The following is a 56798-nucleotide window of genomic DNA, read 5'->3' as shown; positions in this document are numbered from 1 at the left end:
CCGGCACCGGCCGCGGCGCCCAGCTGGGCATCCTGATCAAGGGCCCGCAGGTGCTCGAAGACACCCGCACCGTGGACACGATCGTGCTGGACAAGACCGGCACCGTCACCACCGGGCACCTTGCGGTTGCCGGCACCCTGGCGTTCGCGCCGTTCAGCGAGGCGCAGGTCCTGCAGCTCGCCGGAGCTGCGGAGACGGCCTCCGAGCACCCCATCGCGCGGGCCATCGCCGCGGCCGCGCTGGAAGCGGAGGGCGGCCGGAACGCAGGCGCCCGGCTGCCCGCCGTCGCGGACTTCGATTCGGCCCCCGGCGGCGGCGTCCGCGGCACCGTCGAGGGACGCCGGGTCCTGGTCGGCCGGGCCGGCTGGCTGCAGGACAACGGACTCACGCTCTCCGGCCCGGAACAGGCCGCCCTGGCCGACGCCGAGGCCTCCGGCGCCACCGCCATCTGGGTTGCCGTGGACGGCAGCCCGGCTGGCATCGTCAGCCTGCGCGACTCCCTCAAACCCGGGTCCGCCGCGGCCGTCGCGCGGCTCCGCGAACTGGGCCTGCGGCCCATCCTGCTGACCGGGGACAACGCGTCGGTGGCCCGGCAGGTGGCCGCCGCGGTCGGCATCCCAGCCGACGACGTCTTCGCCGGGGTCCTGCCGGAGGGCAAGGTCGACGCGGTCCGGAGGCTGCAGGACGGCGGCGCCACCGTGGCCATGGCCGGCGACGGTGTCAACGACGCCGCGGCCCTGGCCCAGGCGGACCTCGGAATCGCCATGGGCTCCGGCACCGACGTCGCCATCGAAGCGGCCGACCTGACCGTGATGGGCAACGACCTGGGGCAGGTGGCCCTGGCCATCAGTCTCTCCCGCCGGACCCTCGCGACCATCAAGACGAACCTCTTCTGGGCGTTCTTCTACAACGCGGTCGGCATCCCGGTGGCGGCCCTGGGCCTGCTCAACCCGATGATTGCCGGCGCCGCCATGGCGGCCTCCTCGGTGCTGGTGGTTGCCAACTCGCTGCGACTGCGGAGCTTCGGGAAGTAACCCCCGGACGGGGCCGGGTGCGGGGATGGGGAGGGGTGCCCATCGACAGTGTTTTGTGCTGTCGGGTAGGTTCGAGGCATTGGATCTTCCGGAACAGCCGGGGGCCGCTGGGGATGCCGACAGGGTCGGGTCCGATGAACTAAGGAGTTTTTCGAATGGCTATTTGGGGTGCAGATGTTGATCAGCTCAAGGTCCTGGGCACGAAGCTGCAGGCCGGTGCGCAGGAGATCGACAACCAGCGATCGATCCTGACGAAGGTCCTGGCCGGGACGCAGTGGCTGGGTCCGGACGCCGATAAGTTCCGTAACGAGTGGAACGGCGAGCACGTCGCGAACCTGTCGCGCATCTCGCAGGCGCTGCAGCAGGCCAGCCAGCAGGCCAACCGCAACGCCAGCGACCAGGAAAGCGCCTCCACCCGCTAAGGGCCGGCTGCTTCTCCTGACGATGGTCTTCGATGGCCCGGACGCCCCGCGTCCGGGCCATCGGCGTCCCCGGGCCGCATCCGCCGGGGCAGGCCTGGTTTAGGGAACCGGTTCGACGTCGTTGGCGTGGTCCAGTTCGGCCGCTAGCGGCACGGGGATCCGCAGCTCATCCCACCGCACCAGCACCACGCCGCCGACAATCAGCAGCCCGCCCAGGAGCTGTACCGGGCCGGGGAGCTCGGCCAGCAGCAGCCAGGCCCAGAGAACGGCGAACAGGACCTCGGTCAGCGAGACGAAGGACGCGACCTTGGACCCCAGGGCCCGCGCGGCCACGATGCCCGACACGTAGGCCAGCACAGTCGCGAGGAGGACCAGCCCGGCGAGCGGGACCCACCACGGGGTGGCCCACGGACCGAGCCTAGTCTCCGCCGTGCCGGCAGCCATGGGCAGCAGGCCCGTGGCCGCTGCCAGCCACATCACCGCCGCGCCCACCATCAACCCGCCCGACGCCAGCACGATCGGCGGCAGGGTGTCGTTCTCTTTGGCCGTGATGAAGAAGTAGACCGCCAGGCATACGGCGGCGGCCACGCCCCACAGCACACCGATGACGTCGATCTTGACCGCCCCGGTCAGGTCCAGCACCAGGACCAGGCCCGCGAGGGACAGCAGCGTTCCGGCGATCGTCAGGGGCCGGGGTTTCCGGCGGCTGGCCACCCACAGCCACAGGACGATCATCACGGGGGCGAGGTATTCGAGCAGGAGGGCGACGCCGACCGACAGCCGGGCGACGGCGTTGAAGTAGAACAGCTGGCAGGCGGCGACGCCGATCAGGCCGAAAAGCAGGACCGTAAGCCAGTTGTCGCGCAACTGGTGCCACCGGCCCCGCAGCGCGATCGCGGCCGGTATGGCCAGGACCAGGGCGGCGCCGCTGAGCCGGGCGGTAACCGCGGCGCCCGGGGTCCAGCCGGTCTCCAGCAGCGCCTTGGCGAACGAGCCGGAGAGTCCGAACACCGCCGAGGAGAACAGGGCCACACCAAGGCCCGAGGCCAGGAAACCGGAAGCGGCCGGCTTAACGGCCGGGATAGAGGCCGGTGCGGAGGTGGTGGCCGGAGCCACGGCGGGGCGGCGTGCGGCAGACACGGGCTCCTCCTGTCAGGAGTAAAGTAGGGTGATGCTCATGACAGTACGCGCGGTCGACGTAAGGAGTCAAGATGGTCTTTGCCCCTGACACGGAAGTTGCGCTGCGGTCGGTGGTCAACCTCGTCAATACCGGCGCCAACGGCGCGGAGCAGCTTGCCACGGCGGCTGATCTGGACCGCTTCCTGGCCGCCGAAGGCTTCAGCGGGTCAAGGACCGGCGACGCCGCCGAGCTGGCCAGCGTCCGGCGGCTCCGGGCGGTGCTCACCGCGCTGTGGACGGCCGACGAGACCGGCGCCGTCGAGGCCGCCAACCGCCTGTTGCGCGAGGCACAGGCGCTGCCGCAGCTGGTCCGGCACGACGGCTGGGACTGGCACCTGCACGCCACGGCTCCCGAGGCGCCACTGGCCGACCGGATGGGCACGGAGGCCGCGATGGCCATCCTGGATGTCATCCGCAGCAGGGAAATGGACCGGATGCGCGTCTGCGCGGCGGACGACTGCGACGCCGTCCTCCTGGATCTGAGCCGCAACCGCTCGAAGCGCTACTGCGACACCGGGAACTGCGCCAACCGCGCCCATGTTGCCGCATACCGCGCCAGGAAGGCCGCGTCCTAGCCGGCGGGCCGGCACCGATGGCGGGCCGTCAGCGGGCCGCTGCCCGCGCGGGGGCCGGCGTGTTAGCGGAGGTCGGTTCCGGTGTCGTGGCCGCTGCCCGGGGTGTCGGTGCCGGACCGCTGGGCGGCCTGTCCGCCGTGGCCCGCGGCGGGCCGCTTGGAGCTGAGGTTGATGCCGGAGCCCTTGCCGAGGTGTTCGGCGTTGTCCTTGTAGCTCATCGACAGCATGGCCGCGATCACGAGGGTGACAATGAAGGCGATGCCGGCACCGGTAAAGGCCAGGTCGAAGCGCGGGGTTTTGGCGCTGCCGCCGGAGGCGAAGATCAGCACGGCAACGAAGGCCAGCACAGCCCAGAACGCAGAGAACATGAGCGGTCCCTTGACCGAAGTCCGCAGGCCGCGGCGGCCTCCTGATTTCTGCTCTGCCAAGGTGCTTTCCTCCTGCCGCCACCGCCGGTAGGCGTGGCAGTCGTGATCCCGCGGTTGTTCTACGCGGGGTAGAACCTGTCCCTACTAGTCTACGGCCTCGGCGGAAACGTCCCGCGCATCGTGCTTCAGGGTCAGCCCGGCCAGGGTCCACAAGACACCGCTGATGATCGCCCCTCCGCCGGCCACACCGAGCAGGGCGTGCGGGCCGAGGTCGATGAAGAAGGGCAGCACGGCGGCGGTACCAAGACCGATCACGCCGGAGGCGATCCAGTCCCGGGCCAGGACCGAACGGCGGCGCACAGCCAGGCCGACCAGGAGCTCGGCCGCCCCGGCCAGGCCGAGGCCGAGGGCGCCGATGACGGCGAAAACCAGGCTGTCGGCAAGCAGGGCAACCGCCGCACCTGCCCCGGCCAGGAGGGCACCCGCGGCGGCCAGGGCCTTGGCGGCGCGGCCTCCGTGCGGAAGTCCGGTCTTCCTGACGGTCCACACCAGCACCAGACCGGTGGCCAGCAGATACAGTCCGCCGGACCAGCCCATTCCCGACACCGGGGGCGCGGCCCAGAACACCGTGACGGCACCGAAGACAAGCGCGGCGAGGGCACGGACGAGGACGGGCTTCCACAGGTCCGTGGCGGCGGGCAGGTCGGTCGGGGCCGGGGCAGCAGCGGGGAGAGTCACCCGTCCAGTTTAGGGGGTGCCGGATCCGTCCCCGGCCGGGCCGCCCCCGGTCAGTGGGCGCCCAGCCGCATCCATCGGTCGGTGCGTGCCCGCAGTCCCAGGGTGAGGGCGCGAGCCAGCATGTAGCCCAGCGAGAAGGCCGCCCACAACCAGGCCAGCGCCGCGCCGCCGTCGGCCCCCGAGCCCCCGACCAGCAGCAGCAGGGGAAGGTAGGCGGCCAGGTTCACGACGCCGGCGATCGCGAGGTAGCGCGCGTCACCGGCGCCGATCAGCACGCCGTCGAGGACGAAGACGTAGCCGGCGACCGGCTGGCCGGCCGCGAGCACCCACAGGGCGAGGGTCAGAGCGGCCCGGAGCCCGGGATCGGAGGTGAACAGCAGTCCGGCCCACGGCGCGGCGGCGGCCAGCAGGGCGCCGGTCAGGACGCCGAACCCCAGTCCCCAGCGGACCATGGTGGCGGTGAGCTCCCGTGCGGCCGAGGCGTGGGAGGCCCCAAGTTCCTTGCCGATGAGCGCCTGCGCGGCGATGGCCAGGGCGTCCAGGGCGAAGGCCAGGAAGGTGAAGATGGTCATCGCCAGCTGGTGCGCGGCAAGGTTGACCGGTCCCTGCGCGGTGGCCACGAGCACGGTGGCCAGGATCGCGATGCGGAGGCTGAGCGTGCGCAGCATCAGCCAGGACCCGACCCGCGCCAGCGCGCGGACCCCGTGCCAGTCCGGAAGCACGCTGACGCCGTGGCGGCGCGCATTGCGCTGCACCATCACGACATACACCAGGGCCATGGCCCACTGCGCGATGCTGGTGCCCAGCGCCGAGCCGGTGACGGACAGCTCCAGCCCGTAGACCAGGAACACGTTCAGGGCGATATTGACGGCGAACCCCGCGGAGGCGACGGCAAGCGGCGTCCGGGTGTCCTGCAGGCCGCGCAGCACCCCGGTGCCGGCGAAGATCAGCAGCATGGCCACCAGTCCCGGCATCGACCAGCGCAGATAGTCCACGGCGAAGGTCCGGACCTCGCCCCTGGCACCCATCAGGTCCAGGAGCGGTTCAGCGGCGACGAATCCCGCCGCGGCGAGGGCAAGGCCCAGCAGCAGGGCGAGCCAGACGCCGTCCCGGCCGGCGGCAAGTGCCCTGGGCAGCTGGCCGTTGCCAACCGCCCGGGCCACGGCCGGGGTCGTGGAGTAGGCCAGGAAAACCATGAGCCCAACCGCCGTATGCAGCACCGCGGAAGCCAGCCCGACGCCGGCCAGCTGCGCCACTCCGAGGTGCCCGACGATCGCCGAGTCGGCGAGCAGGAACAGTGGCTCCGCGATTAGCGCGCCGAAGGCGGGGACGGCAAGGCGCAGAATTTCGCGCCGCCGGTCCGCCGGCGCCGTTACTGCTGCTGGGATCGGGGCGGGAGTCGGCACGGAACCACCCTATCGGCGCCACGCTCCCACCAGCCCGCCCTCACCACCCTGGCCCGCACCATCCTGCGCCTTGTCACCGGCTTCCTCTTCGCCGCCCACGGTTGGCAGAAGTTCAGCGAGTTCACCATCCCGGGTACCCAGGCCGCGTTTGCGCAGATGGGCGTCCCCGCCGCCAACGTTGCCGCCCCGGTGGTGGCCGGCCTGGAGCTGGCCGGCGGCATCGCGCTGATCCTCGGCGTGTTCACCCGCGTGTTCGCCCTGCTGCTCGCGGTGGACATGCTGGGCGCACTCTTCCTGGTCCATGCCCCGGCGGGCATATTCGTCGCCGCGGGGGCTACGAACTGGTGCTGATCCTCGCCGCCGCGGCGGCGGCGGTGGCGCTCGTCGGCGCGGGCAAGGTCTCCGTGGACGGTGCCCTGTTCGGCCGCGCCGGCTCCAAGCTGGGCGTCCTCGCCTAGGCCCGGCTTTTGCAGCGTCCGACGGCGGGCGGTCACCTTCGGGCGGCCGCCCGCCGTCGTACACTCTCTTCCATGAGTGAGACTCCCGCCAACGCGGTCACCCTGCGCTTCCTCGCAGCACCCACCGACGTCGGCCGCAGCGGTTCGGTGGACGCAGGCACGGTGCTTGAGTGGGTGGATAAGGCTGCCTACGCGGCCGCCGTCGGCTGGTCGAAGTCCTACTGCGTGACGGCCTATGTGGGCAACATCCACTTCGCCGATCCGGTCAACAGTGGCGACATGGTGGAGGTCACCGCCACCATCGTCTACACCGGCCGGTCCTCGATGCACATCCGCACCGTGGTCTCCTCTGGGGACCCCAGGGGCGGTCCCGCGACGATGCGCAGCCAGTGCCTGGTGATCTTCGTGGCTGTCGGCGCGGACGGCAGGCCGGTCCCGGTACCGCAGTTCGAACCCGCCTCGCCGGAGGAGGTCGGGCAGCGCGACGCGGCCCTGGCGCGCATCAAGGTCCGCGAAGACATCGTCCAAGCCATGAGCAGCCAGGAATACACCGACGCCGGGACCGCCGAGCGGGTCACCCTGCGGTTCCTGGCAGCGCCGACGGACGTGAACTGGGGCGGCAAGGTCCATGGCGGCATCGTCATGAAGTGGATCGACGAGGCGGCCTACGTCTGCGCGTCACGCTACTGCGGGATGGATACCGTGGCGGTCTTCTCCGGCGGGGTCCGGTTCTACCGCCCGCTGCTGATCGGCGACCTCGTGGAGGTGGAGGCCCGGCTGGTCTACACCGGGACGAAAGGCATGCACATCGCGGTGCACGTCCGCTCCGGGGACCCGAAGGGCCACGAACTGAACCTGACCACCTACTGCCTGACGGTCATGGTCGCCCGCGACGAGAGCGGAACCTCGGTGCCGGTGCCCCGCTGGGTGCCTGGCTCGGACGAGGACAAGCGGCTGCACGACCACGCACGGGAACTGCTTGAGATCCGCGGCCGGGCCCCGGGAAACCGGCTGCCGAACCACCTGCTCCAGCCGCCGGCCTAGAATCCCCCGCCGGCGTCACCGGCCATGTTGGCGAAGCGGGAGTAGTGGCCCTGGAAGGCAACCACGATGTCCTTGGTCGGGCCGTTACGGTGCTTGGCGACGAGGATATCGGCCTCGCCGGCACGCGGGGATTCCTTGTCGTAGACGTCTTCGCGGTGCAGCAGGATGACCATGTCAGCGTCCTGCTCGATGGAGCCGGATTCGCGCAGGTCGGAGACCATGGGGCGCTTGTCCTGGCGCTGTTCGGAGCCACGGTTCAGCTGGGAGAGCGCGATCACCGGGACCTGGAGTTCCTTGGCCAGCAGCTTCAGCGCGCGCGAGAACTCGGAGACTTCCTGCTGGCGTGATTCAACCTTCTTGCCCGAGCTCATCAGCTGGAGGTAGTCGAGGATGACCAGCTTGAGGTCGTGCTGCTGCTTGAGGCGGCGGCACTTCGCCCGGATTTCCATCAGCGACATGTTGGGGCTGTCATCGATGAACAGCGGCGCATCATTCATCCGGCCCATCGTGGTGGCAATCTTGGACCACTGCTCGTCCTTGATGGTGCCTTTGCGAAGATCCTGCAGGCCGATCGTGGCTTCCGCGGAAAGCAGGCGCATCGCGATCTCGTTCCGGCCCATTTCCAGCGAGAACATGACGGTGGCCAGGTTGTTCTTGATCGCCGCCGAGCGCGCGAAGTCCAGCGCGAAGGTGGACTTACCGACGGCGGGGCGGGCGGCGATGACGATCATCTGGCCGGGGTGAAGTCCGTGGGTCAGCTCATCGAGTTCGTAGAAGCCGGTCGGGACCCCCACCATGCCTTCGCCGCGGTGGCCGGAGGCCTCGATCTCGTCCACCGTGGATTCCATGACGTCCTTGAGGACAACATAGTCCTCCGCGGTCCGGCGCTCGGCGACGGCGTAGACCTCGGCCTGCGCTTGGTTCACCAGGTCTTCGACCTCGCCGTCCTGCCCGTAGCCGAGCTGCACGATTTTCGTGCCGGCATTGACCAGGCGGCGCAGGACGGCCCGCTCCGCCACGATTTCGGCGTAGTAGCCGGCATTCGCGGCCGTGGGGACGGTCTGGATCAGCTCGTGGAGGTAGGCCGGTCCGCCAATTCGGTTGATCTCGCCGCGCTTGGTCAGTTCGTCCGACACCGTGACGGCGTCGGCGGGTTCGCCGCGGCCATAGAGGTCGATGACGGCCTCATAAATGGTCTCGTGCGCCGGACGGTAGAAGTCCTGGCCGCGAAGGATTTCTACGACATCCGCGATCGCGTCCTTGGACAGCATCATGCCGCCCAGCACCGACTGCTCCGCAGGGATGTCCTGCGGCGGCTTGCGGCTGCCTTCGGATCCCCGGGTGCCCTCGATCGCGTCCAGATGCGTTACTGACAAAACTGCCGTCCTTCAATGTGTGCCGGCGAAGCGGTGTTTCCGCCAGCGCCTGAACCGTGGCTAACCCCCGGAACCGGCCGGTGCGGCGGGTCCCAGGGCCCCGGGATCTTTCTAGCAGCGGCCTCCGACACTTTCCGGGTCCGCCCTGGCCACCCGCTCCGAGGCGCGCCGTCGGGGGGGGTATCCGGAAGCGGACTGCCGCCGCAAACCGGCACTGCGGGGATTGGTCTCCCGCAACGTTATCCCCCGCGGTCGGCAACACCAACCCGGCCGGACCGGCACCCTGTGGATAAGCTGTGGACTATCGCACCGTGCTTGTGCACAGCCTGTGGGAACACCTGTGGACGACAAATTTCTTTTCCCCCCAAACCGCTTCTGACCTGCGGAAACGGCGCATTCAGGCTGTGGACGCAAAAGAATTTCCGTCGCAGTTCATCCACAGTCTGCGGCCGGCCGCTGGGGATAGCAGGGACGCGGCGGGAGTGCACCGGGGGCAAACATGTGGAATATACGATGGCCGGAGGCCCGATTCCCGGCCACCCGCCGATTGCCGACCGCGGCCCTGTATACGGCGCATGGAATATGAGGTGGTCGGGCGTCCGCTGTCATAAGCTGTGGCCAGGGGCATCGACACCCGGCGGGCCCGTCCGCGGGCTGCGCGACCACGTGCCGGCGCCCTGGCCCAAGAACCCCCGTAGATCGGCTGTAGTCCCATGGAAGCCCTGCTTGTCCCCCTCCTGATCCTCGCGCTCGTCGGCGTCGGCGTGGTGCTGACCGCCCGCGCGGTGGGCCGGCGCCGCGCGCGCACGCACCAGGAGGACCCCGCACAGCCGGGCCGCAGCTCAGCGGAACTGGCGCAGGAAGCCGCCGCGCGGCTGGACCAGGACCAGCACCGCCGCCTGTATGCACTCATCGCGCAGGGACAGGCCATGGCGGCCATCAAGTTCTACCTCGAAGCCACCGGGGAGGGCCTCCGGGCCTCCCGGGACGCCGTCGGCGCCCTGGCGGCCCATCCGCAGCCGTTCCGCCCCCGGCAGGAGGCCGGACCGGCCCCGGCCGAGGAGGAGGAACCGCAGCGCTTCCCGTACCGGTACCGGGCGATTGCCAGCAAAGGCGAGGTGACCCGGGAGGTCAGCAGCAATATGCTCAACGACGAGATCTACGGCAGGATCCGCACCCTGGCCAGGAGCGGTGACACCGCGGCGGCCGCGGCGGCGCTGGTCCGGCACTCGGACGTCTCGCTGCAGCAGGCACAGGAATTCATCGCGCTGCTTGAGGACTGAGCGGCTGCCGCGGAGCTCCGCCTAAAAGTCGAACAGCTCCCCCAGCCAACCTTCCTTCTTCTTCGGCCGGCGGCGGTCGTCATAGCGCGGCTGGTCGTACCGTGGCCGCTCGCGCCGGTCATCATAGCGCCGGTCGTCCGGCCGACGGTCGTCCCGTCGCGGGTCGACGTTGTACAGCGGCGGCGGGATGTGCCCGGGCGGCGTCGGGGGAACGGCAGGCCGCGCGGCACCGGACGGGACCGGGCCGCCAAAACCCTCGGCCGCCCGGTCGATAATTTTGTCGAGTTCGCCGCGGTCCAACCAGACGCCCCGGCACTGCGGGCAGTAGTCGATCTCCACGCCGCTTCGTTCGCTCATGACCAGGTCCACGGAATCCACAGGGCATTTCATGTCCGGCACAACGAACCGGGCACCGGTTAAGTTCAGCCCTGCGGGCCGGCGATCCCCGCCAGCAGCTGCTCGAACGGCAACGATTCCAGCGGCGCGGACGCGCGCCGGGGCTGCACGCCCTCAAGCAGCCGGGCAAACTCCCCCGCCGCCCGGTCGATCCGCGCCGACAGCGGGGAGACGCCGTCGCCGGCATTTCCCCAGTCCTGCGGCCCGGCGAACACGCCGGTTGCCGCAATCCGGGTGCGGAGGTAGCTGAAGAGGGGCCGCATGGCGTAGTCCAGCACCATCTGGTGCCGGTCCGTACCGCCGGTGGCTCCCAGCAGGGCCGCCTTGCCGTCCAGCGACGCGGGGTCCAGTACATCGATGAAGGACTTGAACAGACCGCTGTAGGAGGCGCTGAACACCGGGCTGACCGCGATGATGCCGTCGGCGTCAGTCACGTTGGCGATCACCTCGGCCAGCCGGGGTGCCGCGTACCCGGTGACGAAGTTGTTGGCGATGTCCACGGCGAGGTCCCGCAGCTCCACGACGTCAAGCGTTACCGCGTACCCCGCCTCCGCGAGCTGGCGCTCCGCCGAAGCGGCCAGCTGGTCCGCCAGCAGGCGGCTGGAGGACGGGACGCCGAGTCCGGCGGAGAGAACGATTATGCGGCGGCTTTCCATGGTGCGCTCCTGTAGGTCACTCTGTTACATGCAAATGCATCTACCTGTAGAAGCGAACCCGGGGCGGCTTTATTCCTCCCCCGCTGGGAGGGCATCGGGGATCAGAGCAGCACAAATCCCTCAATGCAGCTCACCGAGTTCCCGCCGACCCAGATATCGTCGCCCACCGCCTCGATGTGCACCCGGCCGGCGCGGCCCAGCACGGTCCCTTGCGCCACACGGTAGGACTCCGGTGCCCGGCCGGTCCCGATCAGCCACTGGGCCGCCCCGGCGTTGAAGCTGCCGGTGACGGGATCTTCAGCGGCCGCGTCGCCGGGGATGAAGGTGCGGACCTCGAAGCCGAACTCGGATCCGGCCGAGTAGGGGCCGACGACGCCGACTTTGAGTCCGGCCATCGCCGCATAGTCCGGCTTGATCGCGAGCACCTGTTCTGCAGAATCCAGGAGCACTCCGATCCATTCCGGTCCGTTGACGAGCCAGGAGGAGTCCCGGAGCTCCTCCCGCGGCATCCGCAAGCCGGACGCAATGCGGGCGAGATCCGATTCGGCCACCTCTCCGGAGCGGGTCAGGGGCGGGGCCGCGAACGCCAGGCGGGCGCCGTCGCGCTTTACCCGGACCAGCCCGGCCCCGCACTCCTGGACCACTTCACCGTCCTGCCTCGGGATGCCGCCCGCTTCAAGCCATGCATGGGCCGAGCCCAGGGTCGGATGGCCGGCGAAGGGAAACTCCTCACTGCCGGTGAATATCCTGACCCGGTAGTCGGCCCGGGGATCCGTGGGCGGCAGCAGGAACGTGGTTTCGGAGAGATTGGTCCAATTGGCAAACCGCTGCATGTCCTCCGTGTCGAGACCCTCGGCCTCAAGCACGACGGCCAGCGGATTGCCGCGGTAGGGTTCGGCGGAAAAGACGTCCACCTGGGAGAAGGGCCGGAGCCGCCGTGCGGTATTCGAGGTCACTGCCGCAGGCTATCACCGGTGCTGGTCGGTCCGGCGCGGCCGCGACTGCCCGCGTCGACTGACTGCAACGCCCGGAGCGTTCTGCCAGACTGCAGGCATGACCGAAAACAAAACCCTGCCGACCGGGGCGTCCGTCGCAGATTTCCTCGGCTCGATCGAGCATCCGGTCCGGCGCAAGGACGGGTACCGCCTGCTCGAGCTGATGTCCCGGATCACCGCCCAGCCGGCCACCATGTGGGGGCCGTCCATCGTCGGGTTCGGCAGCTACCACTACAAGTACGCGAGCGGCAGGGAGGGAGACGCGCCCGCGGTGGGCTTCTCCCCCCGCAAGTCCAGCCTGTCGCTCTATGGCCTCACATACGGTCCGGACGCCGCTGCGCTGCTTGGCCGCCTCGGGAAGCACAGGACCGGAGCCGGGTGCCTGTACATCAACAAGCTCGACGACATCGACGGGCCGGTGCTGGAGGAGCTGATCCGGCAGGGCTTCCGGCACGTCACCACGGTCCTGCACCAGGGTTGACTCCGCCGGAATTAAAGCGGAAGGCCCCCGCCGTCGGCTTCCCGGAGGAATCCGAAGGCGGGGGCCTTCCGGCAGTTCAGGACTGCCTAGCCGTACAGGCTGTAGCCGGAAAGACTACTTGCCTGCGACGACGTCGAGCTCGATCACAGCGGAAACGTCGTCGTGCAGACGGACGTTGGCCTGGTAGGAACCGGTCGACTTGATGTGAGCCGGCAGTTCAACCTTGCGCTTGTCGATGCGGCCGAGGCCTGCGGCCTCAACAGCGTCAGCCACGTCGCCCTGCTTGACGGTGCCGAACAGGCGTCCGGTCTCGCCAGCCTTGACAACGAGCTTCACCGGCTTGGCCTGCAGGGCAGCAGCCTGCTTCTGAGCGTCTTCCAGGGAAGCGTGCTCACGGGCGGCACGGGCAGCCTTGATGGACTCAACCTGCTTCTCGCCACCCTTGGACCAGGTCAGGGCGAAGTTGCGGGGGAGCAGGAAGTTACGTGCGTAACCGTCCTTGACCTCGACAACGTCGCCAGCAGCACCGAGACCGGTTACTTCGTGGGTCAGAATGAGCTTTGCCATGTTAGTTAATCCCTTCCTTAGCCGCGGCCAGCGCCGGAGTAAGGCAGCAGAGCAACTTCGCGGGCGTTCTTGATTGCCTGTGCGATCTTGCGCTGTTCCTGGACCGTAACGCCGGTGACGCGACGGGCGCGGATCTTTCCGCGGTCGGAGATGAACTTGCGCAGCAATGCTACGTCCTTGTAGTCGATGACAGTGATGTCAGCGGCCTTCAAGGGGTTGGACTTTGGTTTGGGCTTACGGAGTTCAGCCTTAGCCATCGTGGAGCTCCTTTTCTATGGAGCCCGTGGATATTGATCCACGGGATGGTGGTGGTCCACGCCGGTCCGCGCACGGCAGCCTTGCGGCGGCCGACGGCGCCCGGCGTCGGGCCTTTAGATGTTGTTTAGAAGGGAGGTTCGGAATCCGGACCGTTGCCCCAGCCGCCGGCATTGCTCACCCCGGGCGTGGCCCAGGGGTCATCCTGCGCTGCGGGCTGGTTGCCGCCCCAGCTTCCGCCGGAGTTGCCGCCCTGGTTTCCACCGGAGTTGCCACCGAAACCGCCGCTGTTGCCGCCGCCGAAGCCGCCCTGGCCACCCTGACTGCCGGAGCGCTGGGTGCGGTTGACTTTGGCGTTGGCGTAGCGCAGGCTCGGGCCGATCTCGTCGACCTCAAGCTCGATAACGGTGCGCTTCTCGCCTTCCTTCGTTTCGTAGGAACGGCTCTTCAGGCGGCCGGAAACGATCACGCGCATGCCCTTGGTGAGGGATTCGGCGACGTTCTCGGCTGCTTCGCGCCATACCGACGCGCGGAGGAACAGGGTTTCCCCGTCCTTCCACTCGTTGGACTGGCGGTCAAAAGTGCGGGGCGTAGAAGCGACGGTGAAGTTCGCTACTGCCGAGCCGGACGGGGTGAACCTCAGCTCGGGGTCATTGGTGAGATTACCGATGACCGTAATAGTGGTTTCGCCTGCCATCTACTGCCTCCTGGTTCGTTCCTGCGGGGTTAAAGATTGAAAGGGTGGAGCTGATTACTCAGCAACGACCTTCTGCTCTTCGGGGCGGGTGATCTTGGTGCGCATGATGGTCTCATTGAGACTCAGCTGGCGGTCAAGTTCCTTGGCGGTAGCCGGCTCAGCGGTGAAGTTCACCACGGCGTAGATACCTTCGGACTTCTTCTGGATTTCGTAAGCCAGGCGACGGCGGCCCCAGATGTCAACCTTTTCGATGGTTCCACCATCGTTGGTGATGACGTTCAGGAACTTCTGAAGCGACGGCTCAACGGTACGCTCTTCGACCTCGGGGTCGATGATTACCATCAATTCGTAAGGACGCATATGTGAACCCACCTCCTTTGGGCTAAGCGGTTACGGCATTTCCGTAACAGGAGGTTCATTTGCGGTGCGTGTGCGGTACCGCAAGCCGCCGGATCGGAGGCCGGGCACAGCACAGACTTCAATAGCTTAGTGCATCCGGGCCGGTTTCAGCGATTTCCCCTCCCGCCACCGTAGGCGCCGCATCGCCCTGGCGGGAAGGGGCCCGGGGGCTTTGTGGATATCCGGGGGAGGGATGTGCAGCTTGCAACAGCCGTGCGGGTTGCCGCCCGGCGCCGTGTGCCATGATCGGGGCATGACCGACGCTTTCCCGTCCCGCTCCGGCGTTCCCCGCGTGCACCGCAGCCGTCTGCGGTTTGCGGTGATGGTGCTGGCGGGACTGCTGGGGGCCGGCGGCTCTGGCCTGGCCGGCCACTGGGTGGAGGCCCCGGCCGTGGGCTGGAGTACCGCCGCCCTGACTTACGTGGTCTGGGTGTGGGTGGTGATCGGCCCGCTGGATGCCGAGGGCACCCGCGCGCACGCCACGGTGGAGGACCCGTCGCGCCGCGTCACGGACCTGATGATCCTCGCCGCCAACGTCGCCAGCCTCGCGGCCGTGGCCGCCGTCGTCCTGGACTCGCACAGCAACGACGGCGCGTCCCGGCTCGGCAGCGGCCTGCTCGCCCTGGCCTCCGTTGCCTTGTCGTGGATGCTGGTGCAGACGCTCTTCACCGTGCGCTACGCCGGCCTGTACTACAGCACCGCGCCGCGGGCCGGGTCGGCGGTGGGCGGGATCGACTTCAACCAGGATGCGCCGCCGCAGTACACCGACTTCGCCTACCTGGCCACCAGCCTGGGCATGACCTACCAGGTGTCGGACACGGCCCTGAAGAACCATGCCATCCGCGCCGAAGCGCTCAAGCACAGCCTCTTGTCCTACCTGTTCGGCACGGTCATCCTTGCCGCCACGATCAACCTCGTGATCGGCCTGGCCGGGTCGTAACCCGGCGCCGGCCGCGCTCAGGCCGCGGTGCGGAAGAAGGCCTCGGTGACTTTCGCGAGCCGGTGCGGATCCTCGACGCCGCACAGTTCGCGGGCGGAGTGCATCGAGAGCAGCGGCACGCCGACGTCGACCGTCCTGATCCCGAGCCGGGTGGCGGTCAGGGGTCCGATCGTGGAGCCGCACGGCATCACGTTGTTGGAGACGAATTCCTGGTAGGGAATCCCGGCTTCGGTGCAAAGCCTGGCCCAGAGGGCTGCGCCCGGCGCGTCCGTCGCGTACCGCTGGTTGGCGTTGATCTTCAGCAGCGGTCCGCCGTTCAGGACCGGCCGGTTGGCGGGGTCGTGGCGTTCGGCGTAGTTCGGGTGCACGGCGTGGCCGGCGTCGGCGGAGACGCAGAAAGACGCCGCGAGGGCCTGCCGCCGCTGGCCCGCCGTCGCGCCCAGCCCGTCGGAAATGCGGACCAGGATGTCTTCGAGGATCGGGCCGCTGGCCCCGGAGCGGGAGCCGGAACCGATTTCCTCGTGGTCGAATGCCGCCAGGACGGCGATCGGGCCGCCGGCCGGCGGAGCACCGGCGGCGTGGGCGATCAGCGCGGTGAGCCCGGCGTGCGTGGCGGAGAGGTTGTCCAGCCGTCCGGAGGCGAAAAACTCGTCCCGGGCGCCAAACACCCCCGGCGGCTGGGTGTCCGCGACAACGATGTCGTACCCGCCGATCCGGTCAGGGTCCACGGGTGCACCGGATGTCCGCTCGGCGAGCAGGGCGAGCAGATCGGCGTCGGCGGGATCGCCCAGGCCGAAGACGGGATTCAAGTGCTGTTGCTTGTCCAGGGCCAGGCCGTCGTTCACGGAACGGTCGAGGTGGATGGCCAGTTGCGGGAAGCGCAGGAGCGGCCCGGTGGCGGTGAGGTGCTCGGTGCCGTCGAGCAGCACCAGCCGTCCCGCGAGCTGGAGTTCGCGGTCTAGCCAGGAGTTCAGCAGCGGGCCGCCGTAGACCTCGACCCCGGCCTGCAGCCAGCCGAACTTTCCCGTGGTGGGCTTGGGCTTGAGTTTGAAGGAGGGCGAATCGGTGTGCGCTCCGAGGATGTGGAACCCGGTGGTGGGTCCGGCCCCCTGCGGTATCACCCAGGCAATGAGGGCGCCGTCGCGGACGACGTAGAACTTCCCGGCGCCGCCGTCCCACGGCTGCAGTTCGTCGAGGCCGGTGAACCCTGCCTCCTCGAGCCGCCGCGCACCCTCGCGGGCGGCGTGGAAGCTCGACGGGGACGCGCTGACGTAGGCGCCGAGGTCACGGATGTGGTCTGCAGCTGTGGCGGTGGAAGACATGGCTCCGAGTCTAACGCCGGACGAACATGCCCATCCTTCGTGGCCACCCCGGGGCATAACGCGGCATGCCCACCCCTGGTATCCAGGAGTGGGCATGTCCGGTTGGTGCGGAAGCTAGAGGCTCCGGCCCGCCCCTGCCGGGGCATCCACGACCGTCGCGTCCTCGGTCGGGGCATCCACGACCGTCGCGTCCTCGGCCGGGGCATCCGCGACGGCGGAGCCTGCAGCCGGCTCAAGGGCAGCCGGGCCGTTCTTCCGGTACCGCCAGAGACCGAGGCCCACCACGACGGCGGCCAGTGCCAGCGACAGCAGGAGCGACTCCCGGGTGCTGTCGAGGACCACCATGCCCACCAGCAGCGCGACGATGCTGATGATCGCGACCCAGGTCAGGTAGGGGAAGAGCCACATCTTGAGCTGCAGGTCCCGGGCTGCGGTGCCCATCCGGCGGCGCAGGATCAGCTGCGAGACGGAGATGACCAGCCAGACGAACAGGGCGATGGCGCCGGAGGTGTTGACCAGGAACAGGAAGACAGTATCCGGCGCGATGTAGTTCAGGCCCACGGTGATGAAGCCGACGACGGTCGAGGCCAGCACCGCAGCGGACGGCACGCCCCGGCGGGAGATCCGCATCCACGACTTGGGGGCGTCGCCGCGGCGGGAGAGGGAGAAGAGCATGCGGCTGGCGGTGTAGAGGCCGGAGTTCAGGCAGGAGAGCACCGAGGTCAGCACCACGACGTCCATGATGGTGCCCGCGCCGGGGATGCCGAACAGTTCAATGACGGCGACGTACGGGCTCTTGGCCACCGAGGCGGAGTTCCAGGGCAGCAGCGTCACGACGACGGCGATCGAGCCGATGTAGAACACCAGGATGCGCCAGACCGTGGACTTGACGGCCTTCTTAACGGCGTCGACGGGGTTCTCGGATTCACCGGCGGCGATGGTGGCGATTTCGGCGCCGAAGAAGGAGAAAACAACCACCAGGATGCCGGCCAGCACCGCGCCGGGGCCGTTGGGCATGAAGCCGCCCTTGCCGATCAGGTTGTCCAGGCCGGGTGCGGGGACGCCGGGGATGAGGCCGAGGATCGCGGCGGCACCGAAGAGCAGGAACAGCACGATCGCGGCGACCTTGATCGACGCGAACCAGAATTCGAACTCACCGTAGGACTTGACGGATCCCAGGTTGGTCAGCGTCAGGAGCACCATCAGCACCAGGGCCCAGATCCACTGGTCGATGCCGGGAACCCAGCGGTGCATGATGGCCGCCCCGGCGGTCGCCTCGATGCCCAGGACGATGATCCAGAACCAGGCGTAGAGCCAGCCGATGCTGAAGCCCGCCCAGCGTCCCAGCGCCTTGTCGGCGTAGGTGGAGAAGGACCCGGTCTCGGGGTTGGCCGCAGCGATTTCGCCGAGCATCCGCATTACCAGGATGACCACGAGGCCGGCGGCGAGGTAGGCCACCAGGATGCCGGGCCCGGCCTGCTGGATCGCCGCGCCGGAACCGACGAACAAGCCCGCGCCGATGACGCCGGCGATGGCGATCATCGACAGGTGCCGGGGTTTCAGGGATTTGGAGAGTTGCTGGTCAGCCTGCATGAAGCGCCGTCCTTAATGGGTGGTGATGGCCCTGCCTCCGCGCCCGGCACTACAGGGCGGGGTGTGCGGCGGGCCACAGTGTCGTTTCACACTAGACCGCGGGATGGAACCGCCGTCCTGTGCACTCATACAGATTACGCGCCCGGGATTAGGACCGGGCGCCAAGACCGAGGTCTGAGAGGCAACTAAAGTTGCCTGTCGGTCAATTCGTAAAAGTGTGTGAAACCACTCCTTCAGGAGGTTTGAGGCCGTGCGCGCCCCGTCGGTTCCCCGGTCCGGTAATCCGTTCAGTAGTCCGGGTTGCTCGGGACCACCAGCCCGGTCTCGTAGGCGTACACCACAGCCTGGACCCGGTCACGCAGCTGCAGTTTGCTGAGGATGCGCCGCACGTGCGTCTTCACGGTGGCTTCCGAGAGGAAGTAGCGGTGTGCGATTTCGGCGTTGGAGAGTCCCTCCGAGATGGCGCCCAGCACCTCGGTTTCCCGCGGGGTGAGATCCTCCAGCAACGGATCCCGCGCCGTCCGGGCGGCTGCGCCCGCAGTGCCGGACACGCGGGCCGGCTCCGGGTTCCGCACGTAGGTTTCCAGCAGCCGCCGGGTGATACGCGGCGCCACCACCGCATCGCCGCTGGCGACCACGCGGACCGCGCTGACCAGGTCGGCGGGGTCCACGTCCTTGAGCAGGAAGGCGGAGGCCCCGGCCTGCAACCCGGCAAAGGCGTATTCGTCGACGTCGAACGTGGTCAGGATGATGATCCGGGCCGCCGAACCGGTGCCGGTGATGGCGCGGGTGGCCTCGATGCCGTCCAGGACCGGCATCCGCACGTCCATCAGGACGACGTCGGGCTGCAGTTCGGCGACGCGGCGCACGGCGTCGGCGCCGTCGGAAGCCTCCCCCACGATGCACAGGTCATCCTCGCCCTCGAGGATCAGGCGGAACCCCATCCGCAGCAGCGGCTGGTCATCGACCAGCAGAATCCGGATCTGTCCGGTGTCGGTCACGGTTCTCCCTTGTCGTCGGTGCGGTTCATGTCGCCGCGGAGGTCGTCGGTGAGGTTCAAAAGTGCGCGCACCCGCCAGCCGCCGCCGGCAGCGGGGCCGGCCTCGACGTCGCCGGCGTAGATCCGGGCGCGTTCACGCATGCCGGCCAGCCCCTGCCCGGAGCCGAGCGCCGGTCCCGCGGGTTCGACGCTGCCCTTCCCGTCGTCCACCACCTCGATGGTCACGGCGGTGCCTTCCCGCGCGATCCGCAGATCCACCCGGCCCAGCGCCCGGCCGTAGCGCAGCACATTCGTCAGGGACTCCTGCACGATCCGGTAGACGGTCAGCTGGAACGCGGCGTCCTCCGGCAGGGACGGGCCGGACTGGGTGTAGTGGAGGGGCAGCCCGGCGGCGCGGAAGCCCGCCAGCAGCTTGGCAAGGTTCCCGCCGGCCGCCAGCGGCTCCCACGGACCGGCACCCGGCGCCGTGTCCTCGCGCAGGACGCCGAGGACACGGCGCATGTCCGCCAGCGCGGTCCGGCCGGTGTGCGACAGTTCGCCCAGCACCGCCGCGGCCCGCACCGGGTCCTTGCCCGTAACGACGGCGGCCCCGTCGGAGAGGGTCACCATGACGGTGAGCGAATGGGCCACGACGTCGTGCATTTCACGGGCGATCCGGTTGCGTTCGGTGGCCGACCCGAGCTGGGCCGCGGCCTTGGCCCAGGCCGCGATTTCCTGCTCGTGGGCCCGGCGCTGCCGGACGGAGATGCCGATCCCGGCGGCGATCACGTTGGACAGGACGATGCCCAGGGCGGCCGCGATGCTGCTGATCAGCTGGAAGTCTTCCGGGGTGTGGTCCGAGATGGAGGGCAGGCGGCCGTCGAGCGGCCCCAGGGCCAGCACGGCGTAGAGCGCCAGCAGCGGCGCGGTGGCGGCCGCCAGCGCCACCAGGGTCCAGCGCCGCGGCCGGGTCAGCGCCACCGAGTACAGCGCGAACCACAGCCCCGCGGAGACGTTGGAACCCCACGGGTGCTGGGCGGAGACGGCGAACTCCAGGACGGCGACGGCGGCCAGCACGGCTGCCGGATGACTGCGCCGCCAGAGCAGCGCGGCGGCAACACCGCCGAGCAGCAGCGGCACCGCCCATTGTCCGCCCAGCACCGCGTCCACCGCCGTCGGGGCCACCAGCAGCAGGTAGGCGGCCACGACGACGGCGTCCATCATCCGCGGGCGGCGGTACAGGTAGCGCCGGAGGCGGCCCCGGCGCCGGGCCGTGATTTCGGCGAAGGACGCGCCGGCCTGGGTGGCGGGCGCGTCCTCGGCGGGCAGCACGTCGATCATGGACCGAGCCTAAACGTCCCGCTTCTTGAGCAGGACGCCGGCCAGCACCACCGGGACCACCACCCAGGCGCCCAGCACCAGCGCGGCCTGCCAGGCCTCCAGCGTGTTCGGGATGTGTTCGGTGGCCGTCATTGCCTGCACGGTGTTGCCGGGCAGGTACTTCCTGGCCTCTTCGAAGAAGTCGCCGGGGATGATCTGGAAGACGATCGGCAGCACGAAGAACAGCCCGACCAGGCTCATGATGCCGCCCGCGGAGTTGCGCAGCAGGGCGCCGAGGGCCAGGCCGATCGCCGCGACGGCGGCGACGTAGGCGCTGTTGACCAGCAGGAGTTTGACCGACTGGGCGCTGCCCAGGTCCAGCGGCAGTCCGTAGTGGTCCAGGATCGGCAGGGATACCAGGCCGGCCAGGTACACGGACACGGCGGTGAGGACGAAGGCGGTCACCACGACCACGAGCAGCTTCGCCGCGAACGCCGGCGTCCGTTTGGGGACGGCGGCGAAGGTGGACCGGGCCATCCCGGTGGTGAATTCCGAGCTCATCAGCAGGACACCGAGGGAGCCGAGGATCAGCTGGGCAAAGGGGATGCCGGAGGTGGGGGCGCCGAGGGCAAGTTCGCTGCCCTGCGCGGCAAAGGCGGCCGCGGCGCCCTGGTCGGTCTCCGCGGCGCGGGCAAACTGGCCCGTGCCCCAGGCGGACAGCGCGCCGAAGCCGACCAGCACCAGCGCGGTGGAGGCCAGCAGGATCAGGGTCGACAGCAGGGTACGGAACTTGATGGCCTCGGAATTCAGGACCCGCAGGAAGGACGGTCCGGGTCCGGTGCTGAGGCTGTCGCCGCTCCGGTGGGTGCCGGCACCGGCATGCGCGCCGGCGGCCGCCGGGCCGGATTCAAAAGTGGTGGGGCTCATGGCTTAGTTGCCTCCGGGCTGGGCGGGGGCGGTGGCCCCGGCGGTGATCAGTGAGTGGTATTCGACCTCATCCTTGGTCAGTTCCATGTAGGCCTCCTCGAGGCTGGCCTGCAGCGGGGTGAGTTCGTAGATCATGACCCGGTGCTCCAGCGCGGTGCGCGCGATGTCGCGCGGGTCCAGGCCCGTAACCTCCAGCAGTTCGTTTTCCTGCGTTTCGACGGAGACGCCGTCGCCGGCGAGCAGCCGCAGCAGCTGGTCCGGCTGGTCGGTGCGGACGCGGGTCCGGATCCGGCCGCGTCCGGTGATGATTTCCTGGATCGGGGCGTCGGCGATGATCCGGCCGCGGCCGATCACGATCAGGTGGTCCGCGGTGAGGGCCATCTCGCTCATGAGGTGGCTGGACAGGAACACGGTCCGGCCCTCGGCGGCGAGGTACTTGACCAGGTTCCGGACCCAGACGACCCCTTCGGGGTCCAGGCCGTTGACCGGCTCGTCCAGGATGACGGTCTGCGGGTCGCCGAGCAGCGCCGCGGCGATGCCCAGGCGCTGTCCCATGCCGAGCGAGAAGCCGCCGACCTTCTTCCGGGCGACGTCGGCCAGGCCGGTCATTTCGATGACGTCGTGCACGCGCTTCTTGGGGATGCCGTGCGTCGCGGCCATGGCAAGCAGATGGTTGTAGGCCGACCGGCTGGTGTGGACGGCCTTGGCATCCAGGAGGACGCCGACGTCGCGCACCGGGGCCGGGTGGCGGTCGAACGGTACGCCGTTGACGGTGACGGTGCCCGACGTCGGCCGGTCCAGGCCCATGATCATGCGCATGGTGGTGGACTTGCCGGCGCCGTTGGGGCCAAGGAAGCCGGTGACCCGGCCTGCCTCGACGGTGAAGCTGACCCCGTCGACGGCGGTTTTCCCGCCGTAGACCTTGGTCAGGCCGCGTGCTTCGATCATGGAAGCGTTCCTTTGCGTTGCGTGTGGTTGTGTAACCCCCACGCTACCGACGACGCCGCCGCATTTCGCCGCTCTCAGGGATGATTCAGGGGCCAATCAGGGTAATCCGCGGGGATGACCGCTCAGGACTCCGGCTGCGGGCAGTAGTACACCAGACCCCGGGGTTCCACGGAGAACTCCACGGACCGCACGCCCGGCATGACCTCACCGTCCACGGCCAGCACCATGGTCCCGGCAGCGGGCTCGACCCGCACCCGGCGCGCCTCGCTCAGGTGGGTGATCCGGGAACTGGCCACCGTGCCGGTCAGCACCGCCCAGAGGAGCCGCACCCGGGCGAAGGACTCGTCCGCGGTGATCATGCGGAGGTCCAGCACGCCGTCATCCAGCACCGGACGCACCAGCGGGGCGTGGTCGCGGGGGTAATAACGTCCCCGGCCGACGTAGAGGATCCACAGTTTGTGCCGCACGCCGTCCACCACCAGGGTGCTGGGCGTGCCCGCGGCGAAGGTGCGGAACATGGCGACGACCCCGGCCAGCGGCTTGCCGAGGGCAGGCTGGAGCTGTTCGCGCCGGCGCACCAGGTTGGGGTACAGCCCGATGCTCGCCGTGTTCAGCATCGGCAGCTCCAACCGTTCGGGGCGCTCCGGCAGCCCCCGCTCCACCGTGACCCGGCCCAGGTCCGCCCGGGCGGCAGCCCCGGCGGTGGCCGCGTCGACGGCGGCCCGCAGCGTGCCGGTGCCGGCATCGCGGGCGAAGTGGTTCAGCGTCCCGCCGGGCAGCACCAGCAGGGGCAGGGTGTGCCCCGCCGCGGCCGCGGCGGCGGTCCCCACGGTGCCGTCGCCGCCCCAGACGCCGAGCGCCTTGAGGCCGGGCCGTGCGGCCACCGCCTCGATCTCGGCCTCCACCTCGCCGTCGGGACTGATCTCATGTATATACGCTTTGGGGAATACTTCTTGGAGGGCGGCCGCGGTCTCGTCAGCGTACGAGCCGCCCAGGGTGTTGACGGCAATTCCCAGGCCCTCGCCGCCGGGCAGCGCCGCTGCCTCCACCGGAGTGCGCCGGAGCGCGGGGAACGGCGGGCGCACGGGCCACCACCGGCGGGTCACGAGTGCTGCGGCGGCGCCGATCGCCGACCCGAAAAAGACGTCGGAGGGCCAGTGCGCGCCGGTGTGGACCCGCGAATAGGCCACGCCGGCGGCCACAGGTGCCAGCGCCGCGCCAAGGGCCGGCTGGACCAGCCCCACACCGAGCGCGAACGCGGCGGCGGAGGCCGAGTGCCCCGAGGGCATCGAGGAACTGGTCGGCTGCGGATGGACGAATCGGAACACCGGCAGGTGCTCCGGCAGCGGGCGCGCCCGCGGGAGCAGGGTCTTGAAGACCAGGTTGGTCACGGCGGAGGCGACGCCCTGGGCGAGCACCCCGTGCAGGGCCGCGCGCCGGGTCCTGCCCGGGATGAGGGTCATCACCGCGGCGGCCCCCAGCCAGAGCCTGCCGTTGTTCGCCGCCGCTGAGAGCCGGCGGAAAAAGTCATCGTGGCTGCCGCCGGGAAGCCCGGAGACGGACTGCACCAGCCTGCGGTCCAGCCTCTCCAGCCGGCGCGGCGTCGTCCCCAGTATGCTTCGCATTTCCCCACCCTACTGCCGGGCCCGGGGCCGGGTGCCTAACCGGCGCGCAGAGGCTTCGCGGCGCCGGCCAGCAGCAGGGCGCCGAGAATGGGGACGCCGATGGCGAGCAGGGCCAGCCGGATGCCGGTCAGGTCGCCCAGGTACCCCAGCAGGGGCGGCCCGGCCAGGAAGGCGATGTAGCCGATGGTGGACACGACCGAGACCCGGGCCGCCGCCTGCCGGGGGTCGTCCGCGGCGGCGGACATGCCCATCGGGAAGGCCAGCGCGGCACCCACGCCCCACAGCGCGGCACCGGCGGTGGCCAGCCAGATGTTGCCGGCCAGGACGAAGAGTCCCAGCCCGGCGGCGGCTGCGGCCATGCTGGCCCGCAGCACCGCGACGCGTCCGTAGAGATCGATGGCGCGGCCGCCGAAGAACCGCATGGCGGTCATGGCCAGCACGAACACCGCGAAAAGCAGGGCGCCGGTGGACTGCTCGGCGCCCAGGCCGTCCACGGCGGCCTTCGCGATCCAGTCGTTGCCCGCGCCCTCGGTCAGAGTGGCGCCCAGGACCACGACGCCGATCAGCAGCGTGCGGCCGTCGCGCCAGGCCGCGGCGGCGCGGGGCGCGCCGTCGCGGTCCGCGGCGGCGGGCGCCGGCACATGCGGCAGGAAGTAGCGGGGTGCCAGCAGGGCGGCGACGAGCACGACGCCGGCGATCACGAGCAGGTGCGCCGGCAGGCCGACGCCGATCCGGGAGAGGCCGGCGCCGATTAGCGCGCCGACAAAGGCCCCGCCGCTGAAGGCCGCGTGGAACTGCGGCATGATGGTCCGGCCCAGCCGGTGTTCCACATCCGCGCCCTCGATGTTCTGCGAGACATCCCACAGGCCGATGCCGATGCCGAAGAAGAACAGGGAGACGGCCGTCCCGGAGGTGGACGCGGCGCTGAGCGACAGCGCGATCCCGACGCCGGCGGCTGCTGCGACGGCCCCGGCCGCGCGGACCGTGTTGGCGGTGCCAATCCGGCCGACCACCCAGCCGGCGGTGGGCAGGGCGATCAGCGACCCGGCGGCGACGCACAGCAGCAGCGTGCCCATCTGGCCCGAGGAGATCTGCAGGGCCTCCGTCACGGCCGGAATCCTGGCCGCCCAGCTGGCGAAGACCAGGCCGTTGATCCCGAAGACCAGGAAGGTGGCGGCGGCCGCAGCGTTCAGCTGCCGGCCGGTTGTCGTGCTTGTCATACGATCACTGCTTCCACCGAATGTCGGGCGAGTTCGGCGCGTTCCGCCGGACCAAGGTCTTTGTCTGTCACGAGGATGTCGACGGCGTCGAGCCCGGCGACCAACGCGACGGCGTTGGCATCCCACTTGGCTTCCGAGCAGGCGGCGATCACGCGGGCGGCCGACTCCAGGCCGGCGCGTTTGACCGCAGCATCGGCCAGGTCGTGGGCCAGGAGGCCGTCGCGGAGGTTCACAGCGCACGGGGTGAGGACGGCGGCGTCGAACCGCAGCGCGCGGATGTTGGATTCGGCCAGGGGTCCGCGGAAGGAGAGTTCACCGGGGGTGAGGCTTCCGCCGGGAAGCAGCAGCTCGGGACGCAGGCGCGGGGAGGCGCTGGTCATGGCGTTGACCGCCTGCAGCGACATCGGCATGACCGTCAGGTCCCGGTCCCGCAGCTGGCGTGCCACCTCGGTGGCGGTGGTGCCGCTGTCCAGCCAGACGTGCCCACGGTCCTGCAGCAGGGCGGCCACGCCGGCCGCGATGCGCACCTTGGCGTCGTGATCCTCGAGCGCACGCTGCCCGTACTCGGGGTTCTCGCCGCGGGAAACGAGGCTGCGGGCGCCGCCGTGGACCCGGCGGAGGACGCCGCGCAGCGCCAACGCATCGAGGTCGCGGCGGATCGTGGCGCCCGAGGCACCGCACTCCGCCATCAGCTCGTCGACGCTCATGTGCTCCCGCTGGCGCAGGAGTTCGCCGATCCGGCGGTGTCGCTCCTCGGTGGTCATGAGTAAATGATATTGGAAAATGATCAATTAATCACAAATGATCATCATCTGGTGGGTCAGCGGGCGCGGGCGACCCGCTGCTCGTCCCACACCGGCTCGGCCGATTCGTAGACCTTGCCGTCGGAGCCGAAGACCAGGAACCGGTCGAAGGTCCGGGCGAACCAGCGGTCGTGGGTGACGGCCAGGACCGTGCCCTCGAAGTGATCGATGGCCCGTTCCAGCGCCTCGGCGGAGTGCAGGTCAAGGTTGTCCGTGGGCTCGTCGAGGAGCAGCAGGGTGGCACCGGAGAGCTGCAGCAGCAGGATCTGGAACCGGGCCTGCTGGCCGCCGGAGAGGGATTCGTACTTCTGCTCGGACTCCCCGGCGAGACCGTAGCCGTCCAACGCCCCCGCTGCCGCCTCGCGGCCCAGGCCGGAGCGGTGCTCGTCGCCGCGGTGCAGGATTTCCAGCAGTGTCTTGCCGAGCAGGTCGGGCCGGACGTGGGTCTGGGCGAAGAACCCGGGCCGGATCCGGGCGCCGAGCTTCACCGTTCCCTCGTGCGGAACCTCCGCGATCTCGACGTCGGAGACCGGCAGGTGCTCGCGCTCCGGGTCGGTGCCGCCGGTGGCGAGCAGGCGCAGGAAGTGGCTCTTGCCCGATCCGTTGGAGCCGAGGACGCCGACGCGGTCGCCGAACCAGACCTCGGTGGAGAACGGCTTCATCAGCCCGGTGAGCTCCAGCTTCTCGGCCACGATGGCGCGCTTGGCGGTGCGTCCGCCCTTGAGCCGCATCTGCACGTTCTGCTCGATCGGCAGCGCCTCGGGCGGGCCGGCCTCGAGGAACTTCGCCAGCCGGGTCTGCGCGGCGTGGTAGCGGTTGGCCATGTCGGAGCGGAACGCGGCCTTGTTCTTGTACATGTTGACGAGTTCCTTGAGCTTGACGTGCTCCTCGTCCCAGCGCTTGCGGAGTTCCTCGAAGCGGGCGTTGCGGTCCGCGCGGGCGTCCACGTAGGAGCCGAAGCCGCCGCCGTGGATCCAGGCGCCGGCACCGTTGATACCCGGCTCCAGGGTGACGATCCGTCCGGCGGCGTTGTTCAGCAGCTCGCGGTCGTGGCTGATGAACAGCACGGTTTTCTTTGACTCGTTGAGTTTGGCTTCCAGCCAGCGTTTGCCGGGCACGTCCAGGTAGTTGTCCGGTTCGTCGAGGAGCAGCAGTTCATCGGGTCCGGCGAACAGCGCCTCCAGGACCAGGCGCTTCTGCTCGCCGCCTGAGAGGCTTGAGGCCGGCCGGTGCTGGGCGCGGTCGAAGGGCAGGCCCAGGGCCGCCATGCAGACCTCATCCCAGACGGTTTCGACGTCGTAGCCGCCGGCGTCGCCCCAGTCCACGATCGCCTGGGCGTACGCCATCTGGGTGGGTTCATCGTCGTGTTCGACCATGGCCAGCTCCGCGGCGTCGACCGCGCGGGCCGCGGCAGCCAGGGCCGGCGGTGCGGCGGAGACCAGCAGGTCGCGGACGGTTGAGCCGTCCCGTACCTGCCCGACGAACTGCCGCATGATGCCCATGTTCCCGGACCGGCCGACCACGCCCTCGTCCGGGACGAGGTCCCCGGCGATGATCCGGAAGAGCGTCGTCTTGCCCGTTCCGTTCGGTCCGATCAGCGCCGTCTTGGTGCCGTCCGGAACCTTGAAGGTCACCTGGTTGAGCAGCTGGGTGCCGTCGGAGAGGAAGTAGTCGATGCCGGAAACGTCAATATGAGCCACCCAGCCATCTTCCCACGCCGGGCCTGCCCGGGCCGGGCGTCAGCCGGCGCCGGTCAGGAACTCCTTGAGCAGCGGGCCGGAGGTGGTGGCACCGAGGCCGCCGTCCTCCACGAACACGGCCACGGCGAGGTCGCCGTGCACCGCGACGATCCAGGCGTGGGTCTTGGGCGGGTTGTCCTTGCCGAACTCGGCGGTTCCGGTCTTGGCACCGACCGGAGCGCCCGGAACCGAGGCAAGGAAGCCCGCGTGGCCGGAGGTGACCACCGCGCGCATCATGTCCGCGAGGGAAGCCGCTTCGGCGGCCGTCACCGGTTTGCCGGGCGCCGCCGCGGGGGCGGGCGCGGACGACGTCGGCGAGGCCGTGGGACCGGCCGACGGCGTCGCGGCACCTTCGGCGGCGGCGTTCGGGTTGAGCACCAGCTGCGGCGAGACCGGGGCGCCCTTGGCTACCGAGCCGGCCATGACGGCGGCGGACAGCGGGGACAGCAGGACCTTGCCCTGGCCGATCATGGACGCGGCATGCTCGGTGCCTTCCGCCTCGCCGGGGACGGAGCCCAGGAATGCTGCGGCCCCGAGGGACGGCGCCTCGACGGCGACGCCGAGGGATGTCGCAGCCGACTCCAGCTGGGCCTGGCTGACCTTGCCGCGGGCGTTGATGAAGGCGGTGTTGCAGGAGTGGGCGAACGCGTCGCGGAGGGTCACGGACCCGAGCGAGGAGGCCGGGTAGCCTTCGGCGTTCTTGAAGGTCCGGCCGTCCACGGTGAGCGTGGGCGGGCAGTCGACTTTGCTGTCCGGGGTCATGCCGTTGCGGAACATCGCCAGCGAGTCGACGATTTTGAAGATGGAGCCGGGGGCGTATTGGCCGAGCATGGCGGTGTCGTAGCCGTTGCTGCCGGGGCCGGAGGCGGCGGCCAGCACGGCTCCGCTGGAGGGCCGGAGCGCGACGATGGCCGATGCCGGACCGATGTCGGCCAGCACGTCCTCAGCCAGTTGCTGCAGCCGCGGGTCCAACGTGGTCTTCAGCGCGGTTCCGGGCTTCATCGGCTCCTGGAAGAGCACGCGGCGGCCCTTGTCGGGCAGTTCCTGCCGTTGCTCCGCGGTCAGGCCCTCGGTCTGGGCGAAGACCTGGATGCCGCTGGTGCCGCGCAGCTGGGCGTCGTACTGCTGCTGCAGGCCGCCGGTACCGGTGGTGTCCCCGGCGGTCAGGGTGCCGCCGGACTTTTCGATCTGCTCGGCGCTGGCTTCTCCCACGGTGCCAAGCACGGCACGGGCGAAGGTTCGGGTGGGGGCAAGCGGCAGGGTGTCGGCAATGGCCCGGGCGCCGGGGATCGCACTAATCTCCTGGTCCGTGATGGTCCGGCCGGCCTGGCGCAGGGTGATGGCCGGGACGAACGCCTCGGGCCCCGACGCGGCCACTTGCTTGGCGTATTCGCCGGGGTCCACCCCCACCAGCCGGGCGAGTTTGTCGGCGGCGTCGGCGGGGTCGGCCGCGCCCAGCCGCGGCTTGTCGATGCCGACGTGCACCACGGGCCTGTAGGTGACCAATTTGGCCCCGCCGGCGCCCAGGATGTCCGCCCGCTGCGGGGATTCGGCAGCGGTGCCGAGGACTTCGGTCTCGGCGAGGCCGGGGACCAGCAGTTCCGGGGACCAGGCGGTCCGCCATTTGCCGTCCGCCTTCTTCAGCTGGGCGGTCACGGTGTATTTCCACTCCCCGGCGCCGATCTTCCAGCTGTAATCCAGCGGAACCGAGGCGCTGTCGTTCTCCAGCTTCAGTTCGCCGGCGGCCACGGCCGGTTTGGCCGGATCGAGGGCCTTGAAGACGGCCTTGAGCCGGTCGTTCGCCGCCCCGGAGTCCTTGCCGTCAAAGGCCACCCCGCCCACATCGAGTGCGGCGACCGAGGACGCCAGTTGCCGGGCTGCCTCCTCGGCGCCGGAGCGGCCGTCGTCGCACGAGACCAGCGAACCGCCGAGAACCAGGGCGGCCACGGCGAGAGACAGTTTTTGAATTTTCCCCATCGCGCCATTATGCCCCGGGCCACGGACAGTGGTTTGTCACGTCATTGATCCGCGGAACCGTGCGGCCGGATGATCCGCTGCTGCACCGCGGCCGCCACCGCCGCCGTCCGGTTCTGGACACCGAGCTTGTCGTAGATGTGGACAAGGTGCGTTTTCACGGTCGCTTCGGAAATGAACAGCTCCTTGGCGATGGCCCGGTTTGCCAGGCCGGCGGCGAGCAGTCCGAGCAGCTGGATTTCCCTGGCGGAAAGGGCGGGTCCGGGGCTGCGCATCCGCCCCAGCAGCCGGGCGGCGACCTCGGGGGCCAGCGCCGTCTGCCCCGCCGCGGCGGCGAGCACCGCCTGGCGGATCTGCTCGGGCGGCGCGTCCTTGAGCATGTAGCCGCTCGCGCCCGCCTCCACCGCCGCGAGGATGTCCGCGTCCGAGTCGAAGGTGGTGAGGATCAGCACCGGCGGCGCCGGGGTCCCGCCGTCGCCGGCCTGGATCCGGCCGGTCGCGGTGACCCCGTCCATGCCGGCGCCCATCTGCAGGTCCATGAGCACGACGTCGGCCGGTTCGCCCAGCGCCCGGAGCCGCGACAGCGCAGCAAGGGCCGCGGCTCCGTCGGCGGCCTCGGCTGCGACGGTAATGCCCTCAAGCTCGGTGAGCATGGCCCGCAGGCCGGCCCGGACCACGGGGTGGTCATCGACGAGCAGGACGCGGATCGCGTTCACGGTGTGTCCTTTCCCAGCGGCAGCCGGACGGCCACGACCGTTCCCTCGCCGGGCGCCGACTCGACCGCCAGGGTGCCGGAGAGCGCCGCGACACGCTCCCGGAGGGACCTCAGCCCGTAGCCGGAGCCGTCCGCCCGCTCCGGCACTGCGGCGGGGTCGAAGCCTGCGCCGTCGTCGAAAATGTCCATCGCGACCTCGGTGCCGACAAAGGACAGCGTCACGACGGCGGTACCGGCGCCTGCGTGCTGCAGCACGTTGGCCAGGCTGGACTGCGCGGCGCGCAGCAGGGTGGTCCGGTACGCGTTGGGCAGCTCCACCGGCACGCCTTCGACCTCAAACCGGCACGCCAGCAGGGCGCCGCGGGCGGCGGCCTCCGATTCGGTCGTGGCGCACAGCCGGCGCAGGCTGTCCGGCAGGGAGCGTCTTTCCAGCTCGGGGGACTGCAGTCCGCGGACAAAGTTGCGGGCCTCCGCGAGGTTGGCCGCCGCGGTTTCCTGCACGGTCCGGAGCCGGTCCCGCGCCGCGGCGGCGTCGCCGGCCGCCAGCGCCTGCTCGGCCGACCGGCCGATCAGCACGATGCTGGAGAAGCCCTGCGCGAGCGTGTCATGGATCTCGCGGGCGAGCCGGGTCCGCTCCGCCAGGCTGCCGGCGTCGTGCTGGCGGCGGGCCAGTTCCGCGCGGGTACGGCGCAGCTCTTCCGCGGCCAGGCGCTGGTTCTCCGCCTCCCGGTAGAGGGCCCGGTAGGCCAGGCCGGTGACGACGGCGAACGCGGCCCCGAAGACCGGGCCCAGGACCATGGGCAGCTGCAGGGCGCTGGCGGGTCCGCCGTTGTGGAGCCAGAGTGCCGCGACCACCAGGACGGTGCTGGCGGCAATGGCGGCGAGGGCCGGACGACGGGGCAGCAGGTGCAGCTGCAGGAAGAACAGCGGGAAGGCCAGCCAGACAAAGTCGGGACTCGCCCGGATCAGGAGCAGCCACAGGAGGCAGACGGCGGCCAGCCACCACAGCGCGTAGGGCCGGGGATTGAAACGGCCCGGCCGGAACGCATGGCGCTTTTCCAGCACCGTGCCGGCCAGGTAGACGCCGGCGAGGCCGAGCGCCAGCCCGAGGGTGAGCCAGCCGGCGCCGCGAAGCCCGTCCGCGGCAAGCCGTACGACGGCGACCAGGAGCAGCACGGCGAAGCCGACGTGCAGGCTGACCCGCAGCACCCGCAGGATCAGAGCGGTGTCACCGGCTGTGTCACCGGCTGTGTCACCGGTTTGGGCCGGTGGCCGCACGTTTCCTGCTCCCATGATTTCAGCCTAGCCGGGCGTCCCGGCGGTGGAGCCCGCAAGCCCCCCGCCGGCGGCCGGAATCAACCGATCGGTTGACCCGCGGATCATCCCGACGGCGGCCCGGGACCATCCGGAGGCGCGATGGCAGCGCGCCGCCGGGGCGGGACAGTGGAAAGGAAGCCCATTCCCAAGACAAAGGAACCCCATGTTTCTCGCCATCCGCGACCTCCGCTTCGCGAAGGGCCGCTTCGCCCTGATGGGCGGCGTCGTCGCCCTGATCACCCTGCTGCTGGTGCTGCTCTCCGGGCTGACCGCCGGGCTGGGCAACCAGTCCACCTCCGCCATCGCCGCCCTTACGGCCGACCAGGTGGTTTTCGGTGCCCCCGCCGGCAGCACCCCGGAGGCCTCGTTCACGGCGTCTGAGATCACCCCGGCCCAGCTCGCCGGCTGGGCCGCCCGCGACGGGGTCGGCCGGGCCGAACCGCTCGGCATCAGCCAGGGCCGGCTCCAGGCCCTGGCTTCCGGGGGCGTACCCGCCGGCACCGCCAGCGTGGCCGTTTTCGGCGTCACCGCCGACCTGGCGCCCTCGCCGGTCGCCGACGGCACCGTGGTGGTCGGGGCCGGGACGGCCGGAGACCTCGGGCTCGACGTCGGCAACCAGATCTCGATCGGGGGCACCACGTTCACGGTCGCCGCCGTGGTCCCGGACCAGTGGTACTCGCACACGGGGGTCGTCTGGACCACGCTGAATGACTGGCGCAGGATCGCGCACCTCGCCGGCCGGGACGCCGTGGCCACCGTCGCCGCGGTCCGCTTCGACGAGGGCGCAACGGTGGACACGGCGGCCGCGAATGCGGCCGCCGGCACCGTCAGCACCAGCCTCGAAGGCTCCTTCCAGGCGCTCGGTTCCTACCGCAGCGAGCACGGATCGCTGCTGCTCATGCAGGCCTTTCTGTACGGGATCTCGGCGCTGGTGATCGTGGCCTTCCTGACCGTGTGGACGGTGCAGCGCACCCGGGACATCGCGGTCCTCAAAGCCATGGGCAGTTCACCGGGCTACGTGCTCAAGGACGCCATGGTCCAGGCGGCGGTGGTGCTGGCCGCCGGCGCGGGCGTGGGTGGTGCCGCGGGCTTAGCCGGTGGACTGCTGGCCGCCGGCGCCGCCCCCTTCCTGACGTCGGTGCAGACCACCCTGCTGCCGGTGGCCGGGGTCATTGCGCTGGGCCTGGCCGGAGCCGCCCTGGCGGTGCGCGGTGTCACCCGGGTCGATCCGCTGCTCGCCCTCGCCGGCAACTAAAACCCCCCGAAACATTCCCTGAAAGGCATATCTATGGATACCGTCCTCACCCTCAGCCACGTCTCGCTCGAATATCCCGACGGTGCAAGCACCCTCCGCGCCCTCGACGATGTCTGCCTGGCTCTCCGCCCCCGCGAGTTCGTCTCGCTGATCGGCCCTTCCGGCTCGGGAAAATCTTCCCTGCTCGCCGTCGCCGCGACGCTGGTGCAACCCACAGCGGGGTCCGTCGTGGTCGCCGGGCAGGAAGCCGGAACGCTCTCGGACGCAGGCCGGGCCGGTCTGCGCCGGAACAGTATCGGCATCGTCTTCCAGCAGCCAAACCTGCTGCCCTCGCTCACCGCCGTCGAACAACTCGTGCTCGCCGCGCACCTGAGGTCCGAACCGCCGCGGAACGCGGGGGCCCGGGCCACGGAGCTGCTGGCGCGCGTGGGACTTTCGGCCGTGCTGGACAAGCGTCCGCACCAGCTCTCCGGGGGTCAGCGCCAACGGGTCAACATCGCCCGGGCGCTGATGGGCGATCCGGCGGTGCTGCTGGTCGACGAACCGACCGCAGCCCTCGACCAGGAGCGCAGCGAGGAAATCGTCCGGCTGCTCCGCCGGGTTACGGACGAGTTCGGCGTGGCCACGCTGATGGTCACCCACGACACCGAACTGCTCGCGTTCACCGATGCGGTGGCCACCATGCGGGACGGCAGGCTCTCGGCAGCCGAACCCCTCGCGTCCCTGCGCTGACCGGTTCCGCGTCAGAGGCCGAGCGGAGGGACCGGCAGCCGGAAGATGTCACGCAGGGCGTGCCGCGCGGCGTGCAGGCCGGGCATTCCGCTCACGCCCGGACCGGGCGGCGTGGAGGAGGAGCACAGGTAGAGGCCCGGCACCGGGGTCCGCCACGGCACGGGGTTCAGCACCGGCCGGCGGAGCAGGCCGCGCAGGTCCATGGCGCCGGCGCTGAAGTCTCCGCCGACGTAGTTCTCGTTGTATTCCGCCAGCCCGGCCGCCGTGGTCACGCGGTAATCGATCACGAGGTCCCGGAATCCGGGAGCAAAGCGTTCGAGCTGGGCGATCACCGCGTCGCCCATATCCACCGTGGACCCAGCCGGAACGTGGCAGTAGGTCCACAGGATGTGCCGTCCGGCCGGCGCACGGCCGGGGTCGAAGCGGGAGGGCTGCGACACCAGGACGTAGGGGCGCTGGGGATGCCGGCCGGCGGCCACCTGGCGTTCGGCCTCGGCCGTCTCGGCCCGGGTCCCGCCCACGTGCACCGTGCCGGCGTCGGCCAACCCGGGCGCTGCCCAGGGCACCGGACCCGAGAGGATGAAGTCGACCTTGCAGGCCCCGTTCCCGAAGCGGAACGACTCAAGGGCGCGCAGGTAGCCCGCGGGCAGGGCGCTCCCGGCAATCCTCGCCAGGCCGGGCGGCGCCACATCCAGCAGGGTCGCCCGCACGGGCGGCAGCTCGGCCAGCGATCCGATCCGGGCTCCGGTCTCCACTACGCCGCCGTGGGCCTCGAGATCGTCCACCATGGACCGGGCAATCGCCGCCGAACCGCCGACCGGGATGGGCCATCCGCCGGCATGCCCCAGGGCGCCCAGCAGCAGCCCGGCCCCGGCCGCCGGCAGGGTGGGAAGCGGGGCCACCGCGTGCGCCGCGACCCCGGTCAGCAGGGCGGGCGCCAGGTCCTCGCGGAAGCGAGCGTTCCACAGCAGGGAACCCTGCTCGAGGGTCCGCAGCCCGAACACCGCGGCCGCCACTGGGTTCCGCGGCACCCGCAGCAACTGGTTCAGTGTCAGGTCCGTGACGCCGTCCAGCCGGTCCAGCAACGGCTGCATCAGCCGGCGGTAGGCTGCGCCGTCCCGGCCCAGGCCCGCCGCGGTGCGCTCCAGCGAGCGGTATCCCAGTGCGGCGCGGCCGCCGTCGAGCGGGACGCCGTGGGAAAGTTCCGGTACTTCGAGCTGCACCCTGCGGGCGAGTTCAAAATCCCGGAAGAACGGCGCCGCCAGGACCATCGGGTGGACGGCCGAACACACATCATGGAAGTGCCCGGGCGCGATGACTTCCGCGGTCCGCAGGCCGCCGCCCACCGAGGGTGCGGCTTCGTAGACGTGGACCTTCAGGCCGGCGCGCGCCATCGTCACGGCGGCCGCCAGGCCGTTGGGTCCGGATCCGACGACGGCGACGTCGGGCACGGTGCTCAACCGCCCGCGCCGGCACGCCGCGGCAGCACGGACGCCCTCGGGTGAAGCAGGGCAACCCGCAGCCGGTCTGCGGCGCCGTCGAACGGACCGCCGTGCGGATCATCGATGCCGCCGCGCCGGACGACGTCGCGCGCCGGGTCGCAGATGTCCCACACGATCCTGGCCATCAGGTAGCCGGTGGCCAGCATGTGGGCGACGACGGCGAGCACGTAGTAGGGCATGTCGAGGTTGTGCTGGGTGGGGCCGCCGCTGGTCACTTGGCCAAGGTACATCCAGATGGCCGCCCAGTGCAGCCCCTCGATGGCCTGCCAGACCAGGAAGTCCCGCCAGCGGGGCCGGGCCAGGGCCAGCAGCGGGACCAGCCAGATGACGAACTGTGGGGAGTAGACCTTGTTGGTGAGGATGAAGGCGGCCACGATCAGGAATACCAGCTGGGCCAGGCGCGGCCGCCGGGGGACGGCCAGCGCGAGGATGGCAATCAGCACGCAGGCGAGCAGGAAGAGGTTGAGCGCCAGCCCGTTGATGGCGGCGGCTTCCAGCGGCTTCCAGCCGAGGCGGCCCGCCACAAGGTTGTAGGCGAACCATGGAGAGCTGTAACCGGCCGGGCGGGACTCGGTGAACTGGTAAAAGTACTTCCACGCCGCGGGATCGCCCAGGGCCGCCGGCAGGTTCACGGCCAGCCAGCTCACGACGGCGGCGCCGGCGGTCACGAGGAAGGCCCGGGGCTTGCCGGTCCGCAGGGCCAGCAGCAGCACCGCACCGAGGACCAGCAGGGGGTAGAGCTTGGTCGCTGTGCCCAGGCCGATGAAGATACCGGCGAGGAGCAATTTGTCCCGCGAGAAGAAGTACATGCCGAGCGCCAGCAGGGCGACGGCCCACATGTCCCAGTTGATGAACCCGGCGAGGATGATTCCCGGCGCCACGGCCACCATGGCAGCATCCCAGGCGCGGCGGCGGGCGGTGCGGGCGGTGGCGAGTACGGTCACGATCCAGACCGCCGCGATCAGGGTGGCGTTGACGTCAAAGTAGGCCAGCACCCGTGCGTTGTCTGTGCCGTGGCCCGGGATGAGCAGGGCCGTGACGCCCGCAATGAGGCCCATCAGGACGGGGTACTCGAAGAAACTGCCAGCGGTCACGAACGGAAAGGCGCCGTCGCCCAGGCCGCGGTTTCTGAACAGCTCCGGGAAGTCCGAATAGCAGGTCGCATAGAACTGGCCGGGGGATTCCCAACCCTTGCTGCGGCAGTAGCCCTTCATGAGGAGGCCCACCACGGCGGCGGCGACGGTGAGGAGCACGAGGACCCGTTCGACCGTGAAGAAGCCGGGGGAGACGATGCCGGGGGCCGCGCGCCGGCCCAGCGGGCCACCGACCAGTTCGGTGAAGTTGCGCAGCAGCAGGTCATCGCGGCTGGGGATTACCAGTCGGGTCCGCTTGCGGTGCTCCGGCGGCATTGTCTCCTGCATGCCTTGAGCTTACCGGGCGTCCGGGCCGCGGGGCTTGTGTGCCGGTGCCGGACGGGCAGGGTGTGGGGAGGGCGGTGGTCCTGGTTAAAAGGGGGAGCCCACGCGTCGCCGCGTGGGCTCCTGGCGGATTGGTTCCGATGGTGGCCATCAGTTCCTCCTTCGATGGGATGGTCCGCGCCGCCTCGGCGGCGGGTATGCCCCGGTCAGCGGAGCAGTCCCATCTGGTGCATGGCAAGGTAGACGTCCTCGCGCTGTTGCTCGAGGAGCCGGGCGTTGAAGCCGGTCTTGCTCCTGCGCACTGGCCGTGCGTGGAAGGTCAGGATCTCCTGCAGTTTTCGGATCATGGTGGTCACCTCCTTCCGAAGAGCCGGCCGGGTCCGTTCCCCTGGCTGAGGTACGGCGCCGCCCTGGGCGGCTGGACTGGTTGCGATCGACACGGTGGTCCTTTCGTCGGTTCGGGAAAATAAAAGTATTCGGGCATGGCAAATAAAGGCATCTTGAATCATGGAATAAGCCCTAATTTCGGCATGGGAATGCCCGGGGATTAATTGAATGAATTCGCCGGAGCGAAGAAAGGGCCGCCGGACGCGGCACGCCGCAAACCCATCAGGAAGCCAGGTTCCGAACTATGGGGATACTGCGTAACCGTTCCGGTTCCGCTGAGACGAACGTTCCGCGCCGGCCGCACTCCCGAGGGAGGTGGTCCGGCGGCTCCAGACCCGGCGGAGGCCGGGCTGACGGGAGCTAGCTGGCAGACCGTCCGGCTTCGGGGCGCGGGGCAGCGACGGAGGCCGGGGTGGCGGCGAAGAAGTTCATCCATCCGCTAGTCAAAGTAATCATTTATCCCAACCTCCTTTTCTGTTCTGCCGTGGCACCGGCTGACTGGCCGGGCGACGCGCGCCGTGACCCCGGCAAGTCGCCCTGGGGTCAAGAATAAAAGTACACCATGAATGCGGCAGTCAGCCACCAATTCGGGAAAATTCTTTAAAAGAATTTTCCGGCGCTGATTTTAAAGTCCCCAGCGGACCACGGCGGGGGTCTTTTTGTCCCATCCCAGCGTGCACACTTTCGCCGTTCCGAGGAGGAAATGCCGGCCTTCGTGGGCGTCCAGCCCCAGCCAGCGTGCGGTGAGGATGCGCGAGAAGTGGCCGTGCGCCACGATCAGTACGTTGTCCAGGCCCGATTCAAGCACCCGGGCGACGATCTTGTCTGCGCGGGCCGCCACGTCGTCCAGGGCCTCGCCGTTCGGCACGCCGTGGGTCCAGATCAGGTAGTCGGGGTTGTCCTTGCGGATCAGGTCGGAACTGATCCCCTCGTATTCGCCGTAATCCCATTCCACGGCCAGTGGTTCGAGCTGCGCGTCGGGGAATCCGGCCAGTTCCGCTGTCCGGCGTGCCCGGCGCAGCGGGGACGTGAGCACGAGGTCGAAGTCGACGGCGTCGAGCACCTTCCGGGCCTCCACGGCCTGCTGTTCGCCCTCCACGGTGAGCGGGAGGTCCGTGAGGCCGGTGTACTGGCCGCTCTTGGACCACTCCGTTTCACCGTGGCGCAGTATCCAGAGCTGGGGACGCGGGCCGTTCGATGATGCAATCACTTAGGACTCCTCGGTTGGGGGAACATCAACGGCGGCGGCCTCAGGCTGCTCCGCCCACCACGCGTGAAGTTTGGCTTCCGCCACGGCAGCTTCCAGGGGGCCGTGCTCCATCCGTTCCTCGAGCAGGAACTTGTACGCACGCCCGACGACGGGACCGGGCTTGAGCCCCAGGATCGCCATGATCTGCCCGCCGTCGAGGTCCGGCCGGACCGCGTCCAGCGATTCCTGTTCCTGGAGCGCGGCGATCCTCGCTTCGAGGTCGTCGTAGGCAAAGGAGAGCCGGTCGGCCTTGCGCTGGTTGCGGGTGGTCACATCCGACCGGGTCAGCCGGTGCAGGCGCTGCAACAGCGGTCCGGCGTCGGTGACGTAGCGGCGCACCGCCGAGTCACTCCAGCCGGCTTCGCCGTAGCCATAGAAACGCATGTGGAGTTCCACCAAACGCGCGACGGCCTTGATGGTGTCGTTGTCGAAGCGCAGCGCCTTCATTCGTTTGGCCGTGAGCTTGGCTCCCACCATGTCGTGGTGCCGGAAGCTCACCGCGCCACCGGGTTCGAAGCGGCGGGTGGCGGGCTTGCCGACATCGTGCATCAGGGCGGCAAACCGCAGCACAAAGTCGGGGCCGGGTACGGGGCCGTCCGGCCCCGACTCCAGCGCCGCAGCCTGTTCCAGGACCTGCAGCGAGTGCTGGTAGACGTCCTTGTGGCGGTGGTGTTCGTCGGACTCGAGGCGGAGGGCGGAGACTTCCGGCAGCACGTACTCGGCCAGGCCGGTTTCCACGAGCAGGTCAACGCCGGTGCGCGGCCGGTCCGCGCAGATGAGCTTGACCAGTTCGTCCCGCACGCGCTCGGCGGAGATGATCTTGATCCGTTCGGCCATCGCCGTCATGGCCTCGCGCACGTCGGCGCGCACGCTCACGCCCAGCTGCGCCGCGAAACGTGCGGCACGCATCATCCGCAGCGGGTCATCGGAAAAAGAAGCCTGGGGCGAGCCCGGCGTAGCCAGGGTGGAGGCGTGCAGGTCCCTGACCCCGCCGAAGGGGTCCACCAGTTCCAGCGCCGGCAGCCGCAGCGCCATGGCGTTGATGGTGAAGTCACGGCGCAGCAGGTCATCGGTCAGCGAGGATCCGAACGCCACCACGGGCTTGCGCGATTCCGGGTCGTAGGCCTCGGCACGGTAGGTGGTGATCTCGATCTGGAAGCCCGCCTTGCGCATCCCGATGGTTCCGAAGGCGCGGCCGATCTCCCAGAAGTTGTCCGCCCACCCCTTGATCAGGGCGACCGTCTGGTCCGGCGTCGCGTCGGTGGTGAAGTCAAGGTCAGGCGAGGCCCGGCCGAGGAAGAGGTCGCGTACGGGTCCGCCCACGAGGGAGAGTTCATGGCCGGCGTCGACAAAGCGCTGCCCGAGTTCGAGAACCACCGGATCCACCTGGAAATCGACGGTGTGGGTGTCAGTCTGGTGATGTGCGTGCGCCATAGTCTCTTAAGCTTGTCAGAAATCCCGGAGAGCACCACACCGGGCGCCGGCCCGATCCCGCGGAGCGCCGCGCCTGCGGAGCGCGACGGCGCCAGGCCGGTTTTCCGCCCGGCCACTTTCCTGTCATGTTTAGGTCATCAAGTCCGGGCAAGAGTCGTTAGAGTGGACACCATGGCCCATCCCGTACCGAGCGCTCCCGGCAGGAGGACGAACGCACCGTTGCCATCGGCAATCGGTGCCAACGTCGCGCCCGTGCAGCACCCGGGACAGGCCTCGTTGCCGACCGTCGAGGAAGTGTCCGCCGGCGGCGTCGTCGTGGACACCTCCGACGCCGAACTCCGGGTGGCCATCATCGCCCGGCTCAACCGCGGCGGACGGCTCGAATGGTGCCTTCCGAAGGGCCATCCGGAGGGCAAGGAAAGCAACGAAGAAGCCGCCGTACGCGAGATTGCGGAGGAGACGGGGATCGAAGGAACGATCCTCGCGCCGCTCGGGAGTATCGACTACTGGTTCACCGTCAGCGGGCACCGCGTCCACAAGACGGTCCACCACTACCTGCTGCGGGCTACGGGCGGGGAGCTGACCATTGAGAATGATCCCGACCAGGAGGCCGTGGACGTCGCCTGGGTCCCCATTCACGAACTGGCCCGCAAGCTGTCCTTCCCGAACGAACGCCGCATCGCGGACCTGGCCAGGGAAGTCCTGCCCGGACACCGCTGATCCTGCCCAGCCGCCGGCCCGGATGACGCACCAAGGCGCGCCCGGGTGAGACGATAAAGACGATGCCTGCCGCCCAGACCCCCTCCGATAAACCCGCTCCCGCCGGAAACGCCGCCGCCAAGGCGACCCAGCACGGGGAGGCGCGGTCCAGCGCCGTCATGGCCGCCGGGACGCTGGTCTCGCGTTTCCTCGGTTTCGGCAAGACCTGGATGCTGGGCGCCGCCCTTGGCCTCGGTTCCACGGTCACGGACACCTTTATCAATGCCAACAACCTGCCGAACCTGATCTTCCTGCTGGTCGCCGGTGGCGTGTTCAACGCCGTGCTGGTGCCGCAGATCATCAAGGCCAGCAAGGGCCCGGACCGCGGGGCCGACTACATCAGCCGCCTGCTGACGCTGGCGGTCGTCGTGCTGCTTTCGCTGACCCTGCTGGTGACGCTCCTCGCGCCCTGGGTGATCGAGCTGACCACCCAGGGCTATTCGCCGCAACAGAAGTCCCTTGCGGTCACCTTCGCTTTCTGGTGCCTCCCGCAGATCTTCTTCTATGGCCTCTATGCCCTGCTGACGCAGGTCCTGAACGCCAACGGCGCGTTCGGCCCGGCAATGTGGGCGCCGATCCTGAACAACATCGTCGCCATTGCCGGCCTGGGCATGTTCATCTGGATCCTGGGCGCCAACGCGGAGAACCCGCACACGCTCGACAGCTGGGGTCCGTTCCAGACCTTCCTGGTGGCAGGATTCTCGACGATCGGGGTGGTGGCGCAGACCGCCATCCTGCTGGTCCCCGTGTTCCGGCTCCGGCTGGGGCTGCGGCCCCGCTTCGGCTGGCGCGGCGTCGGCCTGGGCCAGGCTGCGAAACTCAGCGTCTGGACCCTGGCCACCGCCGCCGCCGGCCAGCTGGCCTTCCTCTACGTCATGCGGATCGCGACGATCCCCGGCGCCGAGCGGCTCCGGCTCGAACGCGCGGGCGACGAGGCCGCGGCCGCCGTCCTGCCCGGCAACGCCGTGCTGGAAGTAGCGAGCCAGCTGTACCTGCTGCCGCACTCCATCATTGCGCTGTCGCTGGCCACCGTGCTGTTCAACCGCATGACCCGGGCGTCACAGGACGGCAACCGGGCCGAGCTGCGGGGGGCCCTCTCCCACGGGCTGCGCACCATGGCCGTGGCCACCGTCTTCGGCGCCCTGGCGCTTTTTGCCCTGGCCGGGCCGCTTGGCATGTTCTTCTCCGGCGGGGACAAGCAGGACGGCGTCATGCTGGCGCAGACGCTGACCATCCTGGCGCTCAGCACGCCGTTCATGAGCGCCAACTTCATGATGTCCCGCGTGTTCTACGCCAACGAGGACGCCCGTACCCCGTTCTTCATCCAACTGGTGCTGGCACTGGTCAACGTCGTGGCGGCGTTCTTCATTCAGTTCCTGCCCTTCGACCAGATCATCTTCGCCATCGCGATCCTGTACACCGGCGGCAACATCCTGTCCGTCATGGTCAGCGCCTTCTTCCTGCGCCGGCTCCTCGGCCACCTCGACGGCCCCCGCGTGGCCAATTCCTACATCCGCATGGGCTACGCGGCGCTCGGCTCCGCCGTCGCCGGCGCGGGCGCCCTGTGGCTGATGGGCAGCTACCAGGCGGACGGTTTCGCCTGGAGCAGCCGGCTTGCCGCCCTCGTCACGATCATCGTGGTCGGGCCGGTCATGCTTGGCGTCTACTTCGTCCTGCTGAAGCTCCTGCGGGTTACCGAACTGCAGGACCTGCTGCAGCCGCTGCTGGGCCGGCTGGGAAGACGGGCTCCGGCTTCCGGCGCCGAGGCCGGACTCGAAGCCGGCGGCGAGGGGGCGGCCCGCGAGGTGCCGGCCGCGGCCCGTCCTGCGCCGGAGCGGGCCACGACGTCGGTTGATACCGGTCTGATTCCCCGGATCTCGGGCGAATTCGATGCTGCCTCCTTCCGGGCCGGACCCGACGTGGGCCGGGGGGACACCCCCGGCTGGGCCACCGGCGGCAATTACCTGCCCGAAGAAGAGTTGCCCGCCACCGCCCAGGGCGGAGCCGGCCGCGCCGAAATCCCGCTGCCGGGACGGCGGACCTACCAGGGCCAGCCTGGCCACAACCCGCACTTCCCGTTCGACCGCCGGCGGAAAAAGTAAGGTCCCTGCCGTCCCACGCGCCGGGCTCCCGCGGCGCGCAGCGCGCATCGGCTAGGATCGAAGACTAAGAAGGGGAGTTGCAGACCAGGGGTCAACCGGCTTTACCGGGGGCCTGCGGTGATGGCGAAGTCGCCAGGCCGGCAGTTCCCGGACAGCCTAGGAGGAACCCGTGTCCAACCCGATCGATGTCGGATCAGTACTTGGCGGCCGCTACAAAGTGACGGCCACGGTACTGACCTCGCATGACCAGGATCTGGTGCTGGACGGTGTGGATCAGGTGCTGAACCGGCCGGTCAGCATCCTCGTGGCCGGACCCGGCAACGCGGACCAGGTTGCCCAGAGCGCGCGTGAGGTGGCCACCGGAGAGCGGCCAGGCAATGTCCAGATCCTTGACCTGGGTGTCAGCGACGCCGCAACCTACCTGATCACCAACCACACGTCGGCCGCGGACCTGCTGGACCTGGTGGTCAGCTCCAACCCGCCCTACGTCGAACCGTTCTTCACCGACACCCTGGGCAGCGAGATTTTCGGCCAGCCGCGCTCCACTGAGCCCGAGACATACGACGGCCTTTACGACGACGAGGAAGTCGACGCCGGGTACATCTCCTATGGTGAGCAGCAGCGTCAGGCCGGGCACGCTCCAGCGGCGCCCGCGCAGCGGATGCCGGCGGCGCCGTCGGATGCTCCCTCAGCAAGCGGCCGGGGTGCCGCGGCCGCCGCAGGAGCCGGGGCCGCAGGCGTCGCAGCCGCCGCAGCTGCCCGAGAGCCGAAGACCGCACCTCAGGAAGCCACGCCGCAGCGTCCGGCTGCCCAGCCCACCGCCGCGCAGCCCGTCCAGGCCCCGGCGGAGGCCCCCACGACCGGGACCCCCAAGGTCTCCCGCTGGGAGGACGCCGATTACGCCGAGGCCGACCAACGGACCGCTGCGGGAGCGGGCGCCTTTGCTGGCGCCGGCGCGGACCGGGAGGCGCGGAGTTTCCCGGCGTTCGCGAAGAAGAGCGCGGCCGATGACGACTACGACTATGACGGCGGCGACGGCAGCGGTTCCGACGACGGACCGGAGCGTCGCGGCAAAGGTTCCATGAGGTGGCTGGTCGGCGCCCTGCTGGCCGCCGTCCTGGTGGTCGGCCTGGTGCTTGCGGTGACCAACCTGGGCGGTCTGTTCAAGGGCGGAAGCCCGCAGGCTGCCAAGCCGACGTCGTCGACCAGCACTCCGGCGCAGTCCGCTACCCCGTCGGAAAGCAAGAGCTCGGCACCCGCGGCAGCCCCGCCGGCCATCGAGTCGGTCACCCGCCAGGGCAACTTTGATTTCGCTGCCACCTACGACGGTGATCTGGTCAAGACCTTCGACGGGAACGCTGCGAGCTACTGGTCCGACATGGAGTTCGCCACCGACGGCTGGGGCGGCTTCGCCCCCGACGGCGTCCCGCTGGTCGTCAAGCTGAAGGCCCCTGCGCAGGTCTCGTCCGTGACCTTGAGCCAGCTCGGCGCCTCCGGGGGCAGCATCAGCGTTTTCACCAACGATCGGCCCAGCCTGGACGGCGCCAAGCAGGTGGGCAGCAACAGCTTCACCTCGCCGGACCTCACGATGCCGCTGCAGGAGCCTGTGACTGCCCAGTACGTGATCGTGTCCATCAAGAGCCTGCCCAAGCTGGCGGCTCCGAAGACGCGCTACGGTTACGGCCTGCGGCTCGCGGAGATCAAGGTCCAGTAAGGCGGTTTCCCGCCGCGGCAACATTGCCTGAGGGCCCCCCGGTGGCAGGTAACCTGAGGGAGGGGCCCCACCGTTCCGCTCCCGCGGCCGGAATATCCGGGGGGCTGCAACAGTTGTGCCATGTGGCCGGCCATCCTGGCAGGCGCATCGACAAAGGAAGAGGTTCACCGTTCAGTGAGCAACGCAGAAAACACCGCGTCCGAAGTGCGTGATGTCATCATCGTCGGCTCAGGCCCGGCAGGCTACACCGCTGCGGTGTACACGGCCCGCGCCAACCTCAAGCCGCTGCTCCTGGCCGGATCCGTGACCGCCGGTGGCGAACTGATGAACACCACCGACGTCGAGAACTACCCGGGGTTCCCCGAAGGCATCATGGGCCCGGACCTGATGGAGAACTTCGAAAAGCAGGCAGCCCGCTTCGGCACCGAAATCCAGTTCGAGGATGTCACCGAACTCGACCTCGACGGCGACGTCAAGACCGTGACCATTGCGACGGGGGAGAAGTTCCAGGCCCGGTCGATCATTCTGTCCACCGGTTCCGCCTACCGTGAGCTCGGCCTGCCCAACGAAAAGCGTTTGTCCGGCCACGGTGTCAGCTGGTGTGCAACCTGCGACGGTTTCTTCTTCAAGGATCAGGACATCGCCGTGATCGGCGGCGGCGACTCGGCCATGGAAGAGGCGCTGTTCCTGACCAAGTTCGCGAAGTCCGTGACCGTCGTCCACCGCCGTGACAGCCTCCGCGCCTCCAAGATCATGGCAGACCGGGCGCTGGCGCACGAGAAGATCAATTTCATCTGGAACAGTGCGGTCGAAGACGTTCTCGGCGGCGACAAAGTCACCGGACTCCGGCTGAAGAACCTGGTGGACGGCACGGAAACCGAACTGGCTGTGACCGGCGTGTTCGTGGCTATCGGCAACGATCCCCGCACCGATCTGGTCAAGGGCAAGCTGGAGCTGTCACCGGAAGGCACCATTGCTGTCCAGGGCCGCAGTTCCAAGACCAGCGTCCCCGGTGTGTTCGCTGCCGGCGACGTGATCGACCCCACGTACCGCCAGGCGATCACCGCCTCGGGCTCCGGCTGTGTAGCCGCCCTCGACGTCGAACACTACCTAGCAGACCTCCACGCCTAAACTGCGCGCGGCAAGCAACCCAAGGGAGAGACAAGGTTATGAGCAACGCAAAAGACGTAACTGACGCCAGCTTCAGCACCGACGTGCTGGGCGCGGACAAGCCCGTTATCGTGGACTTCTGGGCGGAGTGGTGCGGCCCGTGCCGCAAGCTCGGCCCGATCCTCGACGAGATCTCCGTGGAATACGGGGAGAAGGTCGACGTGGTCAAGGTGAACGTCGACGACAACCCCGGCATTGCCGCGGAGTACGGGATCACCTCCATCCCCGCTGTGTACCTGTTCCAGGGCGGCGAGGTGAAGAGCACCGTTATCGGCGCCCGCCCGAAGCAGTACTTCGAGAAGGAATTCGCGGACGTTCTGTCCTAGATGTTCTGCTTGGCGCCTTAGCGGCGCAGCACAACCCAAAACGGCCTCCCGCTACGCGTGGGAGGCCGTTTTTTCTCTGTAGTGAGACCCGCCAATCGAGCAGCTCGAGCGCCGCGCGCCAAAGCCACCGTATTCAGTTGTTATCCCGTCCGGAATTCGTTGGAATGGACCCTATCGCCGTACGGCCGTATTGGGTAGCTACTGTAGCCTGCTGCCCTGGGTTCGTCGCGGCATAAAGGTCGTTTCGAGTTCCGATGCCAGCGATGTTGCCTCCCGCTGGATTTGATCTAGGTCGATGCAGAACTGGGGGCGGGGGGCTCGCCGTGGATGTACTTTCGGTTGCAGTTAGCGCCGCATGCCTCAGACATCACGCATCGCACGGTTCGGCGTCGCGTCCCCGACTACTGTGCGCCACGTACTTTGCTCTCTTCGGCAGCACGTTTCACGTGAAAACACGCGGGTTTGTCCAGCGGGCTTCGTGGCAGCCCCCAATTCCGGGATCGGGGGCACCAAGCAGCGTGCCTAGGTCCCGCCGAGCCGGCGAAAATATGAAGCACGTGGAACTATGCCAAACTTGCGCATGAAATGCGCAGTATGGCCGCTACGACCGAGGTTAGATTGGCAAGAAGAGAGCCAACAGCAGTTTCGTTCCTCCTGTTAAGCACCCGTGTGTTGCTCGTCGCCGTCAGCGAGATGTTTCACGTGAAACGGCACCGGCTTCGCCAAGCGTTTCACGTGAAACATGGTGTTCTAGGAAAAGGGAGGGGTGGTGGGCTCTTCGCACGCTGGCCAGCGTGAGGAGCGTGCGCTCCTGGGTGCACGCCTCTTTCGCGCTCATCATTGGGGAACATGCGACGGGCAGATGCGGACTTCACAACCGCGGATCTGCGGAGTGACGGCAACGGTGAAGAGGGAGCTGCGGTGGAAATGCGCGGCCCCACACGCATGCGTTGCGGGGAGATGTGGAGGCCAAATGCCCACGCCCAGGGCCGAAAACGCCTCGGGGCTCGTTTCACGTGAAACATCGTGAACTGGATGGCCTCGTAGCCAGTTGCGTCCGCTGTCGCGTTGTTTCCGGACGTGGTTGGACCAGGCCGCCACACCGCGGTGACCTAGCGTCTACCCCGCAGGACTCGAATGCGGTTTCTCATCGGCGACATTAATCGACCCCATTTAGTTGTATACAGCACGCACTGTAGGTCTGGCCGGCCTACACCCCATTTCACGCGCCTTTCAAAATTGTGGTTGGCATACCTGCCGGCAAGGTGACGACGAGGCGGGCCCCCTCCACGGGTGGGCGCCCAGGCGGAATCACGCAGAAGGACAACAGGCCGCCGATGCCGACACCTGGGGTCTAATCGCCGGGTTTCACGTGAAACATTGAAGCCAACAGCGCCGTGCCGCATCCGGGGAGGACCTAGGAACCACGAGCCCCGACAATGCAAGAACTATGCGACTCAGGTCCGAACAGTCAATCGGGCTGCGTCCGGCGATTTCACGCCTACTTCTCGTCATTCCATTCGGTCTCTCCACTAGGACTTTCAACGCTTTCAGGATCATTCTGCCCACAGCTGCGCCCGACCAGCGTTGTTGTCCGAACTGGTCACGCCAACAGCCCCGGCCTGGGACTGCTAATGGCTACTACATGCCTAGGGGGAGTGCTCCATAAGGACCGAACATCCGGGGCAGCATTCACCCTCCGCGTCGCAACTGACGCAGTGCGGGCAAGCGGTCCGCGTGCGTGCCGGCTCCGTGCGACCTAAACCGATGGGACTGCAAGACTAGTCAATGGAGTCCACTGACACCCACGCAACACAGTCCAACCCGGACTTATGGGCCGCCGGAATGCATGTGCCACCCAGCAGTCGTAGCCCTGAGGGGCGCTGATGCCAGCTGGATCAAGGCCGTCGCACGACGACCCACCGGCACAATGAACATGAAAGGGCCAGACGTCACTAGCCAACAGCGGTACTACCAAGACCTCCCGGGGAGGTAGCTCCCCCCTTCCATTGCCTCCCACAGCAGGAGCCGTACGATCCACGACCCCCACTCCAGCCCGCATCAGCCGGCCGGCGGGCCGCCCACGACGGCCCCATAAGCGGAGCCCGCACGGCGATTCTCCATAGGCCTTAGCTGCGGCACCCTGCTCGGGGCGTCGCGGCGGAAGACCCTCGAGGGATCAAGCGGCTTGCCAAAGACACGTGGGGCGGCATGTGCACGGCTCGAATCCATAGGCGCTTGCTGCGTCGCGGGGTGGCCACCGAACGGCTGGGCAGTACGGGGGAGACCTTGATTCCCAGGTGCGGCCCCCCTAAGTCCAACCAGAATCTTCTCCAGGCCCCTCCGGTACTGGGACAACTGAGCCCGCTACGCACTCGGAGTCGGAGATCCCCGGGAAGTGGCTGCGGACGTACCATGTGTGTTTTTCAGCGGCCCGAGCCGACCATCGGTTTGCCTTCCGCCACGCTTTCCTCAAGTGGGCCGGACTCCCGAAACGAGAACAGACATCCACAGCACCACCTGCGAAACTTGTCGACGAAGAGCCGGCCCCCGTGATGCGATCCCGGGCCGGCCAGTCACTATCCCTTCCGGGAGAATCGCCAGCCCACCTCACCTGCCTGCCACACCGTTGTACTGAGATCTGCCAGGCAATGCCCGGAGCAGCCCAACTATGGTTTGTCATGGAAGTAGGAATGGCCTCCCGGAGTTCAGCGGTCCTTCGTCTAGGGTCAACCTCCCACTAGTCAACACAAGATCCTGGGCACCTTCGCGGTGATGAAAATGGGTGGATACTCCACAAAGGTTATTCACACAGTTATCCACAGGAGCCTGAGAGATTACACACAGGCGTATCCACAGACTACAAGGCGAGCGTCTGGACCACCGAAGGGAGCTGGTGCGCCATACCACTTCAATCTGCAGACGGGGCGCGCCGGACCTACACCGTTGGGACACCACTAGGATTGGCCGCTGACTAAGAATTAACCCGCTTCAGTAACCTTGTTAGGCGGTATTTCGGCTTTTCGTGTCATATCTGGTCCGCTGCCCAGGGAACCGCGCGATGTTTCACGTGAAACGGGTACAGCAACTGCGGTGCCCGGCAATCGCACGACCAGCAAACGTCCCATGCCTACTTCATACTTCTCCGCCAAGCCCCCTAACGGTGGATAGAAACCGACGGCTAATCCACAAAGTTATCCACAGGGATATCCACCGCTACTCGAGAGCGGTAGCGTTCGTTATCGATCGGTCGATCGGCCCGACAGCTCATCAACAGTGACTCGGCAACCGCATCCTCAGCCCCAGTGTTCCACGCAGGAATCGTCGCCGGGTTCATGCCTCGGGGGGTCTGGGATCCAATAGGGGGAGCGCTGTGGTGCAAGAACTGTTGTCGGGCTCCGGTGCCGCGCAGCTACGCCGCAGTCCCATGGCGCTCATCATCTGCGTATCAGGGAGGCCTTGGGACTGGCCATCCATGGTTCCGCATAGCTCTACGCCGCCATGTTGCCTGGTACTAACTGCGCGCAGGCAAGCTCGGAGAGGGAATCGACCGGGGCCATACGCGGCCGGACGTAGAGGCTCCGAGGCGCGCCGCACAATGGAGCACGCACAGAATCGCTACGGGGGAGGGGCATCTCCATCCGGAGCATCCGAGGAATTCCACAGAACTACGGTTCGCCCAACAGCGCAGAGACTGAGGACGCTACACAGTCGAACCTGCGCAGAGACCGTCCCTAAGGCCGTCTCGACTTCGGACCGCTCGTGAGGCATCGACCTGGAGGTGCACGCGGTCGCCGTCTGAGTTCAAGCGCAGCCATGACGCGTTTCACGTGAAACACGGCGAACCGAACAGCAGCCGTTGGAGGCACTCACCCCTGGTGTCTAAGCAGCACGCCCACTTCCAACGCGGAATGCCATCCACCGATCCAGAACCATCGCGCCGTACCGGTGAATACGACACGGCGCTATGTTAGGTGCATCGGAGGACAGCCTCAAGGCTGCCCGCTGCTTCCCACACGCGTAGGCCGCCGAACGATGACCCGGACAACCGTACAGCCCCGCACCCGCTTCGCGGTCTCACCGGTTGGCGAACGACGGCCGCACCACACCACCGAAAAAGTCCCAACGGCCGGAACCGGGCGCCAGGATATCCATGCGGTGGTAGATCTATGCCATACTCACCGACAAGCCCAGCCCTCGGGGACGCAGGCACGTCGTTCCGTCGCCATCCCATCCGCCGGTAGGATGTGGATTCTTCAGTCCGCGGAGGGGAGGGCGGGCGTTAGAGGCTCGGCAGATTCCCAGCTGCCTAGGCCTTCCAACGGGACACCGCTTCTGCTATCTCTCCGCATGCAGGGCGGCTGTCGGATGCTTCGCCGCCGGCGTGCTGTTTCGCATGAAACGGAAATGATCCTCTGCAAACGGAGGTGTGGCATGTTCCCAGGCCTAGACGTTCCTCGGTTCCCGCGGATCTCCCGTCCTTGGGGTCGGAACCCCTTCAGATCAGCGCCGCACACCTCACCGAACCTTGGGCGCTGCAGCTTCTGAGGTAGTTCGTCTGAGAACCGGTAGGGCTACACAGCCGCGGGAACCATGGAAGGGCGCCTGTGTCCGGTGCGCCGATGCGTAGCTACCGCCCCGATGTGCGCGGGTGTCAACCGTAATGGCGTCCTCGGCACAACCTGCTCGCAACAATCTTGGCACCACACTAGTGGGCGATGAAGCAGCTGCGGCATCAAGTGTCGCGTCGGCCACTAGCTTCCGGCTGACAACGCCAGCCGGACTCACGGGGCAGAGTTGAGGGCTGGACTTTGCAGGAGTGCGGGGCGGTGGCGTCCCTCGGCCGCCGGGAAACCGCAGGGTCGAGAGTGGGGCAGGCCGCAGCGGTCCTAGGCAGTCACATCCGCCCCTAGATCCGTCGGAGGCATGTCTGGGCACCTGCCGGGGCGCCGGGCGGACGTCCCAGGCGCCGACGGCCGCTTGGGGCGCTGAGGGCCGTCCCGGGCGCTGGGCGGCCGTCTGGGGCCCTAGGAACCTCGGGGGCTTGCGGCTATGCGGGTGGCACGCCGCGCCACCCTCAAACGTCCAGGTGCGCCCTTTCGCCGCCTGGAAAATGGTGCCGCGCGGTGGAACTACGCCAAAAAATCAGCAACTAGGCCCCTTGGTGCCATCTCAACACCCACAGGGAGACCACCAAAAACAGGGCCCGTTTCACGTGAAACCTAACGTGAAACGGGCCCTGCGGACACTAACGGGACTGCACCGCGGGAATGCCTAGTTCGGGCTCCCGGGGCTGAGCACCTCCATGATGCGGTTCAGGTCCTCAACGCTGGCAAATTCAATGCTGACGCGTCCCTTTCGGGCCCCGAGCGAAATCTTTACGTTCGTATCCAGGCGGTCCGACAGGGAGGAGGCCAGGTAGTCCAGCCGTTCGTGCCGCGCCCCTGGCCGCGGGATGTTGTTTTTAGTCGGCGTGGACGGCTCCTGGTAGAGCGTCACGGCTTCCTCGGTGGCACGGACAGACATACCTTCGGCTACGATCTTCTGCGCCAGGCGCTCCATTGCAGCGGCGTCAGGAAGGGCCAGCAGGGCACGGGCATGGCCGGCGGAGATCACGCCGGCCCCAACACGGCGCTGAACCAGCGGCGGCAGCTTGAGTAGGCGGAGCGTGTTTGAGACCTGCGGGCGGGAACGGCCGATCCGGTCGGCAAGCTGCTCGTGGGTCGTCCCAAAGTCCTCCAGCAGCTGCTGGTAGGCGGCGGCCTCTTCAAGCGGGTTCAGCTGGCTGCGGTGGAGGTTCTCCAGCAGCGCATCGCGGAGCAGGTCATCATCGGTGGTGTCGCGGACGATGGCGGGGATCGTCTGGAGCCCGGCAGCCTGTACGGCACGCCAGCGACGCTCACCCATAACGAGTTCGTAAGGTTCTCCACCGTCTTCGGTTGAAGTACGGACCACGATTGGCTGGAGGACGCCGATTTCCCGAACCGAGTGGACCAGCTCCGCCATGTCGTCCTCATCGAAGACGGAGCGGGGTTGTTTGCGGTTGGGGTGGATGTCGGTGACCGGGATTTCGGCAAAACGGACGCCGGGCACTTCTACGAGCTCCACCTCGTCGCGGGCGTAGGCCGGTTCCTGTTCCGGTGCTTCCGCAGGCGTGCTGGCGGACTCCGGCGCCTTGCTGGCTTCCGCCTCGGCGGCATCCTTGCGCGGGCTCTTCTTTGCCGGAGAAGCGGCAGGGGCGGCTCCGGCAGAGCCGGTCGATTCCTTGGCGCTGGATACACGGGACTTCCGCGCGGGCTTCGCCTCCTGGGCCTCATCCGCTGTGGCCGGTGCAGACTCCGGTGCCGACTCGACTGCTGCGGGCTTAGCAGCCGGCGCCGCGGCAGGGGACGTCGTCGTCTCCTCCGGCGTGGTGGCGGCCTCGTCGCTTGAGGTGTCCGAAGCGCGTTTCCTGGCCTCGGGGAAGAACAGATCCACGGGACGGGACGGAGCAGTGCCGTTCCCGGAGGCGTTGGCCGAGGCGGAACTTGGAATCAGCGCACCAAGTCCACGGCCAAGGCCGCGTCGCTTATCGCTCATGGATAAATCCCTCCAGTGGAAGAGCCCGGCATACTCCGGCTCTGGCTAGTGCAATTGACGAGAAGAGTCTAACGTTCAGCGATTTCCGCTGCGGCTTCCAAATAGGATAGGGCGCCGCTGGAGGAAGGGTCGTAAGTCATGACGGTCTGCTGGTAGCTGGGTGCCTCCGAAATACGGACCGACCGCGGAACCACCGCGCCCAACACCTGTTCCGGAAAATGCTCCCGTACTTCGGCCGCCACCTGGGCCGCCAGGTTGGTGCGGCCGTCGTACATCGTCAGCAGGATGGTCGACACGACGAGGTCGGCGTTGAGGTGTTTCTGGATCATCTCAATGTTCTTCAGCAGCTGGCTCAGACCCTCGAGCGCGTAGTACTCGCACTGGATCGGAATCAGGACTTCGCTGGCCGCGCAGAAGGCGTTAACCGTCAGCAGCCCCAGGCTTGGCGGGCAGTCGATGAAAATGTAGTCGAGCCGTTCTTCGCCGTTCTTGGCCCGCTCTTTGGCGTATACATCGATGGCCCGGCGCAAACGCTGCTCGCGGGCGACAAGGCTGACAAGCTCAATTTCGGCCCCGGCAAGGTGGATTGTGGCCGGGGCGCAGATCAGTTTCGCGATGTCCGGGCAGGGCGCCACGACATCCTGAAGCGGCACGTCGTTGATCAGGACGTCATAGATACTGTCGACGTCGGCGTGGTGCTCGATGCCGAGCGCAGTGGAAGCGTTGCCCTGGGGATCGATGTCGATCACGAGGACGTTGAGACCGGCTGCGGCCAGGGCGGCGGCAATGTTGACGGTGGTCGTGGTCTTACCCACCCCGCCCTTTTGATTCGAGACGGTGAAGATGCGTGTCTTCTCCGGCTTTGGCAGCTGCCGGCCAAGCAACCGCTCCCGGCGCTTGTTTTCGTGCGCAAGTTCCCGGGCGATAGGGCTGGAATCATCGATGGAATCGAGAACGTTACTCACCGACGCCAGGGACGTTTCACGTGAAACATTGGTCACTTCTGCAACCGATCCCGATTGTTTGGACGAAATGCCGTGAGCAACCGGCGTCGCAGACATAGCCCGCGCCGACCCCAGGGACACAAACGGGGGTATCCGCTGTGTGGAGGCTTCGCTACTGCTCACTTGACACTCTCACTCTCATCCGGCTTTTGCTGCCGCTTACTAGCCTAACCGCTTCCCCTCCCAGTCCGTCGGCACCTCTCTGGTGCTACGCAATCTTTCGGGGCTTGTTCACCACGATGCGGACCACGGTGGTGGGCTCCTCGAGGAGGTCCTCACCGACCACCACGACGGAAGTCTCGACGCCGCCGAGCTTGCGGATCACCTTTGCCGCCTTTTCGATCTCTTCGCCGGCGCTGCGACCCTTGATCGCCACAACCTCGCCGCTTCCGCCCAACAGGGGAATGGTCAGGCCGGCGAGGTTCGACAGTGCCGAGACGGCCCGGGCGGTCACGACGTCGGCGTCCACCTGTCCCACCGCCAGTTCCGCCCGAGTCCGCATCACCGTCACGTTCTCGAGGCCCAGATCGTCAACCACTTCCTGCAGCCAGATCACCCTGCGCTCGAGCGGTTCGATCAGTGTCAGTTCAAGGTCCGGACGGGCAATCGCCAGGCAAAGGCCGGGAAGTCCAGCCCCGCTTCCGACGTCGGCGACGTGGCTCCCCGGGGCGATCTCGCGTTCGATGACGGCGCAGTTGAGCACATGGCGGCTCCACAGCCGGGGCACTTCACGCGGGCCAATCAGTCCGCGTTCGGTTCCGGAGGTTGCCAGGTGCTCGACATAGCGCTGCGCCAGGTCCAGCCGGTCACCAAAAATGGATTCTGCGGCCCTGCGTTCGGCCGCGCTCATCTCAACCATCAATGCTGTCCGGGAGTCAGTCTGCGGAGACAACGATGTGCCGATCGGCGCCTTCGCCTTCGGATTCGCTGGCAAAGCCCAGGTCGGCCACGGCGTCGTGGACGATCTTGCGCTCGTAGGCGCTCATCGGAGCCAGCGCTACGCTCTTGCCGGTCTCCTTAACGGACGCGATGGCATCCTCGGCGATCTGCTGCAAGTCACCGGCCCGGTCAGCCCGGTAGCCGTTGATGTCGAGGACCAGGCGCGAACGGTTCTCCGTCGCGGAGAGCACGGCGAGCCGGGTGAGTTCCTGCAGGGCTTCGAGGACTTCGCCGTCCCGGCCGACCAGGCTCTCCAGCCCCGGGGATTCGTCCTCGGCCACGATGGAGATGTAGGTGCGGCCGTTGCGGACCTCAATGTCGATGTCGCCATCAATGTCGGCGATGTCCAGCAGCTCCTCGAGGTAGTCGGCGGCAACGTCGCCTTCCTCCTCCAGGCGGCTGGCCTGCGATCCCTTGCCCGGAACCGTGCCGGTCTCGGTTTCTTCAGCAGCGGCGGACTCCGCGACGTCGTCCGTTCGGACCTCGTCGGCGGACGCGGATTCGACGGAAATAGCGTGTTCGGTGCTCTCGGCAGACATTACTTCCTCTTCCTGTTCTTACGCTGGGGCTGGACGCGCTGGGTCTTCGCCGCGACGGCAGCCGCAGCGGCCTCCGCTTCAGCCTCGGCGTCGGCCTTCTTGGCACCCATCAGGGGCAGACTGGGCAGACCCTTGGCGGCACGGCGTTCTGCCAGCGCCTTAGCGGCGGGAGAACCGGGGGTCGGCATGCGGCGGATCACGAAGAACTGCTGCCCCATGGTCCAGAGGTTCGTGGTGGTCCAGTAAATGAGGACACCGATGGGGAAGTTGATGCCGCCGACGCCGAAAACGAGCGGCAGGATGTAGAGCATCATCTTCTGCTGCTTCATGAACGGGCTGGCCATGGCCTCTTCGGACATATTCTTCGCCATGATCTGCTTCTGGGTGATGAACTGCGAGGCGGTCATGGCGAGGATCATGACGATCGAGAGCACCACGACGGCGACATTGCCGGCGCCGCCATGCAGCAGTGCGGCGGAGAGCGGGGCGCCGAAAATGCTCGAAGCATCGAACTCGACAACCTGTTCGTGGCTCATGGCCCCGATGCCGGCACCCTTGTCCTTGGCGGCGGAAATACCGGAGAGCACCTGGAAGAGGGCGAAGAAGAACGGCATCTGGATCAGCATCGGCAGGCAGGCCGAGAACGGGTTGGTGCCGTGCTTCTTGTACATGGCCATCTGTTCCTGCGCCATCGCCTGGCGGGACAGCTGGTCCGTCTTGCCTTTGTACTTGTCCTGAAGCTTCTTCAGGTCCGGCTGCAGCAGCTGCATGCCGCGTTGGGCCTTGATCTGCTTGACGAAGACGGGGATCAGGGCGGCACGGATGACCAGCACCAGCCCGATGATGGACAGCGTCCAGGTCCAGCCGTTGGCTGCCGGGAGGCCGATCGCGCTCAGTCCATCGTGGAAACCCACCATGATGACCGAAACCAGCCACTTGAACGGAAACATGATTGTTTCAAAGAAGTCCATACGATATCCCTATTCGTCAGGCCGCCGTGCGGCCTTCTCCATCAGACTGAGCAGCCAGGTACTTGTCCGGGTTGTTCAGCACAACAATTCTGGGGGTGTGGCCCGCCGGCCACTCCCGGTGCCCGGCGGGGACATGGTCCACACCGCCGGAATTCCATGGGTGGCAGCGGCTGAGGCGTCGCGCCGCGAGCCAGCTGCCCTTGACGGCCCCGTGGACGGTGACCGCTTCCAGTGCATAGGCGGAGCAGCTCGGGAAGAACCGGCACACTTGCCCGTACAGCGGAGAGACCAGCTTGCGATAGGCCATCAGCAAAAGGATGAGAAGGTTCCGCGGCAGGTTCCAGACGGCCCGGCCAACCCAGCGGGCGGCCGCCTTGAGGCGCTGGCCTGGAGCAGGGACGACGGCGGCAGTGTGGTTATGCACGCGGGGTCCCTTCCTGTGATGTCGCGTTAGAAACTTTCGAAGCGGCCTGCGGAAGGCGGCCGCCCAGCCGTTTCATGGTTGTCTCCAAAGCGGCATCGAAGTCGCTGCAGAGCCCGGACCAGCCGGCCGCTGCCGAGGCGGGCAGTGCCCGCACCACGATAGCGAACCCGTAAGGGTACTTTTGCAGCGCCTTGAAGCCGGCTTCTCTAAGTCTCCTCTTAACGAGGTTCCTGACAACAGCGTTCCCAACACTCTTGGAAACGATGAAACCGATCCGGCTTGGTTCGTCGGCAGCCAGAGCTGCCGTATATAACACTAAGTTCCGGCGTCCATTGCGGACGCCGGAACGTACAGTTGTTGAAAAATCGGTTGAAGTCCTCAGACGGTTCCGGGTGGCTAGCACCGTTCAACTCGCATCAGGATACTGACCGACGAGTCAGTTATTTAAGCCGACAGCTCGGTGCGGCCCTTGCCACGGCGGGCTGCCAGGATGGCGCGGCCGGCACGGGTACGCATACGAAGGCGGAAGCCGTGCTTCTTGGC

The 56798-nt window shown here is 68.2% G+C and carries 52 protein-coding genes and 1 pseudogene (2 of these 53 cut by a window edge); 15 read left to right on the top strand and 38 right to left on the bottom strand.

Annotated features, from left to right (window positions below; all coding sequences use genetic code 11):
• Together ACTWLI_RS06195 and ACTWLI_RS06190 are read left to right on the top strand one after the other, a co-directional pair.
• On the top strand, positions 1–1034 hold the 3' portion of the coding sequence (locus ACTWLI_RS06195) for a heavy metal translocating P-type ATPase (RefSeq protein ID WP_445156133.1). Its footprint begins 1174 nt before the window's first position; only the last 1034 of its 2208 coding nucleotides appear in the window; the start codon falls outside the window, past its left edge; its stop codon occupies positions 1032–1034.
• A gap of 155 nt (positions 1035–1189) precedes the next feature.
• On the top strand, positions 1190–1456 hold the full coding sequence (locus tag ACTWLI_RS06190) for a hypothetical protein (protein WP_445155772.1): 267 nt from the start codon (positions 1190–1192) through the stop codon (positions 1454–1456).
• A 99-nt stretch (positions 1457–1555) separates the two neighbouring features.
• Here ACTWLI_RS06190 and ACTWLI_RS06185 read toward each other — a convergent pair whose 3' ends face one another.
• The gene (locus ACTWLI_RS06185; protein ID WP_445156132.1) at positions 1556–2539 is read right to left on the bottom strand and encodes an EamA family transporter; all 984 of its coding nucleotides are present in this window, start codon (positions 2537–2539) and stop codon (positions 1556–1558) included.
• 128 nt (positions 2540–2667) lie between these two features.
• Between ACTWLI_RS06185 and ACTWLI_RS06180 the strand changes: the two genes are divergently transcribed.
• Positions 2668–3210: a CGNR zinc finger domain-containing protein gene (locus ACTWLI_RS06180; protein ID WP_445155771.1), complete on the top strand. Its 543-nt coding sequence runs from the start codon at positions 2668–2670 to the stop codon at positions 3208–3210.
• A 62-nt stretch (positions 3211–3272) separates the two neighbouring features.
• Here the strand turns inward: ACTWLI_RS06180 and ACTWLI_RS06175 are convergent, their stop codons facing one another.
• The 3 genes from ACTWLI_RS06175 to ACTWLI_RS06165 all read right to left on the bottom strand — a co-directional run bounded on the left by ACTWLI_RS06175 (position 3273) and on the right by ACTWLI_RS06165 (position 5722).
• Positions 3273–3638, bottom strand: coding sequence for a hypothetical protein (locus ACTWLI_RS06175; RefSeq protein WP_445155770.1), 366 nt, complete (start codon positions 3636–3638; stop codon positions 3273–3275).
• Positions 3639–3722: 84 nt separating this feature from the next.
• A complete protein-coding gene (locus tag ACTWLI_RS06170; RefSeq protein ID WP_445155769.1) occupies positions 3723–4316 on the bottom strand; it encodes a hypothetical protein in 594 nt (197 codons plus the stop codon).
• Positions 4317–4366: 50 nt separating this feature from the next.
• Positions 4367–5722, bottom strand: a complete 1356-nt coding sequence (locus tag ACTWLI_RS06165) for an MATE family efflux transporter (RefSeq protein ID WP_445155768.1) — start codon at positions 5720–5722, stop codon at positions 4367–4369.
• 48 nt (positions 5723–5770) lie between these two features.
• Here ACTWLI_RS06165 and ACTWLI_RS06160 point away from each other — a divergent pair.
• Together ACTWLI_RS06160 and ACTWLI_RS06155 are read left to right on the top strand one after the other, a co-directional pair.
• A pseudogene (locus tag ACTWLI_RS06160) lies at positions 5771–6180 on the top strand (DoxX family protein).
• A 72-nt stretch (positions 6181–6252) separates the two neighbouring features.
• Positions 6253–7224 (top strand): acyl-CoA thioesterase, encoded by a 972-nt coding sequence (locus tag ACTWLI_RS06155; protein WP_445155767.1) that lies wholly within the window; start codon positions 6253–6255, stop codon positions 7222–7224.
• Here the strand turns inward: ACTWLI_RS06155 and dnaB are convergent.
• On the bottom strand, positions 7221–8600 hold the full coding sequence (dnaB, locus tag ACTWLI_RS06150) for a replicative DNA helicase (RefSeq protein WP_445155766.1): 1380 nt from the start codon (positions 8598–8600) through the stop codon (positions 7221–7223). The genes ACTWLI_RS06155 and dnaB overlap by 4 nt on opposite strands.
• 713 nt (positions 8601–9313) lie before the next feature.
• Between dnaB and ACTWLI_RS06145 the strand changes: the two genes are divergently transcribed.
• Positions 9314–9883 (top strand): hypothetical protein, encoded by a 570-nt coding sequence (locus tag ACTWLI_RS06145; RefSeq protein ID WP_445155765.1) that lies wholly within the window; start codon positions 9314–9316, stop codon positions 9881–9883.
• Positions 9884–9904: 21 nt separating this feature from the next.
• Here ACTWLI_RS06145 and ACTWLI_RS06140 read toward each other — a convergent pair whose 3' ends face one another.
• The 3 genes from ACTWLI_RS06140 to ACTWLI_RS06130 all read right to left on the bottom strand — a co-directional run bounded on the left by ACTWLI_RS06140 (position 9905) and on the right by ACTWLI_RS06130 (position 11891).
• On the bottom strand, positions 9905–10273 hold the full coding sequence (locus ACTWLI_RS06140; protein WP_445155764.1) for a TFIIB-type zinc ribbon-containing protein: 369 nt from the start codon (positions 10271–10273) through the stop codon (positions 9905–9907).
• 32 nt (positions 10274–10305) lie between these two features.
• Positions 10306–10935 (bottom strand): FMN reductase, encoded by a 630-nt coding sequence (locus ACTWLI_RS06135; protein WP_445155763.1) that lies wholly within the window; start codon positions 10933–10935, stop codon positions 10306–10308.
• Between the two features lie 101 nt (positions 10936–11036).
• Positions 11037–11891: a PhzF family phenazine biosynthesis protein gene (locus ACTWLI_RS06130; protein WP_445155762.1), complete on the bottom strand. Its 855-nt coding sequence runs from the start codon at positions 11889–11891 to the stop codon at positions 11037–11039.
• 97 nt (positions 11892–11988) lie between these two features.
• Here ACTWLI_RS06130 and ACTWLI_RS06125 point away from each other — a divergent pair, with 97 nt between their 5' ends.
• The gene (locus ACTWLI_RS06125) at positions 11989–12411 is read left to right on the top strand and encodes a DUF1801 domain-containing protein (RefSeq protein WP_445155761.1); all 423 of its coding nucleotides are present in this window, start codon (positions 11989–11991) and stop codon (positions 12409–12411) included.
• Between the two features lie 114 nt (positions 12412–12525).
• On the opposite strand, the gene rplI is transcribed toward ACTWLI_RS06125, so the two are convergent.
• The 4 genes from rplI to rpsF form a co-directional block, all read right to left on the bottom strand.
• Positions 12526–12978, bottom strand: a complete 453-nt coding sequence (gene rplI, locus ACTWLI_RS06120) for a 50S ribosomal protein L9 (RefSeq protein WP_441419164.1) — start codon at positions 12976–12978, stop codon at positions 12526–12528.
• 17 nt (positions 12979–12995) lie between these two features.
• The gene (gene rpsR, locus ACTWLI_RS06115) at positions 12996–13235 is read right to left on the bottom strand and encodes a 30S ribosomal protein S18 (RefSeq protein ID WP_003800144.1); all 240 of its coding nucleotides are present in this window, start codon (positions 13233–13235) and stop codon (positions 12996–12998) included.
• A 125-nt stretch (positions 13236–13360) separates the two neighbouring features.
• Positions 13361–13930 carry a single-stranded DNA-binding protein gene (locus ACTWLI_RS06110; protein ID WP_445155760.1) on the bottom strand — a complete coding sequence of 190 codons (570 nt, stop codon included), beginning with the start codon at positions 13928–13930 and terminating at the stop codon, positions 13361–13363.
• A gap of 54 nt (positions 13931–13984) precedes the next feature.
• Positions 13985–14290, bottom strand: a complete 306-nt coding sequence (gene rpsF, locus ACTWLI_RS06105) for a 30S ribosomal protein S6 (protein ID WP_056736825.1) — start codon at positions 14288–14290, stop codon at positions 13985–13987.
• A gap of 292 nt (positions 14291–14582) precedes the next feature.
• On the opposite strand from rpsF, the gene ACTWLI_RS06100 reads away from it, so the two are divergent.
• Complete coding sequence (locus ACTWLI_RS06100; protein WP_445155759.1) at positions 14583–15269, top strand: DUF1345 domain-containing protein; 687 nt, start codon at positions 14583–14585, stop codon at positions 15267–15269.
• Positions 15270–15286: 17 nt separating this feature from the next.
• On the opposite strand, the gene ACTWLI_RS06095 is transcribed toward ACTWLI_RS06100, so the two are convergent.
• From ACTWLI_RS06095 to ACTWLI_RS06035, 13 genes are all read right to left on the bottom strand, one after another.
• Complete coding sequence (locus ACTWLI_RS06095; RefSeq protein ID WP_445155758.1) at positions 15287–16591, bottom strand: M18 family aminopeptidase; 1305 nt, start codon at positions 16589–16591, stop codon at positions 15287–15289.
• Between the two features lie 114 nt (positions 16592–16705).
• Positions 16706–18184 carry an amino acid permease gene (locus ACTWLI_RS06090; protein WP_445155757.1) on the bottom strand — a complete coding sequence of 493 codons (1479 nt, stop codon included), beginning with the start codon at positions 18182–18184 and terminating at the stop codon, positions 16706–16708.
• Positions 18185–18471: 287 nt separating this feature from the next.
• Positions 18472–19185 carry a response regulator gene (locus ACTWLI_RS06085; protein WP_445155756.1) on the bottom strand — a complete coding sequence of 238 codons (714 nt, stop codon included), beginning with the start codon at positions 19183–19185 and terminating at the stop codon, positions 18472–18474.
• Positions 19182–20504 (bottom strand): sensor histidine kinase, encoded by a 1323-nt coding sequence (locus ACTWLI_RS06080; RefSeq protein WP_445155755.1) that lies wholly within the window; start codon positions 20502–20504, stop codon positions 19182–19184. Before ACTWLI_RS06080 ends, ACTWLI_RS06085 begins: the two co-directional genes overlap by 4 nt.
• Before the next feature lie 9 nt (positions 20505–20513).
• The gene (locus ACTWLI_RS06075) at positions 20514–21410 is read right to left on the bottom strand and encodes an ABC transporter permease subunit (protein ID WP_445155754.1); all 897 of its coding nucleotides are present in this window, start codon (positions 21408–21410) and stop codon (positions 20514–20516) included.
• 3 nt (positions 21411–21413) lie between these two features.
• Positions 21414–22358: an ABC transporter ATP-binding protein gene (locus ACTWLI_RS06070; protein WP_445155753.1), complete on the bottom strand. Its 945-nt coding sequence runs from the start codon at positions 22356–22358 to the stop codon at positions 21414–21416.
• Between the two features lie 122 nt (positions 22359–22480).
• Positions 22481–23983: a bifunctional phosphatase PAP2/diacylglycerol kinase family protein gene (locus ACTWLI_RS06065; protein WP_445155752.1), complete on the bottom strand. Its 1503-nt coding sequence runs from the start codon at positions 23981–23983 to the stop codon at positions 22481–22483.
• Positions 23984–24018: 35 nt separating this feature from the next.
• On the bottom strand, positions 24019–25203 hold the full coding sequence (locus tag ACTWLI_RS06060) for an MFS transporter (RefSeq protein ID WP_445155751.1): 1185 nt from the start codon (positions 25201–25203) through the stop codon (positions 24019–24021).
• On the bottom strand, positions 25200–25967 hold the full coding sequence (locus tag ACTWLI_RS06055; protein ID WP_445155750.1) for a DeoR/GlpR family DNA-binding transcription regulator: 768 nt from the start codon (positions 25965–25967) through the stop codon (positions 25200–25202). Before ACTWLI_RS06055 ends, ACTWLI_RS06060 begins: the two co-directional genes overlap by 4 nt.
• Before the next feature lie 56 nt (positions 25968–26023).
• Complete coding sequence (locus ACTWLI_RS06050) at positions 26024–27706, bottom strand: ABC-F family ATP-binding cassette domain-containing protein (protein WP_445155749.1); 1683 nt, start codon at positions 27704–27706, stop codon at positions 26024–26026.
• Positions 27707–27745: 39 nt separating this feature from the next.
• A complete protein-coding gene (locus tag ACTWLI_RS06045; protein ID WP_445155748.1) occupies positions 27746–29722 on the bottom strand; it encodes a penicillin-binding transpeptidase domain-containing protein in 1977 nt (658 codons plus the stop codon).
• A 41-nt stretch (positions 29723–29763) separates the two neighbouring features.
• Positions 29764–30435, bottom strand: a complete 672-nt coding sequence (locus ACTWLI_RS06040; RefSeq protein ID WP_445155747.1) for a response regulator transcription factor — start codon at positions 30433–30435, stop codon at positions 29764–29766.
• Positions 30432–31727 carry a sensor histidine kinase gene (locus ACTWLI_RS06035; RefSeq protein WP_445155746.1) on the bottom strand — a complete coding sequence of 432 codons (1296 nt, stop codon included), beginning with the start codon at positions 31725–31727 and terminating at the stop codon, positions 30432–30434. The genes ACTWLI_RS06040 and ACTWLI_RS06035 overlap by 4 nt, the downstream gene beginning before the upstream one ends.
• A 187-nt stretch (positions 31728–31914) precedes the next feature.
• On the opposite strand from ACTWLI_RS06035, the gene ACTWLI_RS06030 reads away from it, so the two are divergent.
• Entirely contained in the window at positions 31915–33006 is a 1092-nt protein-coding gene (locus tag ACTWLI_RS06030) for an ABC transporter permease (RefSeq protein ID WP_445155745.1), read from the top strand.
• A 33-nt stretch (positions 33007–33039) separates the two neighbouring features.
• Positions 33040–33738 (top strand): ABC transporter ATP-binding protein, encoded by a 699-nt coding sequence (locus tag ACTWLI_RS06025; RefSeq protein WP_445155744.1) that lies wholly within the window; start codon positions 33040–33042, stop codon positions 33736–33738.
• An 11-nt stretch (positions 33739–33749) separates the two neighbouring features.
• Here ACTWLI_RS06025 and ACTWLI_RS06020 read toward each other — a convergent pair whose 3' ends face one another.
• From ACTWLI_RS06020 to ACTWLI_RS06000, 5 genes are all read right to left on the bottom strand, one after another.
• Complete coding sequence (locus tag ACTWLI_RS06020) at positions 33750–35189, bottom strand: phytoene desaturase family protein (RefSeq protein WP_445156131.1); 1440 nt, start codon at positions 35187–35189, stop codon at positions 33750–33752.
• A 5-nt stretch (positions 35190–35194) separates the two neighbouring features.
• Positions 35195–36661 (bottom strand): glycosyltransferase family 87 protein, encoded by a 1467-nt coding sequence (locus ACTWLI_RS06015; protein ID WP_445155743.1) that lies wholly within the window; start codon positions 36659–36661, stop codon positions 35195–35197.
• A 203-nt stretch (positions 36662–36864) separates the two neighbouring features.
• Positions 36865–37014, bottom strand: coding sequence for a hypothetical protein (locus tag ACTWLI_RS06010; protein ID WP_445155742.1), 150 nt, complete (start codon positions 37012–37014; stop codon positions 36865–36867).
• 656 nt (positions 37015–37670) lie between these two features.
• On the bottom strand, positions 37671–38255 hold the full coding sequence (locus tag ACTWLI_RS06005) for a histidine phosphatase family protein (protein ID WP_445155741.1): 585 nt from the start codon (positions 38253–38255) through the stop codon (positions 37671–37673).
• Positions 38256–39728, bottom strand: a complete 1473-nt coding sequence (locus ACTWLI_RS06000; RefSeq protein WP_445155740.1) for a CCA tRNA nucleotidyltransferase — start codon at positions 39726–39728, stop codon at positions 38256–38258. It abuts the gene before it with no gap.
• 171 nt (positions 39729–39899) lie between these two features.
• On the opposite strand from ACTWLI_RS06000, the gene ACTWLI_RS05995 reads away from it, so the two are divergent.
• From ACTWLI_RS05995 to trxA, 5 genes are all read left to right on the top strand, one after another.
• Complete coding sequence (locus ACTWLI_RS05995) at positions 39900–40448, top strand: NUDIX hydrolase (RefSeq protein ID WP_445155739.1); 549 nt, start codon at positions 39900–39902, stop codon at positions 40446–40448.
• A gap of 62 nt (positions 40449–40510) precedes the next feature.
• On the top strand, positions 40511–42589 hold the full coding sequence (gene murJ, locus ACTWLI_RS05990; RefSeq protein ID WP_445155738.1) for a murein biosynthesis integral membrane protein MurJ: 2079 nt from the start codon (positions 40511–40513) through the stop codon (positions 42587–42589).
• A gap of 169 nt (positions 42590–42758) precedes the next feature.
• Positions 42759–44303, top strand: coding sequence for an ABC transporter substrate-binding protein (locus ACTWLI_RS05985; RefSeq protein ID WP_445155737.1), 1545 nt, complete (start codon positions 42759–42761; stop codon positions 44301–44303).
• 174 nt (positions 44304–44477) lie between these two features.
• The gene (gene trxB, locus ACTWLI_RS05980; RefSeq protein WP_445155736.1) at positions 44478–45434 is read left to right on the top strand and encodes a thioredoxin-disulfide reductase; all 957 of its coding nucleotides are present in this window, start codon (positions 44478–44480) and stop codon (positions 45432–45434) included.
• A gap of 38 nt (positions 45435–45472) precedes the next feature.
• Positions 45473–45799: a thioredoxin gene (gene trxA, locus ACTWLI_RS05975; RefSeq protein WP_056736779.1), complete on the top strand. Its 327-nt coding sequence runs from the start codon at positions 45473–45475 to the stop codon at positions 45797–45799.
• Between the two features lie 5274 nt (positions 45800–51073).
• On the opposite strand, the gene ACTWLI_RS05970 is transcribed toward trxA, so the two are convergent.
• The 8 genes from ACTWLI_RS05970 to rpmH all read right to left on the bottom strand — a co-directional run.
• The gene (locus ACTWLI_RS05970) at positions 51074–52378 is read right to left on the bottom strand and encodes a ParB/RepB/Spo0J family partition protein (RefSeq protein ID WP_445155735.1); all 1305 of its coding nucleotides are present in this window, start codon (positions 52376–52378) and stop codon (positions 51074–51076) included.
• 68 nt (positions 52379–52446) lie between these two features.
• Entirely contained in the window at positions 52447–53505 is a 1059-nt protein-coding gene (locus tag ACTWLI_RS05965) for a ParA family protein (RefSeq protein ID WP_445155734.1), read from the bottom strand.
• Positions 53506–53590: 85 nt separating this feature from the next.
• On the bottom strand, positions 53591–54241 hold the full coding sequence (rsmG, locus tag ACTWLI_RS05960; protein WP_445155733.1) for a 16S rRNA (guanine(527)-N(7))-methyltransferase RsmG: 651 nt from the start codon (positions 54239–54241) through the stop codon (positions 53591–53593).
• Positions 54242–54257: 16 nt separating this feature from the next.
• Positions 54258–54860, bottom strand: coding sequence for a Jag family protein (locus ACTWLI_RS05955; protein WP_445155732.1), 603 nt, complete (start codon positions 54858–54860; stop codon positions 54258–54260).
• Entirely contained in the window at positions 54860–55831 is a 972-nt protein-coding gene (gene yidC / locus ACTWLI_RS05950) for a membrane protein insertase YidC (protein WP_056736772.1), read from the bottom strand. The genes ACTWLI_RS05955 and yidC overlap by 1 nt, the downstream gene beginning before the upstream one ends.
• Before the next feature lie 16 nt (positions 55832–55847).
• A complete protein-coding gene (yidD, locus tag ACTWLI_RS05945) occupies positions 55848–56255 on the bottom strand; it encodes a membrane protein insertion efficiency factor YidD (protein WP_445155731.1) in 408 nt (135 codons plus the stop codon).
• Entirely contained in the window at positions 56248–56658 is a 411-nt protein-coding gene (rnpA, locus tag ACTWLI_RS05940; protein ID WP_445155730.1) for a ribonuclease P protein component, read from the bottom strand. Before rnpA ends, yidD begins: the two co-directional genes overlap by 8 nt.
• A gap of 41 nt (positions 56659–56699) precedes the next feature.
• Positions 56700–56798: the 3' portion of a 50S ribosomal protein L34 gene (gene rpmH / locus ACTWLI_RS05935; protein WP_003800212.1), read on the bottom strand. It continues 39 nt past the right edge of the window; 99 of the gene's 138 nt are visible here — the last part of the coding sequence; its start codon lies off the right edge, out of view; its stop codon occupies positions 56700–56702.

Source organism: Arthrobacter sp. Hor0625 (assembly GCF_052567525.1).
Note: the sequence above shows the minus strand (reverse complement) of the source record. Positions and strands in the feature narration are given on the sequence as shown.

Bases quoted from the DNA above. Each gene is read 5' to 3' on its own strand.
- ACTWLI_RS06135 (WP_445155763.1), bottom strand. From the start codon at position 10,935: ATGGAAAGCCGCCGCATAATCGTTCTCTCCGCCGGACTCGGCGTCCCG.
- ACTWLI_RS06080 (WP_445155755.1), bottom strand. From the start codon at position 20,504: ATGATCGACGTGCTGCCCGCCGAGGACGCGCCCGCCACCCAGGCCGGC.
- trxA (WP_056736779.1), top strand. From the start codon at position 45,473: ATGAGCAACGCAAAAGACGTAACTGACGCCAGCTTCAGCACCGACGTG.
- rpsR (WP_003800144.1), bottom strand. From the start codon at position 13,235: ATGGCTAAGGCTGAACTCCGTAAGCCCAAACCAAAGTCCAACCCCTTG.
- ACTWLI_RS06125 (WP_445155761.1), top strand. From the start codon at position 11,989: ATGACCGAAAACAAAACCCTGCCGACCGGGGCGTCCGTCGCAGATTTC.
- ACTWLI_RS06045 (WP_445155748.1), bottom strand. From the start codon at position 29,722: ATGGGGAAAATTCAAAAACTGTCTCTCGCCGTGGCCGCCCTGGTTCTC.
- ACTWLI_RS05955 (WP_445155732.1), bottom strand. From the start codon at position 54,860: ATGTCTGCCGAGAGCACCGAACACGCTATTTCCGTCGAATCCGCGTCC.
- ACTWLI_RS05995 (WP_445155739.1), top strand. From the start codon at position 39,900: ATGGCCCATCCCGTACCGAGCGCTCCCGGCAGGAGGACGAACGCACCG.
- ACTWLI_RS06060 (WP_445155751.1), bottom strand. From the start codon at position 25,203: ATGACAAGCACGACAACCGGCCGGCAGCTGAACGCTGCGGCCGCCGCC.
- ACTWLI_RS06145 (WP_445155765.1), top strand. From the start codon at position 9,314: ATGGAAGCCCTGCTTGTCCCCCTCCTGATCCTCGCGCTCGTCGGCGTC.
- ACTWLI_RS06095 (WP_445155758.1), bottom strand. From the start codon at position 16,591: ATGTCTTCCACCGCCACAGCTGCAGACCACATCCGTGACCTCGGCGCC.
- ACTWLI_RS06155 (WP_445155767.1), top strand. From the start codon at position 6,253: ATGAGTGAGACTCCCGCCAACGCGGTCACCCTGCGCTTCCTCGCAGCA.
- ACTWLI_RS06065 (WP_445155752.1), bottom strand. From the start codon at position 23,983: ATGCGAAGCATACTGGGGACGACGCCGCGCCGGCTGGAGAGGCTGGAC.
- ACTWLI_RS06075 (WP_445155754.1), bottom strand. From the start codon at position 21,410: ATGAGCCCCACCACTTTTGAATCCGGCCCGGCGGCCGCCGGCGCGCAT.
- ACTWLI_RS06070 (WP_445155753.1), bottom strand. From the start codon at position 22,358: ATGATCGAAGCACGCGGCCTGACCAAGGTCTACGGCGGGAAAACCGCC.
- ACTWLI_RS06000 (WP_445155740.1), bottom strand. From the start codon at position 39,728: ATGGCGCACGCACATCACCAGACTGACACCCACACCGTCGATTTCCAG.
- ACTWLI_RS06055 (WP_445155750.1), bottom strand. From the start codon at position 25,967: ATGACCACCGAGGAGCGACACCGCCGGATCGGCGAACTCCTGCGCCAG.
- murJ (WP_445155738.1), top strand. From the start codon at position 40,511: ATGCCTGCCGCCCAGACCCCCTCCGATAAACCCGCTCCCGCCGGAAAC.
- ACTWLI_RS06035 (WP_445155746.1), bottom strand. From the start codon at position 31,727: ATGGGAGCAGGAAACGTGCGGCCACCGGCCCAAACCGGTGACACAGCC.
- ACTWLI_RS06140 (WP_445155764.1), bottom strand. From the start codon at position 10,273: ATGAAATGCCCTGTGGATTCCGTGGACCTGGTCATGAGCGAACGAAGC.
- rsmG (WP_445155733.1), bottom strand. From the start codon at position 54,241: ATGGTTGAGATGAGCGCGGCCGAACGCAGGGCCGCAGAATCCATTTTT.
- yidC (WP_056736772.1), bottom strand. From the start codon at position 55,831: ATGGACTTCTTTGAAACAATCATGTTTCCGTTCAAGTGGCTGGTTTCG.
- ACTWLI_RS06015 (WP_445155743.1), bottom strand. From the start codon at position 36,661: ATGCAGGAGACAATGCCGCCGGAGCACCGCAAGCGGACCCGACTGGTA.
- ACTWLI_RS06030 (WP_445155745.1), top strand. From the start codon at position 31,915: ATGTTTCTCGCCATCCGCGACCTCCGCTTCGCGAAGGGCCGCTTCGCC.
- ACTWLI_RS06180 (WP_445155771.1), top strand. From the start codon at position 2,668: ATGGTCTTTGCCCCTGACACGGAAGTTGCGCTGCGGTCGGTGGTCAAC.
- rpsF (WP_056736825.1), bottom strand. From the start codon at position 14,290: ATGCGTCCTTACGAATTGATGGTAATCATCGACCCCGAGGTCGAAGAG.
- ACTWLI_RS06100 (WP_445155759.1), top strand. From the start codon at position 14,583: ATGACCGACGCTTTCCCGTCCCGCTCCGGCGTTCCCCGCGTGCACCGC.
- ACTWLI_RS06025 (WP_445155744.1), top strand. From the start codon at position 33,040: ATGGATACCGTCCTCACCCTCAGCCACGTCTCGCTCGAATATCCCGAC.
- rplI (WP_441419164.1), bottom strand. From the start codon at position 12,978: ATGGCAAAGCTCATTCTGACCCACGAAGTAACCGGTCTCGGTGCTGCT.
- ACTWLI_RS05970 (WP_445155735.1), bottom strand. From the start codon at position 52,378: ATGAGCGATAAGCGACGCGGCCTTGGCCGTGGACTTGGTGCGCTGATT.
- ACTWLI_RS06190 (WP_445155772.1), top strand. From the start codon at position 1,190: ATGGCTATTTGGGGTGCAGATGTTGATCAGCTCAAGGTCCTGGGCACG.
- ACTWLI_RS06090 (WP_445155757.1), bottom strand. From the start codon at position 18,184: ATGCAGGCTGACCAGCAACTCTCCAAATCCCTGAAACCCCGGCACCTG.
- ACTWLI_RS06110 (WP_445155760.1), bottom strand. From the start codon at position 13,930: ATGGCAGGCGAAACCACTATTACGGTCATCGGTAATCTCACCAATGAC.